Raw genomic sequence first — 57,671 nt, forward strand, 5'->3', positions numbered from 1 at the left:
TTTTATCCATCGCCGTAGCCATGAATATCACTTCTCTACCAAGTAAAAAAGTGGAGCGACACACGAGGTTCGAACTCGTGACCTCAACCTTGGCAAGGTTGCGCTCTACCAGCTGAGCTAGTGTCGCATCACATCTCTTTAAAAGAGATTGGTTGCGGGGGCCGGATTTGAACCAACGACCTTCGGGTTATGAGCCCGACGAGCTACCAAGCTGCTCCACCCCGCGTCCGATTTTTATCGAAAGGAAACAAACACGTTATCTCCTTTCGAGGCTGCGCATTATACGACTAAAATTGACTGATGCAAGACTTCTGCAGAAAAAAACGAATAAAGTTTTTCAAGTGCCGATTTAACCATCAAATTGTAAATATATTCTCTCGATAGTAGCGTAATTCATCAATTGAGTCGCGAATATCATCAAGTGCTAAGTGACTACCTTTTTTATTAAGCCCATCTAATAATTCAGGTTTCCATCGGCGCGTTAATTCTTTTAGGGTACTGACATCTAAATAACGGTAATGGAAGTACTGCTCAAGCTCAGGCATATGCTTGTATAAGAAACGACGATCCTGACCAATACTGTTACCACAAATAGGTGAAGATCCTTTAGGAACCCACTGCTCTAAAAATGCAATTGTTTGTGCCACCGCTTGTTGCTCTGTCACGGTACTTTTACGAATACGCTCAACTAAACCACTATTTGTATGCGTATTTGTGCACCAATCATCCATTTTATCCAACTCAGCTTCAGGCTGATGGATCGCAAGTACAGGGCCTTCCGCTAAAATATTGAGTTGAGGATCAGTAACAATTGTCGCTATTTCAATGATTTTATGGGTTTCTGGATCTAATCCTGTCATTTCAAGATCGATCCAAATGAGATTCTTGTCGCTGATTGTCATTCGATATTGCCTATTTTGTGACTAAACCATGTATGATAATACCGAAAGCTAACCAAATTGAATGATATTCTTGTGGCAAAAAAGAAAAAGCTAACTAAAGGTCAGAGCCGACGCGTCCGCTCAAACCAAAATAAACGCCTAACTCGCGAGAAAAATGACGTCCAATGGGATGAGTCATTATTAGAAAATGCGCGAGAAGGACTGGTGATCACTCGTTTCGGCCAACATGCTGATGTCGAAGATCCCGAAACAGGCATAATTCATCGCTGTAACTTACGTCGCAGCATTCAAAGTCTCGTCTCTGGCGATCGTGTTGTTTGGCGTCCAGGAGTTGAAGCCTTACAAGGTATTGCTGGCGTGGTGGAAGCAGTGCATGAGCGCCAATCAATGCTGACTCGTCCTGATTATTATGATGGCGTAAAAGCAGTCGCAGCCAACGTTGACCGTATTGTTATCGTCTCAGCTATTTTACCAGAGCTATCGCTTAACATAATCGACCGCTATATTATTGCCGCAGAAACTATCGGCATTAAGCCGCTTATTGTCGTAAATAAAGTCGATTTATTGAGTGCAGACGAGCGTAAAAATGTTGAACAAAAACTCGCACAATACGAGAAGATTGGTTATCACGTTCGCCTTGTCAGTACCGATACAGGCGAAGGCTTAGATGGCTTAAAGCAAGACTTAAAAGATCATACCAGTATTTTTGCTGGCCAATCGGGTGTGGGCAAATCAAGTATGGTTAATGCCTTAATGCCTGAAGTTGAAGCTGATATCGGTGATGTTTCAAGTAACTCAGGGTTAGGCCAACATACCACGACAGCAGCACGTTTATATCACTTTGAAGAAGGTGGTGATCTGATTGATTCACCAGGAGTGCGTGAGTTTGGCTTATGGCACTTAGAATCAGAGCAAGTAACAGAAGCTTTCGTTGAATTTCGTGATTACCTTGGCGGGTGTAAATTCCGCGATTGTAAACATAAAAACGATCCGGGCTGTATTTTGCGTGAAGCCGTTGAAAAAGGTGAAATTAGCCAAGACCGTTTCAATAGCTACCATAAGATCATTGAAAGCATGTCGGAAAATGTTGCTAACCGCCAATTTTCTCGCAACAAGCCTGACTGATCCCCTCCCAAAGAGAGTACCTATACTCTCTTAGGGATGCTCTTCATTTTTGGACTCGACTCTCAAACTCTTAGCCACCCATGCAGATAACCTGACTTTCCTCTAAGAGTTAGGTATCATTGCCTGTTCGGGTTGTTCTTTGTCTCTGACATAAGCAGCTAGATTATTGATTAAGTGGTATTTTTCGGAAGATTAATTGTGCTAGATAAGATAAAAATCGGCCTGCAATATTGTACGCCAAAGCATGCGCTAACACGTTTAGTGGGCAAACTGGCTTCATTAGAAGGCGGCAAAGTCACCACAGCGATTATTCGTTGGTTCATCAAACAATACAATGTTGATATGGCAGAAGCACGTAATCCCGATCCTACGGCTTACCCAACGTTTAACGCTTTCTTTGTTCGTGAACTAAAAGATGGTGCGCGTCCAATTAATGAAGATACACGTATCATTAGCCACCCAGCAGATGCTTGCGTTAGCCAACTCGGTCCAATCAAAGAGGGCCGTTTATTCCAAGCTAAAGGTCACTACTTTGATGCTTGTGAACTATTAGGTGGTGATAAAAATCTTGCCGATGAATTTATGGGCGGTGATTTCGCGACACTATACTTATCACCGAGTGATTACCACCGTGTTCACATGCCATGCGATGGTATATTGCGCCAAATGATTTATGTACCCGGCGATCTGTTTTCAGTTAACCCGCTAACTGCAGAAAATGTCCCTAATCTATTTGCACGTAACGAGCGTGTTGTGTGTATTTTTGATACCGAGTTTGGTCCATTAGCACAAATACTGGTTGGTGCTACGATTGTGGGCAGTATTGAAACCACGTGGGCAGGAACAGTAACACCGCCAACAGGCCCAGAAGTACGTCGTTGGGATTACCCCGCAACAGGTACTGCAGCAATTAGCCTGAAAAAAGGTGAAGAAATGGGCCGCTTTAAGCTCGGCTCTACGGTGATCAACTTATTCCCTAAAGATGCGGTACGTTTTGTAGAGCAAATGAAACCACTCCAAACAACACGTATGGGTCAGCCTTACGCAGAGCAAATCTCCCAAAATCTGTAATAATAAATAAAAGAAAAAAGGGCTATATTAGCCCTTTTTTCTTATCCACAATACGGTAAACACTAAGCTCGAGTTGACGACGCCATGTAATCATCGATCAATCATTGCACTAAAGAATATGACATTTCCTCCACTCTCAATACCGTAAACTCTTAACAAAGATAATCTTATTTTCCTTTCTCTCGTATTCGACTTACCATCATACCTATCTAGAATAAATGCCGTTATGTCAGTCCTTAACCTGACAACACCAACGCGCCGCTTTTTCACTATATAAATGCGATATAACAAAGGTTTTCACATGATAAAAAAAGCATCTTTAGTTCTTCTTTCTCTCCTTGCAGGAGTGTCTCTAACTGCACAAGCCGCTGACTGGGGCTATGGCAAAAGCAACGAACACTGGGCTGAAAGCTATCCAATGTGCGGATTAGGTAAAAATCAAAGCCCAATTAACATCACTTCTGCACTGCAAACAAACCTTGCCCCACTGCGAATTGAGTATGACGGAAAAATCACAGATATCACCAATAATGGGCATACAGTGGAAGCACTCGTGAGTGGTGATAATAAGCTGATTGTGGATGGCGATACGTATACCTTGAAGCAAATTCATTTCCATACGCCATCTGAAAACTTAATCAACGGTAAGCAATACCCGTTAGAAGCGCACTTTGTGAATGTAGATGATAAAGGCAACATTGCCGTTATCGCAGTGATGTTTGAAAACGGCTTACGTGAGAACAATGCTCTTAGCTCTTTACTAAAAGATATCCCAACTAAAGGTAATACCATCGATTTCACCGATGATCTGAGCCCGAATAATCTTCTTCCTCGCGAGCGAGAGTACTATCAATTCAATGGCTCACTAACGACACCACCATGTACTGAAGGTGTTCGCTGGTTTGTTTTAGAAACACCACAATACAGCTCAAAAGATCAAACCGAGAAACTGCATCAAATCATGGGCAATAACAACCGACCAGTACAACCCATTAACGCGCGAATTATCGTTGAATAACCACGTAATGAGAACCACTTGCATTTAAGGTGTGAATTCTCTATATTAAATCATCAAAGATAAGACGCCTTGAAATCCTACTTGCGGACTATCTAAATGAATTAAAGCTGTTTTAGGTAAATTTGTGGTCGCCCTGATACCGCCCTCTGTTGATGTTTATCTGCACCTTGGAGGTATCGGTTAAATTTATCTTACGTAATAAAAAAGCACGGTAATAATGATAATTACCGTGCTTTTTTACGTTGATAACAAACGTAACGTCTCAACAATGTTGTCGGTTATGCTCGTTCAATAGGAAAGGCTGTCACTTTTTCAATGTGATCAAGTCCTAATGCCAACATGATCAACCGGTCGATACCTAAGGCGACACCCGCACAGTCAGGGAAACCAGCACGTAGCGCGTTAACCAAATTCATATCAATCGGTTGAGGCTTTAATCCCATCTCTAAACGCTTTTGATTATCTTGCTCAAAACGTTGTAATTGCTCATCACCATTCGCTAACTCATGAAAGCCATTCGCCAGTTCAATGCCTTTAAAATACACCTCAAAGCGCTCTGCCACACGAGGATCAGTTGGGTTAATTTGCGCCAATGCCGCTTGCGAGGCAGGAAAGTCATAAACAAAAGCGGGTACATGCTGACCAATTTTACCTTCAACGCCAATGCTAAATAGCAACTGTAATAAGGTATCGCGATCGTCTTCAGGTTCAGCGATATCAGACAGCCCAAGATTTGCAGCCGCCGCTTTAAGTTCCGTCATTGTGCCAGTTAAAGGACACACGCCAAGCTGGTTAATAAACGCCTGTTGGTAGGTCATCTTCTCAGCGGCACCACAACCTAAAACTAACTGCAGTAAGTCATTCATTTCATCCATGAGCAAATGATGATCAAAGTTAGGACGGTACCACTCTAACATGGTGAATTCGGGGTTATGGTAACGACCCGATTCTTCATTACGAAAAGATTTGCAAATCTGATAAATCGCCCCACTTCCCGAGGAAAGTAATCGTTTCATATGAAATTCAGGGCTAGTCATTAAAAATAACATTTGCCCATCAGCATACCCAGGCCCTACAAATTCGGTTTGAAAAGTATGTAGGTGTACATCCGTCACCGTTGCTTGGCTCATGGCTGGAGTATCGACCTCCATCACCTCACGAGCGGCGAAAAACTGACGAATAACCGCTAACAGATGAGCGCGTTTTTTGAGTTGCTCAATAGACGCAGTAGGTTGCCAAGTAGACATAAACTTTCTTCTTTAATGAAATTGATTAATGCTCACATTTTATCAGAGCTCAGCAATAAACGTCGCAGATTCCCACAAGAGATCACAACAAAGTCTCTATGACTGATAAAGATATGAATAAATTATGAAAAAATAGCTTCTCTTTTTTTCTCTGATGAAAACTTAATATTTAATCACCAGCTTACAACACCCACATCCCCGCAACTAAAGCATCACTTTATTTATCTTTCTTATCATCAAGTTAAAAGGCACCTCCAATAAAAACAAAATAACCGCCACACATCAGTTAACATTTGATAAACATAAAAACCAATAAATACAAAGAGATAACAATTTAAAAACATGATCGATTGTGACAAATATCACAGGTTTTGTAATCTTCTTACATTTTTTGACTATTTCGGTAAAAACCTGCGTCTAAATCAATTTATCTAATCACAGGGTTTCATAGAATGCGCTCAGGATTTCAAGGATAGATGCGCCACGCGCATCTTTTCAATTTTTACCGTCTTACCTTCGGAGGATAGCTGTGAAGACTATTACCACAGATATCGCTGTAATCGGCGCAGGTGGTGCAGGCCTACGTTCTGCCATCGCTGCTGCAGAAGCTAACCCAGAACTAGAAATTGCACTGATCTCAAAAGTGTATCCAATGCGTTCGCACACTGTTGCGGCTGAAGGTGGCTCTGCTGCCGTGATCAAGGACGAAGATAGCTTAGATAATCACTTCAACGATACCGTTGGCGGTGGTGACTGGCTATGTGAACAGGACGTTGTGGAATATTTCGTTGAGAACGCCACTCGCGAAATGATCCAGATGGAACAGTGGGGGTGCCCATGGAGCCGGAAAGAAAACGGTGAAGTAAACGTTCGTCGTTTTGGTGGTATGAAAGTAGAACGTACATGGTTTGCTGCAGATAAGACTGGCTTCCACATGCTGCACACCTTATTCCAAACCTCGATTAAGTATTCTCAAATCAAACGTTTTGATGAATATTTTGTGGTTGATCTTTTAGTTGAAGATGGTGAAGTACAAGGTCTAATTGCAATCCACATGTCTGAAGGCGAATTGATTTGTATTAAAGCAAAGTCAGTGATCCTTGCAACGGGTGGCGCAGGTCGTGTTTACCACTGTAATACTAACGGTGGCATTGTAACTGGCGATGGTATGGCAATGGCGTACCGTCACGGTATTCCACTACGTGATATGGAATTCGTACAATATCACCCAACAGGTCTTCCTGGCACAGGGATCCTGATGACAGAGGGCTGTCGTGGTGAAGGCGGTATCATTGTAAATAAAAACGGTTACCGTTACTTGCAAGACTACGGCATGGGCCCTGAAACACCTGTCGGCCAACCAAAGAACAAATACATGGAATTAGGCCCTCGTGACAAAGTGTCACAGGCTTTCTGGCATGAACAACAAAAGGGTAACACCATCAAGCACCCACTTGGTGATGTGGTACACCTAGATCTACGCCATCTTGGTGAAGAATACTTGCATGAACGTCTACCGTTCATCTGTGAATTAGCAAAAGCCTATGTCAACGTCGATCCTGCAAAAGAGCCGATCCCAATTCGCCCTACTGTTCACTACACCATGGGTGGTATTGAAACAAATGGCGAATGTGAAACTCGCATTAAAGGTTTATTTGCTGTGGGTGAGTGTGCATCTGTCGGTCTTCACGGCGCCAACCGTTTAGGTTCTAACTCATTAGCAGAGTTCGTGGTATTTGGTCGTGTTGCTGGTGAGCACGCGGTTAAACGTGCCGAGGAATTCAAAGGTTGGAATGACGCATCGATCAATGCACAAATTGATGCAGTTCAAGCACGTATTGATGCCCTAATGGCACAAGAAGGTGATGAGAACTGGGCAGAGATCCGCACTGAAATGGGTCACACCATGGAAGCGGGTTGTGGTATCTATCGCCAAGAAGATTTAATGCAGGCAACGATTGATAAGCTAGCGGAGCTAAAAGAGCGTTACAAGCGCATCTCCATTCAAGATAAAGGCAAAGTCTTTAATACCGATCTGCTATACGCAATTGAAATTGGTTACGGCCTAGAAGTGGCTGAAGCGATGGCACACTCAGCAATAAATCGTAGAGAGTCTCGTGGTGCACACCAACGCTTAGATGACGGTTGTACTGAACGTGATGATGTGAACTACCTAAAACACACGTTAGCGTTTTACAACAATGGCGCAGCACCAATTATCGATTACAGCCATGTAACGATCACCAAATCTCAACCTAAAGCACGTCTATATGGTGCTGCCGCTGACGAAGCTGCAGCAAAAGACTCTGCTGAAAAACTAGCAGCCACAGAGCAACAAGAGGAAAAGGCATAATGTCAGCGACTCGCATTCAATCAGTTGAAATTCTGCGTTATGACCCAGCAAAAGACGCAGAACCGTACCTAGAACAATTCGAAGTACCGTTCAATGAAACCATGTCTGTTCTTGATGCGCTTGGTTACATTAAAGACCACCTAGATAAGGATTTATCCTACCGTTGGTCTTGTCGTATGGCTATCTGTGGCTCGTGCGGCATGATGGTAAATGGCGTGCCAAAGCTTGCTTGTAAGAGCTTTTTACGTGACTACCCTAACGGTGTAAAAATTGAGCCATTAGCAAATTTTGCGATTGAAAAAGATTTAATTGTTGATATGACGCCATTTATTGAGCGTCTTGAAGCGATTAAGCCATACATTATTGGTAACGATCGCACACCTGAAGATGGTACAAACCTACAAACACCAGAGCAAATGGCGAAATACAAGCAATTTGCAGGCTGTATTAACTGTGGTCTGTGCTACGCCGCGTGTCCTCAGTTTGGTTTAAACCCTGAATTTATTGGCCCTGCAGCATTGACTCTGGCTCATCGCTACAACCTTGATAGCCGTGACAATGGTAAAGATGAACGTATGGCGCTTATCAATGGTGAAAACGGTGCTTGGGGTTGTACATTCGTAGGTTACTGTTCTGAAGTCTGTCCTAAGAGTGTTGATCCAGCTGCGGCTGTTAACCAAGGCAAAGTGGAATCTTCTAAAGATTTCGTTATTGCAATGATCAAACCAATGGAGGCATAAGGATGAGCAACCGTAAACCTTACGTTCGTGAAATGAAGCGTACTTGGTGGAAAGACAGCGCTTTCTATCGCTTCTACATGATCCGCGAAGCAACAGTACTACCTTTGATCTTTTTTACTATCTGCTTAACATTCGGTTTAGGTAGCCTAGTTAAAGGTCCTGAAGCATGGCAAAGCTGGCTAAACTTCATGGCAAATCCAGTGGTCATTCTACTCAATATTCTTGCCCTAGCAGGTAGCTTGTTTCATGCATTCACCTACTTCAATATGATGCCGCAAGTTGTGCCTATTCGTATTAAAGGCAAATTGCTTGATAAGAAAATTATCATTCTTGCTCAGTGGGCTGTTGTTGCTGTTATTACCTTGTTTGTTCTTGCGATAGTTTAAGGAGTCCGTCGTGGTTAATTTACATCCTAAACGTTCTGACGAGCCAGTATGGTGGAGTCTGTTCGGTGCTGGCGGTACTTGGTTTGCAATGATCACACCGGTTACGATTTTAGTACTCGGTATTCTTGTTCCTCTTGGCATTATTAGCCCAGAAGCAATGACTTACGATCGCGCAGCAGATTTCGCAACCAGCTTTATTGGTGCGCTATTTGTTATCGCAACTCTGTCGCTACCAATGTGGCATGCGATGCACCGTTTGCACCACGGTATGCATGATTTAAAAATCCATGCAGGTGTGGTCGGTAAGATCGCTTGTTACGCATTTGCGTTTTTGATCACCGCCCTATCCATCATTTTTGTATTCATGATTTAAACTGTATACAAAAACACAAAAAGCACCGCAAGCGGTGCTTTTTTATTATCTAAATTTTATGATAGCAACCGTTTCTAATTTACCTTTTTCCATCAATATCAAAAAATAGAAACAAAAAAGGCCGCTTACGCGACCTTTTCATCGTTAATAATATAACGACCTTATAAACCGATTAATTACTTAACACGGCTTACGTATTCACCAGAACGAGTATCAACTTTGATCACTTCGCCGATAGCGATAAATAGAGGTACACGAACAACAGCACCCGTACTTAGTGTTGCAGGCTTACCGCCAGTACCTTGTGTATCACCTTTAAGACCAGGATCTGTCTCAGTCACTTCTAGCTCAACGAAGTTTGGTGGAGTAACAGCAATTGGGTTACCGTTCCAAAGTGTTAGCGTACAAGTGTTGTTTTCAACTAGCCACTTAGCATTCTCACCAACCGCTTTAACGTCAGCAGCAATTTGCTCAAACGTTTCGTTGTTCATGAAGTGGTAGAATTCACCATCGTTGTATAGGTAATCAAGATCAGTATCGATTACGTCCGCAGCTTCAACTGATTCACCTGATTTAAAAGTCTTCTCTAAAACTTTACCAGAAATAAGTTTACGGATTCGTACGCGGTTGAACGCTTGACCTTTACCAGGCTTAACAAATTCGTTTTCGATAATGACACATGGTTCATTATCTAGCATAATTTTCATTCCGCCGCGGAATTCATTGGTGCTGAAAGACGCCATTCTAATCCTCTTAACATCTTCGAGTTGTATTTAATGTCGCATATCATACCCCTAAACGTGCCATCTGTTGAGCAAAACTGGCTTAATGATCTATCGAATGCGATATCTGATCCCTTTCAGTTACTCAAATTGCTCAAAATTGATCCCACACCATGGGAAAATGGCCTCGCCGCAAGGAAGCTGTTTGCGCTACGTGTTCCATTGAGCTTTGTTGATAAAATGGAAATCGGCAACCCACATGATCCACTTTTACGTCAAATTTTACCCTTAGAGCAAGAATTCGAAGTTCACCAAGGTTACTCTGTCGATCCCCTAGAAGAGCAGCAGAACGATATTCCAGGGTTACTGCATAAATACCACAATCGTGTATTGCTGATAGTCAAAGGTGGCTGTGCGGTCAACTGCCGTTATTGTTTCCGTCGTCATTTTCCATATAGCGACAATAAAGGTAACAAGCATCAATGGCAGCAGAGCCTGGCGTACATCGCCGCCCATCCTGAAATCAATGAAGTGATTTTATCCGGTGGCGACCCGTTAATGGCTAAAGATCATGAGCTCCAATGGCTTGTTGAGCATATTTCAGCAATACCTCATATCAAGCGCCTACGTATCCACAGCAGGCTACCAGTGGTGATCCCTAACCGTATTACCGATAGCTTGTGTCAAATACTGGCAGAGACGCGTTTACAAACGATTTTGGTGACTCATATTAATCATGCCAACGAAATCGATGATGCGCTAAAAACAGCAATGCAGAAGCTAAAACAAGCCAATGTCACCTTACTTAACCAAGGCGTACTGCTAAAAGGCATTAATGACTCGGTAAAGACATTAACAGACCTTAGCGAAGCATTATTTGATGCAGGCATTCAGCCTTATTACCTCCACGTTTTAGACCGCGTGCAAGGCGCTGCGCATTATATGGTAGATGATGAAACGGCTCGTCAATTAATGGCCGGATTAATCACCCAAGTCTCAGGGTATCTCGTCCCTAAACTCACCAGAGAAGTCGGTGGACGAGCAAGTAAAACACCGCTGGACTTACTGCTTGAATAGGCCATAAACCCAACAGCAACACGAAAAAGACGATTAAATCGTCTTTTTTTTACACCAAAAACAAAATAAACACCTTTTCGAATTAATTACACCAAAAAGGTGATCGCACCATGATAGTCACTTAAAGTAACATGGTAAACCAATCATAACATATTGATTATTAAAAACTAAAATAACACGTACAGCTTTTCCAGTAAAATAATGACTAAGCATAAGTAACATGATGTTCTTTTTACTTACATTAAAAAGAACATCATGTTACTTTTACTTATTCGATAAATAAATTTATCCAACACAATCAAAAAAAATCATCTTTACGGCTATCGATTTTTTATTGTTTTAAGCGCATAGTCGCGACTCATACAGCGGCATATATTTAACAAGTTCGCCAAACTTAACGCTGCTGACTATCACCTCTTATTTGTCGCGAGTAACGCAATGAAAATTGGCATTTTGTCGCAAAACGCTAACCTATACTCCACCCGTCGCCTTGTTGAAGCTTGTGAGCAACGAGGACATGAAGCTGTGATTATTAATGCACTGCGTTGTTATATGAACATCAACTCTGTGCAGCCTTCAATTCACTTTGAGGGCAATGATTTAACAGGTTTTGATGCCATTATTCCGCGTATTGGCTCAGACATTACCTTTTATGGCTGCTCTGTATTACGTCAGTTTGAAATGATGGGTGTCTTCCCTGTCAATCAATCCATTGCTATTTCCCGTTCACGCGACAAACTACGTTCATTACAGTTATTAAGCCGCAAAGGTGTTGGTATGCCTGTTACCGGCTTTGCGAGTAAACCAGATGACGTACCTGATTTAATCAAAATGGTCGGTGGTGCACCTTTGGTTATTAAGTTATTAGAAGGTACTCAAGGGATTGGCGTAGTATTAGCTGAAACTCAAAAAGCAGCAGAGAGTGTGATTGAGGCTTTTATGGGCTTAAAAGCCAATATTATGGTTCAGGAATATATTAAAGAAGCCGGTGGCGCCGACATCCGTTGTTTTGTTATTGGCGATAAAGTCATTGCTTCAATGAAGCGCCAAGCAGCTGAAGGTGAGTTCCGCTCAAACCTACACCGTGGTGGGAGTGCATCACTGATCCGTATTACACCAGAAGAGCGTAAAACGGCGATTGCAGCAGCGAAAGCAATGGGATTAAGCGTGGCAGGTGTAGATTTACTGCGTTCTAACCGTGGTCCATTAATCATGGAAGTCAACTCATCACCAGGCCTTGAAGGCATTGAAGCGGCAACAGGTAAAGATATTGCTGGTATGATCATCGAATATATTGAAAAAAATGCCAACAAGAGCAAAAGGTTTCAATTAAATCAATAAGTTGAACTCGCCGTTGTTATATTTCATAACAACGGCAATTATGAACTAAAATAAAGATCAGCTTTTCACTTAAAATACAGCAAAAAGCAGAACAAAAACACCCACAAGTAAAAACCTCAGAATGCCAGCCTAACTTATTGATTATAAACAAATTAATTCTGTACAGCTTTTTAAGCTTTTTCCTCAGCAAACTAAAACTTTAATACCGCCAGGTTCTTTATGCCTTATTTATTATTAATATAGTTAGTAAGTAACAGCTTACCTCTTCACTGAAAAAAGCAAAGTTTGGAACAATATATCATCACATTCCTATAAATGTGATCGTTAAAACATCCACTAATCACTGATGAGATTAACACTATCAGACCGTTCAAAATTACGTTAACGTAGTACGTTATATAATGATGATGATATTAAAAATCAAAGGATTAACGATGACAGACTTTACCTATAACGTTGCTATGATTGAAGATGAAAAGCCTTTTGACATGGGACAGGTAAATACTAAAGATGTACCGGAAGAAGCCCTAGAGACTTATACAGAGATGCTTTCTCAGTTATTACAACAAGAAGATCCAAGTAAGCATTACGCAGGCTTTGGCTTTGAAGGGGCTGAAAAGTTAGCGTTTAGCGCTTTACCTATCACTGAACACGATCAAATTGGTGCAGGTATGGTTTACAACCCAGACGATAATGGTGAGAACTTAGTACTGGTTGGTCGTGTATTCTTCAGCATAAAGGATCGTACCGTATCTTTTAACATGGAAACTAACGCCGATGATGTATTAGTTCAAGGTGATATCGATTTACGTGGTTTCATCCAGTCGTTCATTATTTGCTTTATGGCTGCGTGGGTCTCATTAAATCAGGATAACCTGCCTAGCGAGAGCTAATAGACTCCCTTTTTGATATTCACTACGCCTCTGTCAATACAGGGGCGTTTTTATAACTAAACACCATCGTTTCCAGCCCTATCAGACATCAAAATCTCCTCTCCGAACTAACCTGTACAGCTAAATGTAAAAGTTACAGCTTTTTTATGCTCAAATACAGTCGCATTTATAGCGCCTTTTAATTTCCACATAACTCATTGAAATAAAACAACAAAAACAACGTACAGCTTTTGGGGCTTTTTTCTAGATGAGCAATAGTTCATAGAGGTTAATATACTAGAAAAATCATATTTATCGACCACGTCAAAGTCGATAGTTTGATTAAGTATTATTAAACCAATACTTATTGAACGCATTTTTAATCTTATTTCACAAAAAACATGCTCTAATATATTAATGGCAATTAAGTAGCTTAATTAAGTTTATAAACAATAAAAACACAAAACCACAATTTGCTTAAAAAGCTAGAAATATAAACTTTTATATGTTTATGAATTAAGAGGTAGTTATTGGTGTTTTTTAGATATAATACTGTACATAACTTTTTCTGATTACATGTTTGATTATAATAATCACGTCTTATTTTTATCTGAGTCTATTAGAGAGAACAGCAGGACAAAATGAACACCTTTACATAACAAGAACAGCAAATAGGTGTACACTTTCAACGGTATAAGCTAACACATCGTAACACTTACATAACTCATTGTTTTAAAATAACTTTATTTTTGTGCAGCTTTTTTAGGAATATTCCCGACAAACTATGTACAACAATAAAAACAATGTTACGTATATTGGTTCTATATTTATCAGGCAATAAAAAAGCCGAGCATCATGCTCGGCTTTTCAAATAACTAAGAGAAAAATCTCTACTGTTATTAATGGGTTACATCATACCGCCCATGCCACCCATACCACCCATGCCGCCCATATCAGGCATTGCAGGAGTATCAGTCGCTTTGTCAGTAATCATTGCTTCTGTCGTGATCATAAGACCAGCAACAGATGCTGCGAACTGAAGTGCTGAACGAGTTACTTTTGTTGGGTCTAGGATACCCATTTCAATCATATCACCGTACTCGCCAGTTGCTGCGTTATAACCGTAGTTCGCTTCACCTGCACGTACATTATTAGCAACAACAGATTCTTCATCACCTGCGTTCTTCGTGATTTGACGGATAGGTGCTTCCATTGCACGAAGTGCTACACGGATACCCACGTTTTGCTCTTCGTTGTCGCCAGTAAGGCCTGCAACTTTAGATGCTGCGCGGATAAGTGCAACACCACCACCTGCAACAACGCCTTCTTCAACCGCTGCGCGAGTTGCGTGTAGTGCATCTTCTACGCGGTCTTTCTTCTCTTTCATTTCAACTTCAGTTGCTGCGCCAACTTTGATAACCGCTACGCCGCCAGCAAGTTTAGCGACACGCTCTTGAAGTTTTTCTTTGTCGTAGTCAGATGTTGCATCTTCAATTTGTTGACGAATTTGTGCAACACGACCTTGAATCATCGCTTCTTCACCAGAACCGTCGATGATTGTTGTGTTTTCTTTCGTGATAGTTACACGCTTAGCTTGACCAAGATCTTCTAGCTGAACTTTTTCTAGCTCAAGACCGATCTCTTCAGAAATCACGGTACCTGCTGTTAGTACTGCGATATCTTGAAGCATTGCTTTACGACGGTCACCGAAACCAGGTGCTTTAACAGCGGCCACTTTCACGATGCCACGCATGTTGTTCACAACTAATGTTGCTAGCGCTTCACCTTCAACGTCTTCTGCGATGATAAGTAGAGGACGAGATGCTTTAGCAACGCCTTCTAATGCAGGAAGAAGTTCACGGATATTTGATACTTTCTTATCAACCAATAGGATGAATGGGCTTTCTAAATCAACAGAACCCGCTTCTTGGTTGTTGATGAAGTATGGAGATAGGTAGCCACGGTCAAACTGCATACCTTCAACAACGTCTAGTTCGTCTTGAAGTGCTTGGCCTTCTTCAACGGTGATAACGCCATCACGGCCTACTTTTTCCATCGCTTCAGCAATTAGGTTACCCACAGTTGCATCAGAGTTCGCAGAGATTGTACCTACTTGTGCGATAGCTTTTGTATCAGCACATGGAACAGATAGCGCTTTTAGCTCTTCAACCGCAGCAATAACCGCTTTGTCGATACCGCGCTTAAGATCCATAGGGTTCATACCCGCAGCGACTGCTTTTAGACCTTCAGCGATGATCGCTTGTGCAAGTACTGTTGCTGTTGTTGTGCCGTCACCCGCCGCATCGTTAGCTTGTGATGCAACTTCTTTCACCATTTGTGCGCCCATGTTCTGGAATTTATCTTCCAGTTCAATTTCACGCGCAACAGAAACACCATCTTTAGTAATCGTTGGTGCACCAAATGATTTGTCTAGTACAACGTTACGGCCTTTAGGACCTAATGTTACTTTTACTGCGTCAGCTAGAATGTTGACACCTTCTAGCATTTTAATTCGTGCGTCGTTACCAAATTTAACGTCTTTAGCAGCCATCTTGCGTTTCCTTTCTTAATTTTTAATTCGATGTGATCGGATTATTCAACGATTGCCATGATGTCATTTTCAGACATGATTAGAACTTCTTTGCCATCGATCTTTTCAGTCTTAGTGCCGTAGCCTTCAGCAAAGATAACAGTGTCGCCAACTTTAACGTCAAGTGGCTGAACAGAACCGTTTTCTAAAATACGACCTTTGCCTACTGCAAGTACTTTGCCGCGTGTTGATTTTTCAGCCGCAGAACCTGTTAATACAATGCCGCCAGCAGACTTAGATTCAACTTCTTGGCGCTCAACGATAACACGGTCGTGTAAAGGACGAATATTCATCGGTCGTCTCTCCTGATAATTGGTAATTTCCATACATGAATGTACACACAAACTGATGTTTGGCGACTTTTCTATTATCTAATCATGTTGGGTCTAATATGAGAGAACCCAAGGTGTAGACCAATTTTTTTTCATTATTTATTTGAGAACTTTTGCCCGATCACATTCTTTGCATTAGGGTATGCAAGCATCCTTACAATGAGACCGCCATGGAAACCAACAACAAGCCTGATAAATACGGCTTATTATCCGATCCGATCCCAGATGCATTACGCCGTTTAGCTGTACCAATGGTATTCGGTATGATTGCTATTTTAATGTTTAATCTGGTTGATACATTTTTTATCTCACTACTTGGCACCAATGCATTAGCCGCGGTCAGTTTTACATTTCCCGTTACCTTTGGTCTGAACTGTATCACCATGGGCATGAGTGTTGGGATCTCCACCAGCATTGGACGTTTACTCGGAAGTGGTGATACCAAAAGTGCAGCAAGGCTCACCACACATGGTTTATTGCTTGCCGTTATTTTAATGGTGTTAGGTTCAACCGTTGGTTGGCTAACGATAGATCCACTCTTTTCCTTAATGGGCGCCAGTGCGGATTTACTGCCAATCATCCACGAATATATGACTGTGTGGTACATCGCAATCCCCTTATTGGTGATCCCTATGACGGGTAACAGTGCAATACGCGCAACAGGCGATGCCAAAAGCCCAGCTAAAATTATGATCATAGCTGGTTTAATTAACGGTATCCTCGATCCTTTATTGATCTTTGGTTACGGCCCGTTTCCAGAATTAGGAGTGAAAGGCGCTGCTATCTCAAGCGGGATCAGTTGGGCTGTAGCATTAACCGCATCATTGTATTTGCTCCATCGCCGTGAAAAATTACTCACAATGCCAGTCCTCCTAAAATTAAAATCTGATTGGCAGCAGATTTTACATATTGGCGCGCCTGCTGGATTATCAAACGCACTCAATCCATTATCGAGCGCTCTATTAATGTCATTGCTTGCCGCGCAAGGTACCGCATCAGTTGCCGCATTCGGTGCCGCGATGCGTATTGAATCAATTTTAGTGATAGGGATGATGGCATTGGGCTCAGCATTAATGCCGTTTATGGCGCAAAACCTTGGCGCCAATAAACCGGAACGGGCTTTTAAGGCGCTTTTTACTGCCATGCATTTTGCGATTTTATTCCAACTGTTGATTTTTATCGCCATGGTGCCACTCAGTGTGCCATTAGCTTCACTGTTTTCTCGTGATGCCACAGTACAACATCAACTGTGGCATTATTTATTAGTCGTACCAGCTAGTTATGGTTTACAAGCAGTATGTATGCTACTCATTAGCGCGCTCAATGCATTACATAAAACCGTCAACGCACTGATTTGGAACCTGTTACGTTTATTTGGTTTTCTGCTACCAAGCGCTTGGGTAGGCAGCTTGTACTATGGTACGAAAGGGCTCTTTATCGGCATCTCCATTGCCAATGTTATTGGTGGTATTTGTGCTTATTTGTATGCGCGGCGATTACGAAAAACGACCTTATCTTCGCTCGTTATCCCCTCTAAAATATGAATAGTGTAAATATAAAAAAGGCAGCTAACGCTGCCTTTTTTATTAATAACTTTTTATATACTACGTTTAAAGACCTACTTTAAACGTGGGTTTTGATGGTTGTTATTTTGATCATCTTTACGTTCAAATTCACCATCGAAAACATCACCATTGTCATTTTTATGACTAAACGGCCCAGTTGATTGCCCATCAAACCCTGAGCTAAAACCGCCACCAAACTGATTAAAGTTGCTCTGCACTTTTACGCGCTGCATTAATTGCTGTGCAATTTTGGCACGAATAGGCGGCAGTAAAATACACATGCCTAATGCATCTGTCATAAATCCAGGCGTAAGCAATAACACTCCAGCAACGGCTAACAGTACACCTTCAACAATTTCTTGTGCTGGCATTTGCCCTTGCTGCATCTTTGTTTGTACAGACATTAATGTCGCTAATCCTTGGCTACGTACCAAAGAAGCCCCAACCACGGCAGTAATAAACACTAGCATCATGGTCGGCCAAAAACCTAAAAAGCCACCGACCTGAATAAATAGACCAATTTCAATCATTGGAACGGCGATAAAAAGCAGCATTAATATTGCAAACACACCTAACCTCTTTTTTATAACGTATCGGTATTCAAAACGCTGAATGACTCAATATAGTATTACATGTTTAAACGCTAAATACCGTGTCGCCTAAGATAAAAAATCGTTAACAAATAATTCAACAGTTCTTTTTGCACTAAACCTTAAATACACATTTCCCCTCAAACAACTTGTTCATATTTTGTTATTTCTTTTCATTTTTAGATAAATAAGCCACCCCTCCTGTTAACAACTTTTGTGAGTAGGATCGCGTTTCTGTGCAAATATTTTCAGGCTCACGTAAAAAGTGATCTGGATTATGTTTTTAGCCAATCAGGGGAGTATCATCAGCATCAATTAAGATGTCAGGTACGATCATCTTGCTTCAACTTAGCAAAACGGACCCTTTGCTTAGACAGTTGGCTTAATCATTGATTTTATTAAAAGATTCCCAAAGGGCTATATTATGTCTCAGATGATTGATCTTGAAAAAAATAACGAAGCAGCACTGAATGTTGCAACTCGAATCGAAGAAGATCTTCTTGGTGAGCGTCACGTTCCAGCAGACGCGTATTGGGGTATTCACACTCTACGTGCAATCGAAAACTTTAATATCTCTAATACCACCATCTCAGACGTACCTGAGTTTGTTCGCGGCATGGTTTTCACCAAAAAAGCTGCAGCGATGGCGAACAAAGAACTGGGTGCGATCCCTTCAGAAGTCGGTAACTACATCGAGCAAGCTTGTGATCTTATTTTAGAAACAGGCCGTTGTATGGATCAATTCCCTTCTGATGTATACCAAGGCGGCGCTGGCACATCTGTCAACATGAACACCAATGAAGTGATTGCAAACCTTGCTCTTGAGCTTATGGGCAAAAAGAAAGGTGAATATGACATCATTAACCCGAACGATCACGTAAACAAGTCACAATCGACTAACTGTGCTTACCCTACTGGTTTCCGTGTTGCGGTATATAACAGCATCATTAACATGCTAGAAGCATTAGAGTACCTAAAGACAGCCTTCGATGTGAAAGCAACGGAATTTGCTAGCATCTTAAAAATGGGCCGTACTCAGCTACAAGACGCTGTACCAATGACGGTAGGCCAAGAATTCCATGCTTATAGTGTGTTGTTAAAAGAAGAAATCAAAAACCTGCATTACACCGCGCAGCTACTGCTTGAAGTCAACCTAGGTGCGACGGCTATCGGTACTGGTTTGAATGCAGCGACAGGTTACCAACACCTAGCGGTTCAACGTCTAGCTGAAATTACAGGCCTACCTGTTACCCCAGCAGAAGACTTGATCGAAGCAACATCTGACTGTGGCGCTTATGTTATGGTTCACGGCGCGCTAAAACGTACTGCGGTGAAACTCTCTAAGATCTGTAACGATCTACGTCTACTGTCTTCTGGTCCTCGTGCTGGTTTGAACGAAATCAACCTTCCTGAAATGCAAGCAGGCTCATCTATCATGCCAGCAAAAGTAAACCCTGTTATCCCAGAAGTGGTTAACCAAGTTTGCTTTAAAGTAATTGGTAACGATACAACCATTACTTTTGCAGCAGAAGCAGGTCAGCTTCAACTTAACGTCATGGAGCCTGTGATTGGCCAAGCGTTGTTTGAATCAATCAGCTTACTTAAAAATGCGTGTGTTAATTTACGTGAGAAATGTATCGAAGGCATCACAGTCAATCAAGATGTCTGTGAGAGCTACGTGTTTAACTCTATCGGTATCGTGACTTACTTAAACCCATTCATTGGTCACCATGAAGGCGATATCGTAGGTAAAATCTGTGCTGAAACCGGTAAGAGCGTCCGTGAAGTGGTGCTAGAGCGCGGCTTGCTGACGGAAGAGCAATTAGATGATATCTTCTCCATCGAAAACTTAATGCACCCTCAATACAAGGCACAGCGCTATAACTAAGCGTAGCGGTACCTGAGTAATACAGCGGATTTTCACTAGAGGATCCGCTTTTTTTTGCGAAATTTTTTGTTTTTACCTCAAACTTTTTATTTTTAACTTCTATTTTTTAAACTTTTAAACAGGAAAAATTCTATGATTGGAATAGAGCTCTTTGTTGTCCTTGCCTTTATCTTTTTAGGGGCAAGGATTGGTGGGATCGGGATTGGTTTCGCCGGTGGTGCAGGCGTTATTGTTTTATCGCTAGTGTTAGGTGTGCCTACCAGCCAATCATTTATCCCTGTCGATGTTATCTTAATCATTATGTCAGTGATCACTGCCATTGCCGCCATGCAAGTCGCGGGCGGTATGGACTGGCTGGTACAACTTGCAGAAGATTTTCTGCGTAAAAATCCAAAGCGCATTACTTTCTATGCGCCAATCGTGACCTACTTAATGACGGTAATGGCAGGTACTGGACATACCGCATTTTCAACCTTACCGGTTATTGCAGAAGTGGCTAAAGGCCAAGGTATTCGCCCATCTCGCCCTCTTTCTATTGCCGTTATTGCCTCACAAATTGCAATTACTGCATCCCCAATATCTGCGGCCGTTGTTGCTTTCTCCGGTATTTTAGAACCTATCGGCGTAAGCTACGTAACACTACTGGCAATCTGTATCCCTACAACATTCATTGCTTGTATGGTTGGCGCTTTTGTTGCCAATTTTATGGGGTGTGAGCTAAAAGATGATCCTATTTATCAAGAACGCCTAGCAAAAGGTCTAGTAACGGCTGATAATACAAGCCGTCGCGAAATTAAACCTCAAGCAAAACGGGCAACTTACATCTTTTTAGTCGCGATTATCTTTGTCGTTTGCTACGCCGCTGCTATTTCGCACTCTATTGGCTTAATTGACAACCCAACTCTAGGTCGTAACGAAGCAATCATGTCGGTAATGCTAACAGCAGCTGCAGCTACCGTTTGGTTATGTAAGATTGACGCATCAAAAATTGCTTCTGCGCCGACGTTCCGTTCAGGTATGACTGCCTGTATCTGTGTATTAGGTGTGGCATGGTTAGGTTCAACATTTGTTAACGCCCACGTTGATGGTATCAAGGAAGTTGCTGGTTCTCTATTAGGTGAATACCCATGGATGCTATCACTGGTATTATTCTTTGCATCAATGCTACTTTACTCTCAGGGCGCAACAACTGTTGCACTGATGCCAGCAGCATTGGCGATTGGCGTCGCACCGCTAACTATGATTGCTTCATTTGCAGCAGTGAGTGCATTGTTCGTTCTGCCTACTTACCCAACCCTATTGGCTGCCGTTGAAATGGATGACACAGGTTCCACCCGTATTGGTAACCTTGTCTTTAACCACCCATTCTTTGTCCCTGGTGTCGTTACGATAGCGACTTCCGTAGCACTTGGTTTTGCTGTTGGCGGCTTCTTGCTGTAATACCAAATACACATTCCAATTTTAAAAAAGATTGCTCTCGAGCAATCTTTTTTTGTCTTAACTTTGACATCCATTTACACAAATTGATGAAATTCTTGCTAAGCTAATAACATCCCCAAAGATAAGAGTTATCACTATGATGTTATTAACTAATTACCCGATTATCATGGCGATAACGATTATATGTATCCTGTTATCTTGCGGAACACTCTGGTTTATCTGCCGCCACCCTATCCCATATAAAGGGTTATATAGCATTGGACTTGGGATCATTATTGGTCTGTGCTCTATTTTCCTCTTTACCACGATTAAACATTTAGAACGCCAAGCTCAGCTCATTTCGACCACTACTTTTATCTCTATTCAATCTATTGATGATTTAGATCTAGCGTTAGCAGACGCAGCAAGCCAACATAAACCGGTATTGCTGGACGTAACCGCTGATTGGTGTGCGCCTTGTATTACCTACAAAAAAGAAGTCTTCCCTTCACCATCCGTGGCGATGCAATTACAGAAATACACCTTACTCGAAGCGAATGTGACCGCTAATACCCCACAAGATCTAGCGTTGATGCAACAGCTAAATGTCATAGGTTTCCCAACATTATTGTTCTGGGATAATAACGGTAACCAAGCAACGAAAGCCCGAGTAACAGGGTTTATGGATGCCAGTAAATTTAGTGAACACCTGCACCAACAAGCACTGCATCTCCAGTAACTATTTGCAGAAAAACAGTCACATTTAACAAAATAGAAGTGTTGAGTTACAACTAAAGTGAATGATTAAGGATCAACTTCAGATCTTTATGGTATGAAAATTGCGCAGTGATCAGTGAAGTGTTAGCGTTAGTTTATTAATAATAAAAAAAGTACTGCCATGGAAGCTCAGCACACTATCGTTATTGCCGATGATCATCCTCTGTTTCGTAATGCCCTGTTTCAATCGGTCCATATGGCGATTAGCGGTGCGAACCTGCTCGAGGCAGACTCCCTTGATTCTTTATTTGCGTTGTTAGAAAAAGAGCCTGATGTCGATTTGCTGTTACTCGATCTCAAAATGCCTGGTGCAAATGGCATGTCTGGATTAATCCAACTTCGTCAACAATACCCAGAACTACCGACTGTTGTGATCTCTGCCAGTGAAGAAGAAAAAGTCATTCGTCAGGTTCATAGTCATGGTGCATTTGGCTTTATTCCAAAATCTAGTGATATGCGTGCGTTGATCTCTGCACTGAATCAAGTCCTCGATGGTGAACCTTTTTTTCCTGAAGACATCGCAGATAACAATAACGCTTATCGAGATCTAGCAGATAAAATTGCCACACTAACGCCACAGCAATATAAAGTATTAGGCATGTTGTCAGATGGCTTGCTCAACAAACAGATTGCTTACGAGCTAACCGTTTCTGAAGCAACGATAAAAGCACACATGACCGCGATATTTCGCAAGCTTGAAGTCAAAAATAGAACCCAAGCCGTTATATTGTTGCAACAGCTGGATCTATAACGCCCCTTTCACTATCGGTCTGATAATATTTTGTTACGTTATCATGCCTTAAATAAAATGTGACTAACCATCACAATTGAATATTTTGATACACTCGTAAGCGGCTACTCACACTATTTCATTGCCTTAGCTTATGGAGGGTCGTTTGCTTACTGCCTTAGTGACTCAATTTGTTCTTATTTGGGCTGTGATTGATCCTATCGGTTCAGTCCCGGTTTACCTTTCTCAAACCCAACAATTAACTGCACAACAACAGCGTATTGTTGCTTTAAAAGCCGTTGCTATTGCAACAGGTGTATTATTATTTTTTGTTATTGTCGGTCAGGTACTATTAGAAGCGATGCAAATTCCATTGCCCGCTTTTCAAGCCGCTGGCGGGCTCGTTCTACTACTTTTTGCCTTAACCATGATTTTTGGTGAGGGTAAAGTCGATCAAGAATGTAAAATGAGCAAAGAAGAAGTCGCTCATTCAGAGTTGGGCAGCTTAGCTGTCTACCCACTTGCTATTCCCTCCATTGCATCTCCTGGCGCTATGATGGCTATCGTGATGCTGACAGATAACAATCGCTACGCCATCAGTGAACAAATCATTACGACACTGGTGATGATATCGGTATTACTGATTACCTTATTACTCTTACTTGGCGCCAATAAAATCCAACAATACATTGGTAATGTAGGCGCGGCGATCATCAGCCGTGTCATGGGATTAATATTGGCCGCTGTTGCCGTCAATAATCTTTTAATGGGTATAAAAGATTTCTACCTATTAACTTAGACTTTTGGCTAATCATAATTGCCGTCTTCATTATAAAAAGCGATTTACCGCTCACAAAAACGCCCTCATCAGGGCGTTTTTGCTTTTTTACCCTCGACTAAAGTTGCACAGATAGAATCTACTTTCATTGCTATTGTTTCTTTCGTAACAATTTATTAACAACAAATATCGTATTTGAAATTGTGAAGGAGATAACAATGGCGTTCGCATCCAAGGAGCAAGCACAAGCCTATTGGAAAGAAAATCTCAGTATCATGGGATCGCTACTCGCAATCTGGTTTGGTGTTTCGTATGGCGCAGGGATCTTATTTGTTGATGCCCTCAATACCATTCAAATTGGTGGTTTTAAGTTAGGTTTTTGGTTCTCGCAGCAAGGGGCGATTTATACCTTTGTCATTCTGATCTTTGTTTATGTTAATCGCATGAATGCACTCGATCGTAAATTCAACGTTCAGGAAGATTAAGGAAGCGTCACATGGATATTCAAACTTGGACCTTTATTCTCGTCGGCATTACATTCGCCATTTATATCGGTATTGCGATTTGGGCTCGTGCAGGATCAACCAGTGAGTTCTATGTTGCTGGCGGTGGTGTCCACCCTGTCGCTAACGGCATGGCAACAGCTGCAGACTGGATGTCAGCCGCCTCATTTATTTCAATGGCAGGGATCATCTCATTCATTGGTTACGATGGTGGCGTCTACTTAATGGGTTGGACTGGCGGCTACGTATTATTAGCGCTATGTCTGGCACCTTACTTACGTAAATTCGGTAAATTTACGGTACCTGATTTTATCGGCGATCGTTATTACTCTAAAACTGCCCGCATGGTGGCTGTGTTCTGTGCCATTTTTGTTTCATTCACTTATGTAGCAGGCCAAATGCGTGGAGTCGGGGTAGTATTCGCTCGTTTCTTAGAAGTGGATATCAACATGGGGATCATTATCGGTATGGGGATCGTCTTCTTCTACGCAGTAATGGGTGGTATGAAAGGGATCACCTATACCCAAGTCGCGCAATATTGTGTGTTAATTTTTGCCTTCATGGTTCCCGCTATTTTTACTTCTTTAATGATGACAGGATCCCCTATTCCACAATTTGGTTTAGGCTCAACAGTCAATGGCTCTGAAACGTATCTACTTGAAAAGCTAGATGGTTTAACAACTGAACTTGGCTTCACCGCTTACACCGATGGTTCAAAAAGTATGGTCGATGTGTTCTTCATCTGTGCTGCTCTTATGGTGGGTACTGCAGGTCTACCTCATGTAATTATCCGTTTCTTCACTGTACCAAAAGTAAAAGATGCACGCGTATCAGCTGGCTGGGCATTAGTCTTTATTGCCATTTTATACACTACCGCACCAGCTGTTGCCGCATTTGCCCGTATCAATATGATTGATACGATCAATGGCCCAGACATGAAAGGGGTTCCTGCCGAGCAAGCACCTGGTTGGGTGAAAAACTGGGAAAAAACGGGCCTTGTCGCGTGGGAAGATAAAAATAATGACGGCAAGATGTTCTACTCTGGCGATGATCGTAATGAAATGAAGATCAACCGTGACATCATTGTATTAGCCAGCCCTGAACTAGCTAAGTTACCTAACTGGGTTGTCGCACTGCTTGCCGCCGGTGGTTTAGCTGCCGCACTATCAACCGCTGCAGGGTTACTACTGGTGATATCCACCTCTATTTCACATGATTTACTGAAAAAAGGCTTGAAACCGAACATGACCGACAAACAAGAGTTACTCGCCGCCCGTATTGGTGCCGCCGTAGCGATTGTGGGTGCGGGCTACTTAGGAATCAATCCACCTGGCTTTGTTGCTCAAGTAGTTGCTTTCTCATTCGGCTTAGCCGCCGCGTCTTTCTTCCCTGCCATTATTCTTGGGATCTTCTATAAGAAGATGAATAAATCAGGGGCGATAGCAGGCATGATTTCGGGTATTACTTTCACTGCAGCTTACATTATTTACTTCAAATTTATTAACCCTGCAGCAAGTACACCTGACAACTGGTTCTTTGGTATTAGCCCAGAAGGGATCGGTACGCTTGGTATGTGTCTAAACTTTGTTGTCGCGATTGTGGTGAATAAGTTTACTGCCGAAGTACCTGATGATGTCCAAGAGATGGTGGAATCTATCCGCTTCCCTCAAGGCTCTGGCGCTGCCCAAGATCACTAAGCAATACCTCACTTCTCCTTAGCTATACTTCCCTAGCTTTTGCGGAGTCCATTGGACTCCGCCTTTTTCTTTGTACTAATTCACATTATGCTTCTACAGGCAAACATTGATTCAGTACCGCGCGAAGCTTTAATGGCTTAACTGGTTTACTGATAAATCCAAAACCATGGCCTCGGATCGCGGCCTGATTTTCGGTCATTCTATCTGCGCTAATCACCACCCCTTTAAAACTATCACCTAACCTTGAACGGCATTGCAGCAATACTTCTAATCCTGTTTGTTGATGGGATAAATGGTAATCACTAAAGATCACATCGGGTTGCCACTGTTGTTCGAGAGCACACATAGCTTCATCAAGATTTTCAGCTAATTTAACCTCACAACCCCAGCGAGTGAGTAAGGTTTCCATTCCTAATAAAATGTCATTTTCATTATCGACACACAGCACTTTCAGCCCAGCTAATGGCGCTTTGATCTCAGTTGTGGATACCTGCGTACAAGCAGCTAGCATAGACGCATTACCTAATGGTACTGATAACGAAAAGACTGTGCCTTTTCCCTGCCATGAGCGTAAATCTAATGGGTGATCCAATACCCGTGAGATCCCACGCGCAATCGCCAGCCCTAATCCCAAGCCATGCTCGCTCCCTGTTTGTTCTATACGGGTAAATTCATCAAAGATATTGGTCTGCTTTTCTATCGGGATCCCCGGTCCATTGTCCCAAACCTCAATCTGCAAACGCAGGCCTCGACGCCTCACACCTAACAACACTTTACCGCAAGGGTTATAACGAAAAGCATTGGTTAAGAAATTTTGCAAAGCACGGCGTAAGAGCTTGGCATCTGAGATGATCACCGCATCACTGCATACCACATCAAAGGTGATCTGTTGTTGTTGCGCTAAAGCACCAAATTCAGCCGATAATGTATTAAGCACATCACTGACTCTAAACGGTACAATATGTGTTTGTAATTTACCGGCTTCTAAACGAGAAACATCCAACAGATCTCCAATCAGATCTTCTGCTGCTCCTAATGCACTTTCGATATGAGTGGCTAAACGCGCACTTTCTTTGCCCTCAGCAACTTCAGTTAACGAAGAAGAAAAGAGGCGCGCAGCATTGAGCGGTTGCATCAAATCATGACTCACCGCCGCTAAAAAGCGACTTTTGGATTGCGCTTGTTGCTCCGCTTGCTGAGTGGCTATCATTAATTGATGATTCAATTGCTCAAGCTGTTGGGTCCGCTCTTTAACTCGCGCTTCAAGGTTTTCATTGGCTTCTTTTAATGCCATTTCAACCTGACGAAACGCGGTAATATCACTAAAACTCATCACAAAACCACCACCAGGCATTGGATTACCTTGCACTTCTATCACTTGTCCATCAGGCCGAATTCGCGATGACGTATGTGCCGTTCCCCGCTGTAAATGCTCAACTCGTTTAGCTACATGTGCTTCAGGATCGCCGGGGCCACATAATCCTTGCTCAGCGTTATACCGAATCACATCAGTAATAGGGCGACCAACTTGGATCAAACCGGGAGGAAAAGAAAACAGCTCTAAATACCGTTGGTTCCATGCCACCAGCCGAAGCTGTTTATCAACCACAGCGATACCTTGGCTAATATGCTCAATCGCTCCTTGTAATAACCCTCGGCTAAAGTCAAACAACTCAGAAGCCTCATCAACAATCGTTGCGACTTCTTCTAATTGCATGTTTCTTCCTTGCAAGGCAGAAGTAAGCACTAACCTTGCTGAAGAGGCACCAAAAACGCCAGCCAATACTCTTTCGGTATGGCGGATCATACTGGCAGAAGCTTGTTGCTGAGGCTCTAAACGATTATCTTGCTGCTCGGCAAACTGAGCAAATGCATGTCGAACACGTTTACGGCCAACAAAACGAGAAGCCAACATTTCTAATTCTGCGACCGTCACACGGGTTTGATATAAGCTTCCATCTTCTGTTTCTGCAGGAGAGGCACCAACAAAAGAAGCCGCTTGTAAACGTTCAGTGAGTGACGAGCGCGTTATTAATGAAATCCCGACAAACAAACTGACATTGACGCATAAGCTCAACAACATGCCCCAATCAACAGAAGTCAAGCTTCGTAAAATAGGCAGTTGTGGTGGACTTAATAACCACAGTAAAACATTACTGCCCGCATCCCCTGCCAACATGCTGGTTTGGCTCATCATGGTAATAAGCCAAATCGTCATCCCACCAACTAAACCGGTATACACCCCTTTTTTATTACCAAAGCGCCAGTAAATACCGCCAAGCAACGCTGGAGCAAATTGTGCAATCGCAGCAAATGACAATAAACCTATCGCCGACAGTGAATGAACGTTATCTAGCACATGATAAAAGCCCCATGCTGCAAGTAATAACACCGCAATTAACACCCGACGGACATTTAATAATAAGCCAGAAAAAGCTGAAAAATTACGCGGCCCAATGCGTACTCGACGTAACATTAAGGGCATCACTAAATCATTCGATACCATAATTGCCAAAGCGATGGTTGAAACAATCACCATTCCTGTCGCCGCTGAAGCACCACCGATAAAAGCAAGTAGCGCAATACCGTTCGCACCTTGCTGTAACGGTAAATTAATTACGTAAGTATCTGCTGAAACATTCGGTAGTAATTGCTGGCCAATCAAAGCAAGGGGGATAACAAAAATCCCCATTAAGAACAGGTAACAAGGAAAGATCCAACGCGCTTTATGTAAATCAGCTTGGCTATGGTTTTCCACCACAATGGTATGAAATTGACGTGGCAAACAAATAATTGCCGCCATGGTAAGTAGCATATGAATAAATAAACTACCAATATTAGGTGACGTGTAAGTAAGTGATTGCCAACTTAGCGCATTAAGCTGAGGAGCGGTTTGAAATAAACTCAGCGCGAAAATGCCAACCGCGAGAAACGCTGCAAGCTTGATCAATGACTCAAACGCTATCGCCATCATCATACCGCGGTGGTGCTCGGTGGAATCAATATGCCGAGTACCAAACAAAATAGAAAATAATGCTAATACACCGGACACTATCCACGCAGTATCTAACCCTTCTTGATTAAACATCTCGCCTAAATTCGGCGTGATCTGTTCAAGCCCCAGCGTAATGCCACGCAACTGCAACGCGATATAAGGCAAAATACCTATCACCGCGATCACGGTGACGAGCATGGCTAAACCTTGCGATTTTCCGTAACGGGCTGCAATGAAATCCGCTATTGAAGTAATGTGTTCTCGCTTAGCAATAAAGATCAGCCGAGCTAAGACTTTCCAGCCTAAAGTAAATACGATAATTGGCGCGAGATAAATGGGGAGGAAAGACCACAGCTCACGGCTAGCTTGTCCCACCGTGCCAAAAAAACTCCACGAGGTACAATACACCGCAATGGATAAACTATATATCCACGGTCGCCACCCTGCTAACCATTGGCTTTTTTTATCGCCATACCATGCAATCGCGAACAGTACGCCGAGATATACCAGTGATACGGTTATAACAATCCATCCCTGTACCATCACACATCATCCTTTTAAAACTGATTCACCACTGTAACTAAGTTGTCACAGCTTACTCAATCCTGTCTGATCACAGTTCTCTCAGTAAGATAGTGAGCCTTCTCTTTTCTTTATCGCAATAAAAAAGCGCAGCCATCAAGACTGCGCTTTAAAGTAGAAGTTAGTAATCACTATGCTTTACTGGTTATATATTCCGTCGTCGCGATCTGTTGGGGCGGTGTTAAACGAATAAAAAACACCGGAAAAGCCATCGCAGCCATGATCCAAAACACATTCGCGCCCCAATTGCCATACATCCATCCACTCATCGACGTTAATATTGCCATTACCGCCCCAAGAGGAATCGCATTATATAGCGATTGCAGCGCAACAGAATGGTTACTCGGCTGTTGTTGAATATAGCGAATCGCCGCTAAGTGAGCTGCAGCAAAAGTTACGCCATGTAAAGCTTGAACGGGGAACATCAGCCACTGCTCTGTCAAAGTGGCGGTTAATCCCCATCGCACCAAGACACCGAATGCTGCTAAGCGAAACATATTATTTACTGACCAGCCAGAAAATAAGCGCTTACTAACCAGAAATACCATCACTTCTGCAGCAACACTGAAGCTCCATAGGTAACCAATCATTGATTCACTAAAACCAATTTTCTGCCAATAGATAGAGCTAAAACCATAATAAGCAGCATGACTACCTTGCAATAAAGAAGCAATGACGAGCAATTTTATCACCACACTATTGCGTAAAATACCCCATAACGCAGGGCGCACTTGCTCTACACTGCCCTCATCAACCGGCATTATCGCAGGATTACGCGCAGCCATGATTTGTGAGAAAGCTAATCCAGATAATGCCACCCACGGAATAATATCGGCACCATAGTGATTTGCCAGTAGACCGACAATGGTAGAGCCAGCAATAAACGCAATTGACCCCCAAAGCCGAGTACGACCGTAATCCACTAGCCCTCCTTTAGCATAATGATTCACGATCGCATCAGAGATGGGCACGATAGGCCCTGCGGATAAATTAAATAAGATAGTGACAGCAGCTAGTACCCATAATCCCCCGCCACCGACAATATAAAGAATACAGGCAACGAGACCTAGCAGAGTAAAGCCTCTAAGTGCCGGAATAAGATGCTCTACCTTGTGAATACGTGGTGTTATCACTAAGTTCGCAATACAACGAACTGTAAAACCTAAGCCCAACAGCAACCCAATATCAGAATCATCCACTCCAATATGCTTAAACCAAATAGCCCAAAATGGCAGGTAAACACCGTAAGAGAAGAAGAAGCCCCACAAGTATTGTGAGCTCCAGCTGTAGGGCGAACGTGTAAACATAGTGATCTCGCATAATGTGGTGAATAAAAAAGCAACATATTATGACGTAGTTTTCTTCTCAAACTAATGTCAGTCCGCAATTTAACCCCACTAATAACACATAATTACCCTAATAGTGCGACGGAGATCTCCTTTTAATTTTTATTCGCCTCACGCTATCACTCAAGTTCCTATATTCATCTACAAATTGTCATGAAAAATCCATGTAACTTGCATTTACGCCCTTTGATCCAGCTCTCTCATCCTAAAGTCTAATTGTAGACACACAAAAAATGGCACAACGTATACGCAGCACAAAACAACTATAAAAAGTCAGTTTGCTCACCCTTATTACATCGGCTAAGGATGCAGGGCGCATAAAGTATAAGAACTCAAGGAGAATAGGATGAGTGAGGTTCACGTTTATCCGGTCAATGAGACCATCGCAAAAACAGCTCATATCAATGAAGAGCAATACCGTGAGATGTATCAGCAATCAGTGATTAACCCTGAAGGTTTTTGGCGTGAACATGGCCAAATCGTTGATTGGATGACACCATTTACTAAAGTTAAAAACACCTCATTTGATACCGGCCACGTCAGCATTAAATGGTTTGAAGACGGTGAGCTTAATGTCTCTGCTAACTGTATTGACCGCCACCTCGCGACCAAAGGCGATCAAGCAGCAATTATTTGGGAAGGTGATGATCCTAATGATGACGCCACCCTAACCTACAATGAATTACATCAAGAAGTCTGTCAGTTTGCTAACGCCCTGAAGAGCCAAGGTGTACGTAAAGGTGACGTAGTGTGTCTTTACATGCCAATGGTTGCCGAAGCGGCAATTGCAATGCTCGCTTGTACCCGTATTGGTGCGGTGCACACTATCGTCTTTGGCGGTTTCTCTCCGGAAGCCTTGGCTGGACGTATTATCGATTCAAATGCAAAAGTAGTTGTGACTGCTGATGAAGGCGTACGTGGTGGTCGTGCCGTTCCCCTTAAGAAAAATGTCGATGACGCGCTAGTCAACCCTGAAGTAACGACGGTTGAAAAAGTGGTTGTCTTTAAACGTACAGGCGGTGAAGTTGCTTGGAATGATGATCGCGATGTATGGTGGCATGAAGCAACAGCAGTGGCTTCGGCTCACTGTGCTCCTGAGCCAATGAACGCTGAAGATCCTCTGTTTATTCTTTATACGTCAGGCTCAACAGGTAAGCCTAAAGGTGTACTTCACACTACAGGTGGCTATCTGGTTTACGCCACGATGACGTTTAAATATGTATTTGATTACCAAGAAGGTGATGTGTACTGGTGTACTGCTGATGTGGGTTGGATCACAGGTCACAGTTACTTGGTATACGGACCTCTAGCTAATGGCGCAACCACGGTATTATTTGAAGGCGTGCCAACCTACCCATCAACCAGTCGCATGAGCGAAGTGGTGGATAAGCACCAAGTCAGCATTTTATACACAGCACCGACCGCGATTCGTGCTCTGATGGCAAAAGGCGATGAAGCAATTCAAGGTACTAACCGTTCATCATTGCGTATCATGGGCTCTGTCGGCGAACCCATTAACCCTGAAGCATGGGAATGGTATCACCGTACAATTGGCGACAAACGTTGCCCAATCGTGGATACATGGTGGCAAACAGAAACAGGCGGGATCTTAATTACCCCACTACCGGGTGCTACCGCACTAAAACCAGGCTCTGCAACCCGTCCATTCTTTGGTGTACAACCAGCACTGGTTGATAACGTCGGTAATATCCTTGAAGGCGCGACTGACGGTAACTTAGTCATGACCGATTCATGGCCAGGTCAAATGCGTACGCTTTGGGGCGATCACGAACGTTTTGAACAAACCTATTTCTCTACCTTTAAAGGCATGTACTTCACCGGTGACGGCGCACGTCGTGATGAAGACGGTTATTACTGGATCACAGGTCGTGTCGATGACGTATTAAATATTTCAGGTCACCGTATGGGGACGGCTGAAATTGAATCTGCACTCGTTGCTTTCGATAAGATTGCAGAAGCGGCGATTGTGGGTGTACCACATGAGATAAAGGGCCAAGCAATTTACGCCTATATCACCCTAAACGATGGTGAAATCCCAAGTGCAGAACTGCATAAAGAAGTGAAAAACTGGGTACGTAAGGAAATCGGTCCTATCGCTACACCAGACTTCTTACACTGGACAGATGCATTACCGAAGACCCGTTCAGGTAAGATCATGCGCCGAATTCTTCGTAAGATAGCAACTGGAGATACCTCAACCTTAGGTGATACTTCAACCCTTGCTGATCCAACCGTCGTTGATCGACTCATTGAAGAAAAACAAAAAGTGATGTAATTCAACTTTTTTATCAATATACAAAGGCCGCTCAATTGCGGTCTTTTTTATTTTCTCGCCATCCTTATCTTCATTCAATTCAGCTAACTACCAGCATTCTCAGCCTAAAATACGCCACTTTGATCGCAATGCTGAATAAATCAACAGCTTGATTGTTGATTTATTCGTCAAATATTATCGACTAAACTTTACCGTTTTTCATCTTGTGGGTATGGTTCGAATTTAGTCATAATTATTACTAAATTCTTACACTTAGTAGAGTGAACTTGTCGTAAGATAAAACCTCTAATAGTAACGACACTCCTCACTAAGGCTTACACGTGTTCGCACAAAAAAGTGGTGATTAGACCAGTATTTTGCTGCGATTTGCGGTGAATTCACTATAATTGCTCAACAATGAACGTTTAGCAGTAAAAAAACGGACACACGGAAACAAAATTGCATAAGTCTGCAAGTTGTTAGAGTTTAACCTCATAAACAAGTGAAAATACGTCAAGATGTCGACCGTTAAACGAATTTTATTAATAAATGGACCTAATCTTAACTTACTAGGTCTACGAGAGCCGGGCCATTATGGCCATCAAACATTAACTCAAGTGGTTGATGGGCTCACTGCTAAAGCTACCCAATTAGGTGTGGCATTAGAGCATATTCAATCCAACGCGGAACATGTGTTAATTGATGCAATCCATCAAGCTTATGGCAAGGTCGATTTCATCATTATCAATCCTGCTGCTTTTACTCATACGAGTGTAGCCCTTCGTGATGCCTTACTCGGCGTCGCCATTCCGTTTATTGAAGTGCATTTATCTAATGTCCACGCTCGTGAACCTTTCCGTCATCATTCTTACTTATCCGATAAAGCAGTAGGCGTGATTTGTGGCTTAGGCCCTGACGGCTATGAATTCGCCCTGAATGCAGCGGTACGTCGTCTGCATGCAGATAGCTAACTGAACAATATAAAAAGAGAAATATAAATGGATATTCGTAAAATCAAGAAGCTAATTGAGCTTGTAGAAGAATCAGGCATCGCTGAGCTAGAAATCTCTGAAGGTGAAGAATCAGTACGCATCAGCCGTAGCGTTCCAGCAACAGCAATGCCACAACAATACATGGCAGCGCCAATGGCACAACAGCCTATGCCAACTGCATCGGTAGAAGCGCCAGCAGCAGCAGCAGCACCTGTAGCTGCAACTGAAGCACCAGCACCTGTTGCATCAGGTCACTCTGTGCTTTCACCTATGGTTGGTACTTTCTACCGCTCTCCAAGCCCTGAAGCAAAATCATTTGTTGAAGTTGGTCAATCGGTGAATATCGGCGACACACTATGTATCGTTGAAGCGATGAAAATGATGAACCAAATCCAAGCTGACAAAGCCGGTAAAGTTGTCGCTATTCTTGCAGAAGACGGCGATGCGATTGAATTCGATCAGCCTCTTATCATCATCGAGTAATCGAGGCTCTGGCTATGTTAGATAAATTAGTAATTGCAAACCGAGGTGAAATTGCACTTCGTATCTTGCGCGCTTGTAAAGAGCTAGGGATTAAAACGGTTGCGGTTCACTCAACCGCTGACCGCGATCTTAAGCACGTTCTACTTGCTGACGAGTCAGTATGTATTGGTCCTGCACGCGGTATCGATAGTTACTTAAATATTCCTCGTATTATCAGTGCCGCTGAAATTACAGGGGCAGTCGCTATCCACCCAGGCTACGGTTTCCTTTCTGAAAATGCTGACTTCGCAGAACAAGTTGAGCGTTCAGGCTTTATTTTCGTAGGTCCAAAAGCTGACACTATTCGTCTAATGGGCGATAAAGTTTCTGCTATTACGGCAATGAAAAAAGCTGGCGTACCTTGTGTACCTGGCTCTGACGGCCCACTTGATGACGATGAAGCAAAGAACAAATCTTTTGCTAAACGTATCGGTTATCCTGTGATCATCAAAGCCTCTGGTGGCGGCGGTGGTCGTGGTATGCGTGTGGTTCGTTCAGAAAATGAATTGACTGAAGCGATCGCAATGACCCGTGCTGAAGCAAAATCTTGTTTCAATAACGACATGGTTTACATGGAGAAATACCTTGAAAACCCACGTCACATTGAAGTTCAAGTCTTAGCTGATGGTCAAGGTGGCGCGATTCACTTAGGTGAACGTGACTGTTCGATGCAGCGTCGTCACCAGAAAGTGGTTGAAGAAGCACCAGCACCGGGCATTACCGAAGAAATGCGTAAGTACATCGGTGAGCGTTGTACTCGTGCATGTTTAGAAATCAATTACCGTGGCGCAGGTACATTCGAATTCCTTTACGAAAACGGTGAGTTCTACTTCATTGAAATGAACACCCGTATTCAGGTTGAGCACCCAGTAACCGAAATGGTAACAGGCGTTGACTTGATCAAAGAGCAGCTACGTATTGCCGCAGGTCAACCTCTGTCATTTAGCCAAAGCGATATTCAAATTCGTGGCCATGCTATCGAGTGTCGTATTAATGCTGAAGATCCAGAGCGTTTCCTACCTTGCCCAGGTACTATCGAGCGTTTCCATGCGCCAGGTGGTATGGGTATCCGTTGGGAATCACACATCTATTCAGGTTACACAGTACCGCCTTACTACGATTCAATGATCGGTAAGTTAATTGCATACGGTGAAAATCGTGATGTCGCTATTTCTCGTATGCGTAATGCATTGAGCGAAATGATCATCGACGGCATTAAAACCAACGTTCCGCTTCAGCAAGATATTATGGCTGACGAGAACTTCCAAAAAGGTGGCGCAAACATCCACTACCTTGAGAAGAAACTCGGTCTGCAATAAGCGCACTTGCTTGACGATAAAAGGCTACCTTCGGGTAGTCTTTTTTGTTTATACCCAATCTCAATTCACCTCGATTGATCGGTTCACATGGCATAACACAGTATCTTTTGCCACAATAGCCCACCTTTTTGACCAACCCTACTAGTTACTACACTGTATTGAGTAGGAAAACACTTGATAACAACTGGAGATACAGCATGAAAACGCTCTCAGCACGCTATCGCCAAGCCCATAAAGAGGCACTCTGGGCGATAGGACTAGCGTTAGCTTATTTTCTTTGGTGGTACCTATCCGCCTACGGCTTAGCGCCCGCCATCGGTGATCTAAGCATGCCAACCCTATATTTTGGCTTTCCACTCTGGTTCTTGATGTCATGCATTGTCGGCCCGATCATTTTTACCGTCATGTGCGGTGTCATGGTCAAAGTCGTCTACCGAGATCTTCCTTTAGATATTAACCACGAAGACCCCCATGAATAGCCAACTCATTATTCCTATCGTACTGTACCTTGCCGCAGTCTTTGCGATGGCACTTTACACCCGACGCTTTCAAAGCAAAGGAAACTTTCTTACCGAGTACCTAGTCGGTGGGCGTAGCATGGGCGGCTTTGTCCTTGCGATGACCCTTGCAGCCACTTACGCCAGCGCCAGCACCTTTATTGGTGGTCCAGGGGCTGCCTATAAAATGGGCTTAGGCTGGGTATTACTTGCGATGATCCAGTTACCCGCAGCATGGCTGACCCTTGGTGTACTCGGTAAGAAATTTGCCATCGAAGCGAGACGTCATAACGCATTAACCCTTAATGACATCCTTTATGCTCGCTATAAAAACCGTGGCGTTGTCATTTTTGCTTCACTGTCATTACTGATCGCCTTCTTTGGCACCATGGTCGTACAGTTTGTCGGTGGTGCGCGTCTGCTCCAAACCGTAACAGGCCTATCGTATATGCATGGCTTAATGATCTTTGCGATCACCGTAGGCCTATACACGACAATTGGTGGCTTTCGTGCTGTTGTGATGACTGATACTTTACAGGGCTTGATGATGATCATCGGTACCATTGCGTTACTGGTTGGGATCGTGCATGCGGGCGGAAGTATCGGCGCATTAGTCACCAAGCTTCACGATATTGATCCGGCGTTAATTACCCCTTACGGTCCAAATCATTTCCTGAGTCAGCCCTTTATGTTGAGTTTTTGGATTTTGGTCTGTTTTGGTGTCATCGGTTTGCCGCATGCTGCGGTACGTTGTATGTCTTATAAAGACAGTAATTCACTGCATAAAGGCATGGTACTCAGTACCATCATGGTAGCGCTACTGATGTTTGGGATGCACTTAGCAGGCGCATTAGGCCGTGCTATCGTGCCTGATATCGCTAGCCCCGATCAGATCATGCCAACCCTTATGGTAACCGTATTACCACCTGTTGTAGCCGGTGTGTTCTTGGCAGGCCCAATGGCGGCGATTATGTCGACTATCGACTCACAACTCATTCAAGCTTCAGCAACACTGCTCAAAGATTTATATATCAACTATATCAATCCAAACATTGCCAATAATGAACACGCTGAAAAGCGCCTACCTAAATTATCACTATGGGTAACAGGGATTTTCTCAGGCTTAGTGTTTATCGCTGCGATGAATCCACCGGATATGATCATTTGGCTTAACCTATTAGCCTTTGGTAGCTTACAAGCCGTATTTTTGTGGCCTCTGGTACTCGGCTTATATTGGAAAAAAGCCTCCGCAACCGGCGCTTTTGCTTCCATGATCGTCGGCTTGAGTAGCTACATTATTTTGTCATTTAGTAAACCCGATATGAATGGCGTTCATGCGATTGTACCAACGCTGTTATTAGGTTTGATCGCTTTTGTCGTTGGTAGCTATGCCAAACCAACAAAAGTAGAAACACCGCAATTAAGCGACTAAAATCGGCTATATCACGCTAAATAATCAACTACATTAAAGATAGTGCCAGTCGGTACTATCTTTTTTTTATCCCTAGAATGGCATCTGATAATGGGGATTGGTGAAATTTCATGCTAGACTTCGCCCCCTATGTTCAAGTAGTCACAAAATAAGCGAATAAACCATGCCTTGGATTCAAATTAAACTGAACGCAACTGCAGAGAGCGCAGAAGCAATTGGCGACATGCTAATGGAAGAGACTGGTGCTCTGTCTGTCACCTTCCTAGACGCACAAGACACGCCAGTTTTCGAGCCTATGCCAGGTGAAACCCGCCTTTGGGGTGATACCGATGTAATTGGTTTGTATGATGCTGAAGCCGACATGGATTTCGTGCTGAACATGCTTAAAAACAGCCCATTAATTGCTGATGATTTTGCTTATAAAATCGAGCAGTTAGAGGATAAAGACTGGGAACGTGAGTGGATGGATAACTTCCACCCTATGCGTTTCGGTCGTCGTCTATGGATCTGCCCAAGCTGGCGTGAAGCGCCAGAGCCAGATGCGGTGAACGTACTATTAGACCCAGGTCTAGCATTTGGTACAGGCACTCACCCAACAACATCACTTTGTCTTGAGTGGTTAGACAGCCAAGACCTAACCGGTAAAACGGTTATCGATTTTGGTTGTGGTTCAGGCATTCTAGCGATTGCTGCACTAAAACTTGGCGCAGCAAAAGTTATTGGTATTGATATCGACCCACAAGCTATCTTAGCGTCACGTGATAACGCAGAACGTAACGGTGTGTCTGACAATCTAGAGCTATACCTACCACAAGACCAGCCTCAAGGTATTCAAGCTGACGTTGTAGTTGCTAACATCCTTGCAGGCCCACTGCGTGAACTATCACCAGTGATCAAGAGCCTTGTTAAAGACGGTGGCGACTTAGCGATCTCAGGTGTGCTAGAAAGCCAAGCGGCTGATGTGTCAACCTACTACAGCGATGAACTGGCTTTAGACCCAGTAATTGCACGTGAAGAGTGGTGTCGCATCTCAGGCCGTAAGGCATAATCACACGCAGTTTTGGGTACTACTGCTGATTTTTATTTATAAATTTAATCGGTCAATTGATTGAAAATCATACGATTTTGGCAAACAAAATCATCATGCTCAATTATTGGCCTTTTCAGCAGAGCAAAAAATGCGTAAAATGCGCGCCCTTACTGGCACAGTCAGGTAGAGACATTTTGCAAATCGGTCCTTATCAACTTAAAAACCAGCTGATAGTCGCGCCTATGGCGGGTGTGACCGATCGGCCATTTCGTGAGTTATGCCTTCGCTACGGTGCAGGTATGGCAGTTAGCGAGATGATGTCGTCGAACCCAGATCTCTGGAAGACGTCTAAATCGCTCAATCGTATGGTTCACGAAGGTGAATCAGGTATTCGTTCGGTTCAGATAGCAGGGGCTGATCCAAAGTTGATGGCTGAAGCTGCGCAGTTCAGTGTTGAAAACGGTGCGCAAATCATCGATATCAACATGGGATGCCCAGCAAAGAAAGTAAACAAACGATTAGCCGGTTCTGCACTACTGCAATATCCCAACCTTATCGAAGACATTCTTCGTACAGTGGTGGATGCGGTAGATGTTCCAGTTACGCTTAAAACCCGTACTGGTTGGGATCTGGAAAATAGAAACTGTGTCGACATAGCCAAACTCGCCGAGCAATGCGGCATACAAGCCCTCGCCCTTCACGGACGTACCAAGGCATGTATGTACAAAGGTGAAGCGGAATATGACTACATTAGAGCGGTGAAACAAGCCATCTCGATCCCAGTTATCGCTAACGGTGATATCGATAGCCCGGAAAAAGCACGCTTTGTACTCGATTATACGGGTGCCGATGCTCTAATGATTGGCCGACCTGCACAAGGGAAGCCGTGGATTTTTAGAGAAATCCACCATTACTTAACAACTGGTGAACACCTCGCTGCCCCATCAATTGATGAGATCAGTGAAATCATGTTGGGGCATGTTCAAGAACTCCACCAGTTCTACGGTGAATACCTAGGACTGCGCATTGCACGTAAACACGTGTCTTGGTACTTGAAAGAACATGCACCAGCCGGTGATTTCCGCCAGACCTTCAACGCACTCGAGGATGCTCAACAGCAACTTGATGCGCTGCAAGGCTACTTCGAAAACGTTGCATAAATACTAGAAGAGCTTACAGAATTATGTTCGAACAAAATCTGACTTCCGAAGCGTTAACAGTAACAACTGTAACTTCACAAGACCAAATCACACAGAAACCATTACGTGATTCAGTGAAGGCATCCCTTAAAAACTACCTTGCTCAATTAAATGGTCAGGAAGTCGACGATCTGTACGAGCTTGTGCTTGCAGAAGTTGAACAACCACTATTAGACACTATCATGCAGTACACTCGCGGTAACCAAACTCGCGCTGCAACCATGATGGGTATCAACCGTGGTACGCTACGTAAGAAGCTTAAAAAATATGGCATGAACTAATACATTTAGTTTAACTTGCTGATAAAAAAGCCATTCCTGTGTTTTCAGGCATGGCTTTTTTGTTTTATCTACCCTCATATCTACCCCTAACTGTTTGCTTACCCTATAAAACGGACTAAAAGAACAAATGAGTACATCTAAATCAACAACAGTCCATTTCGATTATTCGAGCATTTCAAATACTCCAACATATAACACACCACTATCAGGTATCTACGACACACTACCACCACAAATCGGTAAGACATCTACGTCAAAAATTACTCAGCTAGTGCATGATGTTGTAATTGAACTTGTTAAGAAAAAAGAGCACCAAGACGAACAGTTAATATCAAAAATAGAGCTAGCAGTCCTGAATCATAAGGAAGTAAAAGAATTACTTAAAAGTCCTGCTCCAATCAATGCCCTAACAAAGCGAGGGATAATTGCTATAGCAAGAGTCTGTTATGGGGGAGTTGTCAGCTATCAAAGTAGACAGCCGACGGTAAAACGGATTGTAGGAATAGCCAAAGACTTCTTTCTGACGCAAAAGCCACAAAATGTAAAACTGGGAAGCTTAATCAATTTCATAAAGCATAACCCTAAGTTTAACTTTCATGTTCCCACTATAAGCACTATACGCAGTGCTTTAACGGACGTTATACCAGAGAAGTACCTAGACAAAGGGCGAAGCTGTACAGGCGTTTATAGCCTTATAAATAGCTACTTTGCATTAAACCCAGTTTAATCTAAATCGCTAAGTGGTAATTGAGCATCATTTTTCCAATTGCGCAGAATAAACCCTACCTAATATTGGTTTATTCACACAGGAAAAATAAATGAAAGTTCAATTATCAACCAAAAATGATTTTCTCGTATCCGATCGTCTTATCCGTGAAGACGAGCGTCGTTTCATCACGTCTATATCTCGAACACAAGCCTTAGTATTAGAAAAGAAAGGTTTATTTCCTGCTCGAGTGAAGATAGGTCTTCGATCTGTTGCTTGGCGTTTATCTGAAATTATTGCTTGGGTAGAAAAACGTTCAAATGAGTCAGATAAATGATGCCTCCATGCCGCTACCTTTCGAGCAAGGTTCCAGTAACAAGACTAGTAACTTTCAATGAAGCCACCGTAATTCTAGGGTTAAGTATTTCAACTCTTAACAGGCAATTAAAATGCGGGCTATTACCTCCACCAGTTATTATCGATGACATGGTTAAAGGCTGGCGTTTTGATGACTTTGAAGGTTATTTGAAAACTCTGTAAGCAATAAACATTAGCGAAAGGACTCGCTAATTATCTTCATTTGAATACAACTCAGTACAACTTCAGACAAGTTGACAGTAAAAACACCTATTTCACACATGAAAAAATTAATACAAACACAGTCTAAAACTAAAGCTGGTGGGGCTAATGGATATAATTGCCACGCAGGATATTTATATTATTACGATGGAAAGAAGATAGAGACAGAACATTTCATTCACCAAGAAACTATCTGGCAAGTGATGCACTTTAAAGATGGAATAAACAAAAAGATAATGGGAAAGCTGATAGACCTTATGCAGTTCGCACTATCAATTTATTCACGCATACTAGCAGTCAGGATAGATATTAAATGTTACTTAGAAAGCCAAAACAATAAGCCGATATCAGACTTCTTTCGTCACTTAATACCAAAGCTTAAACGGAAATATGGTAATGGTATTTACTATGCATGGGTAAGAGAACAAGGGGAGGAAAGCCAGTGTCCTCACTATCATGCTGTCATTCTTTTTAATGGGCACAAGATTAATCATCCAAGCAAGCTTATTAAGCTAGTAAGAAATGACATTGAGCTTAATCCACACCTGAATTTTTATTGTCCACAAAATTGCTATTACAAATTAACAAGGTACGACACCAGCAGCCAGCAAGCTTTTGTTTATAGACTTAGTTATTTATCAAAAAACGAAACGAAAAAAAACAACGCACCTTTTAAAGTATTTCAATTAAGTAAACCCTTAAAAATGTTAAAAGAAGATCACAAAATAGCTAATTTAAAGCTACATCACTAACAATTAAAAATTGAAAATATTGTATTTAAGTGTATATTTCACTGTATAATTCGGTGTCAATTTGGATGTCAATATGATTAAGTATATTCTTGAGGATTCTCCCTTAGTAACTGCTATTCTGGATCTAAGGTTTAGTGAGATACCTAGTAAGAAAATCACTGACGGACTTGAAGACTTCAAAAACAAAATGTTTTCACTTGGATACTCAATACAGCATGAATCTAAGTTTAGTCAAATTAATGCAACCCCAGAAATAAATGGGCAATTACAACTAAATAGCATTGAAACCTCTCGTTGGGATTTTCTAAATATTTCAAGAACATCAAGTGTAATACTTACAAATGGTTCACTTTGTTTACGTACAACCAAATACACTTGTTTTGAACAATTTAAAACTGATTGGTCAAAAGTTATTGATACATTTTTCAACTCTTTCGAAGATGTTCAAAATGCAGGCATGACTAGGATGGGATTGCGACATATAGATATATTTTTGGCGCAAGAGAATGAGAAATATACTAATTACATTTCAAAAAAGTGGTTAAATCAGGCTCTACTTGAAGCAAGTGATAATACGCTATGCAATAACAAGCAGATTATAGTAACAGAACACGGGAAACTAAGAGTCGAGCTAGAAGAGCGTTTACCTGAAAACAATAGTATAAATCTTTTCCCTTATGATATTTCTGATCCCGAGCCACTAAGTATCAATGTAGACATAAAGCCAAAATGGATGACTGCAACTCCCACAAAATATGCATTATTGGACATAGATCACGCTTGGGAAGCAGGTAGTAACATAATTGAACTTTCAAAAACGAACATTGAAAGTAAATTAAACAATCTACATCAAGATAGCTCTAACTTATTTTGGGATTATTTGAGTGAGCACGCAGAGAGTGTATGGGGAAAGCGCCCCATCTAAGGTGTAATTATGCAGATATTAACAACATCAAATACAGCATCAAAAGCAACAGCAATGGCGGGAATCCTTCTTATAGCTAGCTCCGCTCCTGTTTTTGCTACTCAACATTCAAAGTCTAATAATACACATCAAACCAAGTGTTCTGGTGAGTATTATCAAGACCTAGCACGTGCTCAAAAAAGTGGAAACGTTTGGATAAAATACCAAGAAAAGAACGATACGTCTCACAGTCAGATTATTTCAACAAAAGAGCAGATTGAAGTCATCATCGGTAGCCTCGGCTTAGGAATGACCGATCTTCAAAAAGTAATGAGAGTGCAGCGAGCTACCTTATACAACTGGAAGAAAGGTGGTGATGTAAAGGGAGATGACAGCTTAACCCGATTAAACAGCGTTTACTCTATAGCTAAAAAAGTTAATGAGTTTAACACACAACCATTTGGTCGAATTACAAAAACACACACGCTCAAAGGTAAAACCTATCTTCAACAGTTAAGCGAAGACAACCTTAATACCTCTGATATTGTTGATCATGCTAGAGCTTTATCAAAAATAGCAAACAACAGAAGAGTTGCTACTGATAGTAGCAATGGAATGAACGATATTGATAACATTTCAGGAAGTTTAACTATTTATGAGCGCTCCTGATTTACTTCGCCAAAAGCTTTTAGATAACGGATGGCTCCAAGGAAGTGTTATTGACTTCACTTCCTTGTTTGATGCAGCGAAAGAGCATGGTTTAGAAAATGGTTTTCCACCAAATGGAACCACCGATAAATATGAAAATGCTCAGGTCATAATCATTAGTATGAGCTGTGACGTAGTTTTTGGTAATATAGATAACGAGTTACCAAAAATTGAATGCTATATTTGTCCTGTAAATAAAAAGCTAAAGCCAAATAACGCAAAGATTTCTGACCCGCGAAAGATGGTGCTGATACATAACAATCAAAAATTAGATGTTAGAATGAAAAACCATTTGTTTATTGATAGACAATTACTTTCACATCTAAAACCATCATCACAGCTTGCTCAAAATGAATTAAACTCTTTAATAAGATGGAAGGTTGCGTTATACAACCGTCTAGGACTACCAGAGAGCCTTGTAGCACGGATTACAGACGTCACCCGTCGTAAGGATTTTTTAAAATGGATGGATGATAATTCAGATAAAATTGAAGGGCTTTTTCTTGAATTGCCTGACTGTTCTGAATTACCTATCACTGAGAAATATAAGATAGGTGCAATCTGCTTATTAGATAGTTCTAAAATTGACAATAATGATATATCAGAACTAGATGAACAATTTCATGAACTGTTCTTATCTTATTTGGACAACATCGACAGTATTGAATTATTAAATACGACTGAATATGGAAATCAGTATATTGATAATGTGATATCAACTGATGAGTTTACCTACGATATGCTTAAACGTTTTCGACGGTATCCATTAGATCACCTGTCCTTAAATCCAGCTCAAAATGAGAACTTGATACAAGCATAAGATTCATCTTATCTAATCGCAAAAAGCAAGATACTTGATTAGTATCTTGCTTTTTTCTATTTTAAGCATGCTTGAACATACAGACATTATCAGTTTTTCTAACAAGTACCTCTAACCTTTCAAGCCACCTATCAAGTGCTACCCTTTTCTCTGGTAAATACTGACTACGGTTATAAATAGCCATAACACCGCTAGGTATATGACCTAATAGTTGTTCAATGACATATGGCTGTGCAAGACCATAATCATTCATCTTAGTGTCAACAGTTCTACGTATATCATGCAGCGTCCACTTTTCTTTATGTCCTAACCGCTTCCATACCGAACCACCAAAAACACTGACAGTTGCATCTTGTTTCAACTCAGCCAACACATAATTATTTTTTGTATTAGCAGCCTTTAGTTCAAGTAACCAAGGCTTTAATGCTGGTGGAATAGGTCTAATAATCTTGTTACGGCATTTTGAATGGGCAGTAGGTACAGTCCAAAGCCCTTCTTCAAAGTCCCACTCATCCCATTTTGATAGTCTGATTTCTTGTGTTCTTGAACCAAACACCAATAACAATTTAATTAGTTTTACGTAGTAAGGTAAGCAAAAGGGCTTCGATTCAGGTTGAATGGCTTCAAGAAGACTAATAAGTTCTTTTTCAGTTAGCACTCTATCTCTTTTATCCTGTTTAGAACCAACATCCGTTATGATCAAATCATCTAATACCCGACTCTCTGCATAGTGACGAGCACGACAAAATCGAAGTGCCTGTTTAGCATTTTGAAAAACATACCCAGCAGCAACAGGTGCAGGTTTACGTTTACCGTCATAACCTTTACGTATTCGATCAAAGCATTCTAACCAATGCCTTGTTTCTGTTAACTCTAACGGAAGATTACCTATGTAAGGATAGATATGGCGAGCAAATTGCTGCCGATGTTTTGATGCATTAGTACGTTTAGCTTCTGCGTACTCCACCAGCCAATATTCTAAAGCGTCTTGAACAGTGACAGGTTCCAATGTTTTGGTACGCCCGAGTTCCCATTGTGATTTAGGGTCTTTCCCTTCAGCTAAATGTGAACGAGACTCCCTGCACAGCTCTCTAGCTCGTTGAAGGCTTATATCTGGATAATAACCGTAATCAAAACTCTTATTTTTACTGTTTATTTTATAACGGAACTGCCAGCGAATTTTCCCCGATGGTGTTAAACGAGCACCTAAACCATCGCCATCCTGTAATACTTGTTTTTTATCGCGCAGCTTCCCTAGCAAAGACCTTAGTTGCTTCTCAAATAGTTTCCCCATTTGGTTCCTTAATTTATTGTCTACCCCATTATCTACCCCGAGTAGACCATAAGAACCAATACCTCCCAATACAAATGAATACAAAAAACCCAATAAATCGATGATATATAAAGAGTTTGAGTTGTAATCTAAAGCACCACCAATCAGCACCATACAATCAATTAGATAATATGGCATGAACTAATACATTTAGTTTAAGTTATTGATAAAAAAGCCATCCCTGTATTTCAGGCATGGCTTTTTTATTGGCTGCTATTCGGTACTGTCATGCTAAATAAAACATAATAGTCCTACTTTAATGCAGTTTAAAACGCTGAATCGTCACCATTAGATCTTCCGAAATTTGATTGAGCTCTTCACTCGATGACGACATCTGATTAGATTCAGTCGACAATGATATCGAGCTATCATTCAAACTTGCCACATTTTGATTAATACTATTAACGGTTAATGATTGCTGCTCTGTTGCGGCTGAGATCTGCTGATTCATCCCTTGTATCGCATGAACTTCTTCAACAATTAAATTCAACGCTTCCCCTGCCGATGCAGAAATCTTTGACGCATTCTGGGCTTTTTCAGCCCCCTGATTCATAACACCAACCGCTTGCTCCGCACCTTGTTGTAATTTTTCAATAATGGTTTGAATTTCAATCGTCGACTCTTGTGTGCGCTGTGATAGGGTGCGAACTTCATCAGCAACAACAGCAAAGCCTCGCCCTGCATCACCGGCTCTTGCAGCCTCTATCGCAGCATTTAACGCTAATAAGTTGGTCTGCTCTGCTATGCCACGTATCACTTCCAACACGGTATCGACATTACGGCTATCTGTTGCAAGTTGGGTGATCACTTTACTGGCTTCACCAATATCTAATGCGAGCAATTGTGACTCTTCAATATTACGCTGAATAATCACTTTACTGGCTTCTGTTTGTTTCGCTGCTTTAATACTAAAATCAGTGGCATCAACGGTTCTGCCTGCAATTTCTTCAACCGCAGTGAGCATTTCCCCCATTGACCCCACGAGTTGATCGGTGTCTTCTTTCTGTTGATTTAAATTACTATCCATCGATAACACTGATTGTGATAAACAACGCGAAGAGTGAGTCAGTTGTGAACCTGCATCACTAATATTATGGATAATGGCCTGAATAGAAATAACAAAGCGATTAAAATGTTTCGCAAGTGCCGTTAATTCAGGACCGCCTTCTTCTTTAAGACGCTGAGTTAAATCACCTTCACCGGTTGATAGATCGCGCATCGCAGCAACGGTTTTTTTAATTGGCAAAGTAATACTACGAATAAAATACGCCATCAATAATGACAGTATTGCCAAAATAACAGCAACATTCACAAACGATAGCCATTGGCTGGCTTGAATATCTTGGTTTAAGGCTTTGATATTCATTCCTGCGCCAATCATCCAGCCCCAAGGATGAAAATAATCAGCATAGCTCGTTTTTAAAATCAGTTGATTAGGATCTGACGATGACTTCCACATATAATCAACAAAACCACCACCTTGCTTACCGACACTGTAAAGCTCTTCGACGAATCGTCGTCCATTACCGTCTGTTAGTGACAGAATGTCAGTCCCCATCATTTCATCAAAACGGGTTGCGATTTGATAGCCTTCCTTATTTCCCGCAAAAATATAATTTCCGCCATCAAAACGCATTGCGTTAATTGCCGCTAAAGCCTGTTTTTGCGCTTCTTCTTCGCTCAATGTGCCATTGGAGCTAAGTGCATGATAGTAATTAACCACTCCTACCGCCCCTTCTACTATTTGCTTAATACCTCCCTCATAATTAGCTCGCATATGTTGATTAGTTGAGGAAATATTTAATGCAGAAATAGAAATAAGACCGATGGCAAATAACAGCCATATGATCCAAGCTTTGGTACTAATTGATGCATGTGTTAACGATAGATTCATAGAACTCCCTATCCTACTTATTACGTTTAGTCATGAAATAGTTTCGCTATAACGACAAGATCAATTAGGCTCTAAGTATCTAAAGCAACATGTTAGGCGTGATTAACCAGAACTCAACCTTGCTAAATACTGTTACTATAATGCTTTCTCTCCAGATAATTTTTATAAATCCAACATATGCGTTACATATCATATAAAGGCGCAATTGATAAAACGCTTGATCTCTAAAAGTGAGTGGCAATAACAGATACAAAAAAGCTCCGCCGACGCGAAGCTTTTCTTAGTTATAAAACAAGCAATATTCTATTGATGTTTTAGATCATGTAATGCACTCATCAATGCCTTGAGACCTATTTCTACTTTGCTACGAGGACAACCGACATTCAAACGAACATAGCCTTGCCCTTCTTGACCATAGGTATCACCGCGCATAATGGCGACTTTGTAATGACTAACTAGACGTTGTTGTAGAGCATCCATATCCACGCTCAATGGCGTTAAATCAATCCACGCTAAATATGTCCCCTCAGGCACTTGGTAATTCAACTCAGGAAAGGCCTGATTTAACTGCTCTGCGACATAACAAAGGTTAGCTTGAAGGTAATCTTTTAAACTATCGAGCCATACTTCACCTTGGTTATAAGCGGCAATATGTCCTATAACGCCTAAAATCGACGGTGACGATAAACCATGTGCCGCTTTTAACTGAGTAAGGTACCGTTCACGCACCGTTTGATCGGCAATAAACGCATATGCGCCCGTTAATGCAGGAATATTAAATGACTTTGATCCTGAAGAAACCAACGCCCAATTATCATCTAATGCCACTTCAGGCCAAGGAATATAATCATTAAATGCCATATCCATATGGATATCATCGGAGATCACTTTCACCTGATGTTGCAAACAGATCTGTGCCATACGGCTGAGTTCATCACGTGTCCATACTCTTCCAGTTGGATTTTGTGGACTACACAGTAATAACACTTTACAGTTTGATTTTGCCGCTTGTGCTTCAAATTGTGCCCAATCAATCTCATAACTGCCACCAGCCGTTTTTAACAACGGGCTTGTTAGCATGAGACGATCATTAGCCGCTAACATATTACCAAACGCATCATAGGCTGGAGTATGAATGAGGACTCCTTCCCCCTGCTTTGTCCACTGCATCACTAATTGCGAAATGATGTAAATCACCGATGGACCATACACAATATGCTCGGGATTGATTGGACTATGATAGCGGCGTGAAAACCATCCTGTGATCGCAGATTTAAAATCATCATGATTCCATCGGCTATAGCCAAATACACCATGTGCTAATCGCTCAGATAACGCTTTCTCAATACATGGCGCAACGGCGAAATCCATATCAGAAATAGTAAACGGCAATAAATCCGCTTCACCAAACCGATCTTCAACATAATCCCACTGGGTACAATAGGTACCATAACGGTTAACTGGGGTAGAGAAATCAAACATATCAACCTCTTGCAACAAGCAAAAACAGTTATCCAAAACAAAAAAGCGGAGCACTAGGCTCCGCAATCATATTATGCCGTCGCTGGCATTAAGCCCTGCATTTCATTTTTGACCATATGCACCTGAGGCCCAATCACGACTTGTAAGTTATGATCGTCAAGCTTAACGACCCCCAACGCACCGTTAGCTTTGAGTACGGCGTCATTCACTAAACTCATATCATTAACCGATAAACGTAAACGAGTAATACAGTTATCCAGTGACGTAATGTTTGCAGCACCACCCAGTGCTTCTAAAATAATATTACCTTTGTAACCCGTCGTTTTCTCACCCGTTTCCGCAAAGGCTAACTCATCTTTTACATCAGCCACTTCACGGCCTGGAGTTTTTAAATTAAAGCGAGTGATCACAAAGCGGAATACGCTGTAATACATCACAAACCATACTGCAGCAACAAGAGGTACTAAGTACCATTTCGTTGCCGTACCTTGAAGTACACCGAAAATCAAAAAGTCGATAATGTTGCCATCAGTATTACCAATCGTTACGCCTAATAGGTGCATCGCCATAAAGCCAACACCTGTTAAAATAGCATGAACAAAGTACAGTGCTGGTGCAACGAACAGGAATAAGAATTCTAATGGCTCTGTGATACCACCAATCACACACGCAACCACACCTGATAACAATAACGCTTTTACTTTGCTGCGATTTTCAACGCGAGCACAGTGGTACATCGCAAGAGCAGCACCGGGTAATCCACCAAGGAAAGCAGGCATTTTACCTTGCGACAAGAATGATGTTGCCGAGTTAGAGAAGCCATTAGTTGTTGAGCAAGAAAGCTCTGCATAGAAAATATTTAATGCGCCACTTACCGTGTTACCACACACATCCATCGTGCCACCCGCTTCCGTAAAACGCACCAATGCAACAAGAATGTGGTGTAAGCCAAATGGCAATAACAAACGCTCACCGGTACCGAAAAGGAATGGACCAAATGGGCCTGAGTGAGAGATTAAGCTACCAATACCATTAATACCCATAGCAAAGTAAGGCCATACTAGCGGTACTAATAGACCAACCACACCTAGCGTTAAGGTTGAGATGATCGGAACAAAACGCGCGCCACCAAAGAAAGCTAATGCATCAGGCATTTTGTAGGTATAGAAACGTGCATGCAGTTTCGCCACAATAATACCGACGATTACCGCGCCTAAAATGCCAGTATCAATCGACTCTATGCCTAAAACAGACTTCACACCGTAGGCTTTTTCTTCGGTCGCATTGCCTAATACGCCAGCCACTGTTAGGTAAAAATTAATCGATAAGTTAAGTGCTGCGTAACCAACAAAACCTGCAAACGCGGCAACACCTTTTTCTTCACGAGCAAGGCCAAGAGGAATGGCTACGGCAAACATGATAGGTAAATAGATAAATGCAACCAAACCAACTTTGGTCATCCACATGAACAGCAATTGCAGTACGGTATTATCAAGAAAAGGCATACTTTCTTTTACTGCAGCACTTGATAACGAGCTACCAATACCCAGTAAAATACCGGAAAACGCCAAAAGTGCCACTGGCAACATAAACGTTTTACCTAAGCTTTGGAAAAATTCCCATAGCGTTGTTTTATTTGCAGATTTAGACATCATTGTCACCTGATCACTGTTTTATCTTCGTCAAAAACAAAGTGGTAAAACGTTTTATCACTTTGTTGAAAAAAAACGTCGACGAAGATGAGCTCAAAACTTCTGCCAACGCTTTTGCTGAATTACGAAATAAATGATAAAACGTTTTATCAACTTTTATCGGCATCGAGATCACGGAACATATCTCGCGCCATAACACATATTAAAAACTGTGATCCTGTTAATATTCGGATTATAGATATAACGTTTTATATTGATAGATAAATACAGGGTAATTAACTATCTAATGGCTAAATCAAGCAAAGTAAAGATCACCGATGTTGCCGACTATGCCGGCGTCTCCGTTTCTACTGTTTCTTTGGTGCTGGGCAATAAAGGCCGTATATCAAAAGCGACAATCGATAAGGTCAATCAAGCAGTTGAAGCCTTAGGCTATGTTCGCAATAACGCCGCAGCGAATTTACGATCCAATCACTCAAATTTGATCGGCTGGATCTTAGCGGATATTACAGATCCCTTTTATACCGAAGTCACGGCAGGGTTAAGCGATGAGCTTGAACAACATGACCATATGTTATTTCTTGCTCAGTCCAACCATCAAGCAGACAAATTAATCCAATGTGTCCAATCGATGATTCAACAAGGTGTCGCAGGTATTGCATTTAGCCCGGTAAGAGAAGCAACCAACCAAGTACTCGAAATGGCAAAACAAGCCAATATACCTGCGGTTTGCTTGGCCCGCTCCGCCGTGAATAATGAGGTCGATTATATTGGGCCTGATAATCATCAAGCCGCAATCCTTGCAACTCAGCACTTGATCCAACAAGGTCATCGTCATATTGCGTATATTGGTGGCAGCAGTGACTCACTCACCCGTGCTGAGCGTATTGGCGGCTATGGCACGACATTAATGCAATATGGCTTACCGTTTAAAAATGAATGGATAATTGAAGCTCAGAATAACCAGTGCCAAGCCGCGGATCATGTTCAACAACTGCTAACTCAGCATCCTAAAATTACCGCGCTATTATGCCACCGACCAGCCATTGCATTAGGGGCGATGTATGGTATTCAACGGGTAGGGAAAAGTGTCGGAAAAGATAACTATATTGGTCAACAAATCGGCTTAATTGGGTTTGATGATACCCCTGAAGCGGCTTTAACTCAGCCAAGCCTAACCATGATCAGCTCTCCTACGCGACAAATGGGTCAACTTGCAGGACAACGGTTACTCGCAAAAATGACGGTTCATAATGAAACGGCACAACAGTTTATTTTACCGCCACAATTAATTGAACGAGGATCGGCATAGAGATATCAAACAGCGGCAAACAAAAAAGCTCCACCGAAGTGAAGCTTTTAGATAATCACTATAATTTAAAATTATAAGTAATCACAAAGATAAGCAGTAGTAACCAATACTTTCACATTAAATGAACTGTCACCTGGAACTTCAAAGTTATCGCCTGCGTTGTAAGTTTCCCAGTCAACATGGCCTGGTAGTTTTACAGTTAATGCACCTTTAACCACCGTCATACGCTCAGGTGCTACAGTACCAAAAGTATATTCGCCAGGTGCCATTACGCCAACACTGACATGATCACCCGAAGATTCAAAGCCAATTGATTTTACTTGGCTATCAAAATATTCATTTACTTTTAACATCGATTTTCCTTATCTTTAATTCGTATTAGCGATACGCTTTTGACTGGAAATTATCACAAAATTTCACAATGCCCTAATGAAATATAATGACGCTAATCACGATATTCATGACATGAATTTAACTTGGTTCATGATAAAAAAACGCTACACTAGTCTTTGAAATTTTATCAAGGGATCTCAGATGTTAAATAAACATGTTTTAGCGGTACTACTGATCGCTTCGTTACCATTAGTTGGTTGTAGCAGTAGCGATAAACAAAATATTAAAGATGGCTTCACTGAGATTGGTCACGCGACCCGTGATGCAACCAAAGCAACGGGACACTTTTTCCGTGATACCACAAAAGATGCGATCCAAAATGCAAAAGAAGCCACCAGCGATTAATTTATACGTTCTATTTCTTGTGCCTTGAACAACATGACTTGGTGTCACCGATAGGATCTGGCGTATCACAGCTATCGTTCAAGGCCTCAAGGATTGAGCAATGGCTCGCATCATCATCCACATGGCCACAACACGCATCATTGATCTTTTTTAACGCGCGTCGAATACGCGAGAGTTCCTTTATTTTCATATCCACTTCGTCAAGCTTAGCTTGGGTGATCGCTTTTACTTCCGCACAACTATGTTGACTAGCTTCCAGTCGGATATCTAATAGCTCACGAATTTCTTCCAAACTTAAGCCAATAGCTTTGGCCCGTAAGATAAATTTAACTCGCGATAAATTATCATCACTATATAAACGATAACCACTGTCGCTTCGGCCTGCAGGCTGGAGCAAATCATTTTTTTCGTAAAACCGTAATGTATCGCTACTGACCTGACATAACTTTGCTAATTGACCAATCAAATACATCGCCATCTTGCTCATTTCTCCTAAAGACACCCAAAAAAGCAAACGTTTGCGTAATCTTCCTATTCATGTAAAATAATGGTCACATTACACACAAATGACCATTATTGATAAATCACTATTGTCATCACCCAAGTTTTGTTGATGTGATGAGAATCAGGATATTTCCCAAAACCAATTCACACCAAATGGGCTTGGTCTTGGGAAATATTCTATTCACCGTGTAATTAAAAGAGATAGTAGCCATGGAAAACGCTCGTCCTATTCGCCGTGCACTGATCAGCGTATCAGACAAAACAGGTATTGTGGAATTCGCACAGGCTCTTGCCAATCGCGGCGTAGAAATCTTATCGACAGGCGGTACCGCTCGTTTACTTGCCGAGAAAAACATTCAAGTCACTGAAGTTTCTGATTACACCGGTTTCCCAGAAATGATGGATGGCCGTGTAAAAACCCTTCACCCAAAAGTTCATGGTGGCGTACTAGGCCGTCGTGGTACTGACGACGAAGTAATGGAAAAGCACGGCATTAACCCTATCGATATGGTTGTTGTTAACCTTTATCCTTTTGCTGAAACTGTTGCCAAAGCCGGGTGTACGCTCGCCGACGCAGTTGAGAACATCGACATCGGTGGTCCAACAATGGTTCGCTCTGCAGCAAAAAACCATAAAGATGTAGCGATTGTCGTTAATGCGCACGATTACGACCGCGTACTAACAGAAATTAGCACCAACAATGGCTCACTAACTCAGGCAACACGTTTCGATTTAGCTATCTCAGCTTTTGAACATACTGCAGCTTACGACGGTATGATCGCCAACTACTTTGGTACTATGGTGCCATCTTACGGCGACAACAAAGAAGGTGATGAGGAATCGAAGTTTCCACGCACTTTCAATCAGCAGTTCGAGAAAAAACAAGACATGCGCTACGGTGAAAACAGCCACCAAGCAGCAGCATTCTATGTTGAAGCCAATCCACAAGAAGCTTCTGTCGCAACAGCAACGCAACTTCAAGGTAAGGCATTATCATACAACAATATCGCAGATACTGATGCTGCACTTGAGTGTGTGAAAGAATTCGATTTACCAGCATGTGTAATTGTAAAACACGCTAACCCATGTGGTGTTGCACTCGGTGACAATTTACTTGAAGCCTACGATCGCGCTTACAAAACAGACCCAACCTCAGCATTTGGCGGCATTATTGCGTTCAACGGTGAATTAGATGCAGCAACTGCACAAGCGATTGTTGATCGTCAATTTGTAGAAGTTATTATCGCGCCGAAAGTATCAGCAGAGGCGGCAGCCGTTGTTGCAACCAAGAAAAACTTACGTCTTCTTGAGTGTGGCGAATGGACAACCAAAACCACGGGTTTTGACGTTAAGCGTGTAAATGGTGGTTTATTGGTTCAAGACCGTGACCAAGGTATGGTATCGGTTGATGATTTAACCGTTGTCACTAAACGTCAACCAACCACAGACGAACTGCGTGATGCACTATTTTGCTGGAAAGTAGCGAAATACGTGAAATCAAACGCGATTGTGTATGCAAAAGGCAATATGACCATAGGTGTTGGTGCAGGCCAAATGAGCCGCGTTTATTCTGCCAAAATTGCAGGTATCAAAGCCGCTGACGAAAACCTAGAAGTCGCGGGTAGCGTAATGGCATCAGATGCATTCTTCCCGTTCCGTGATGGTATTGATGCCGCAGCAGAAGCAGGCATTACTTGTGTTATCCAACCGGGTGGTTCAATGCGTGATGATGAAGTCATTGCTGCTGCTGACGAGCATGGTATGGCGATGGTATTTACCGGTATGCGCCACTTCCGCCACTAAGTTGTCATCACAAACTTAAGTGAATAAAACTATCGATTTAGTCTCTGCTCTTTTTTAAAGAGCAGAGATTTTTAAGTATTTAGCGCGAAGCAATAAGGATTAACGATGAAAGTACTGATCATTGGTAACGGCGGCCGTGAACACGCATTAGGCTGGAAAGTTGCACAAAACCCACAAGTAGAAACGGTATTTATTGCTCCTGGTAATGCAGGAACAGCACTTGAACCTAAACTGGAAAATGTTGAGATTGGTGTTGAAGACATCGCAGCATTAGTTGAATTTGCGCAAAATAATCAAATTGGTTTAACCATTGTCGGCCCAGAAGCGCCACTGGTTATTGGTGTGGTTGATGCGTTCCGCGCAGCTAAACTGCCCATCTTTGGTCCAACAGAAGCCGCAGCACAACTTGAAGGCTCTAAAGCTTTCACTAAAGACTTCCTTGCTCGCCACAATATTCCAACGGCGGAATATCAAAACTTTACTGAAATCGACCCCGCTCTTGCTTACTTAAAGCAAAAAGGCGCACCGATTGTAGTAAAAGCGGATGGCTTAGCAGCAGGTAAAGGCGTGATTGTCGCAATGACAGAGCAAGAAGCCGAAGATGCCGTACGCGATATGCTCGCTGGCAATGCATTTGGTGAAGCCGGACACCGCGTAGTTATCGAAGAGTTCTTAGATGGTGAAGAAGCCAGTTTCATCGTAATGGTAGACGGTAAAAACGTTCTACCTATGGCCACCAGCCAAGATCATAAACGTGTTGGAAATGGCGATACTGGCCCTAACACGGGTGGCATGGGCGCTTATTCACCAGCCCCTGTTGTAACACAAGATATCCATGACCGCGTGATGAAAGAAGTGATCTACCCAACGGTTGAAGGGATGGCCGCAGAAGGCGCACCTTATACAGGTTTCCTTTATGCTGGCTTGATGATCATGAGCGATGGCACCCCAAAAGTGATCGAATACAACTGTCGCTTTGGTGATCCGGAAACTCAACCTATCATGTTACGTATGCAGTCTGATTTGGTTGAGCTATGTTTAGCAGCGATTGATGGCAAGCTAGATACCGTAGAATCGAAATGGGATCCACGCGCTTCTATCGGTGTTGTTTTAGCCGCTGGCGGCTATCCAGCAAGCTACAACAAGGGTGATGTGATTTCAGGCTTGCCGCAACAAGAAGTGGCTGGCGAGAAAGTCTTCCACGCCGGCACAACGAATAATCAAGGCGATATCGTCACTAACGGTGGTCGTGTGCTGTGTGCAACCGCGATGGGCGATACTGTCTTAGAAGCACAACAGCGTGCTTATACGTTGGCAAAACAAATTTCGTGGGATGGCATGTTCCATCGTGACGATATTGGTTATCGCGCTATAGCTCGTGAGCAACAGCAATAAAACGCATTCTCCCTAAGTTAAAAAACGCGCTTAATCAGCGCGTTTTTTATTGTCTTTTTTTTGCAAGCATTTATTGCTTCGTATCAATCAGTGTCGGTGCTTGTAGACAAGTCTCACTCACCACACCCGATAACAACTTATGAATTCTTAACCTACCGTTTTTCTGCTCGCCAATAGCCGCCCAATGTCCCGATGGGGAAAATGCGGATAATACATTAGGATCATCAATCGTGATCGGCTGTTGAGTTTGACAAGAGATCTGCTGTTGTTGCTGTCTATAGCCTTGCTCAAAATACTGTTTTGATCTTTTTAGTCGTTCAATCCGATGGACTAAATATTCGCTGTGCTGTTTGAGCTCCGTTATTTCATTTGTCGTTAACGGTAAGATATGCCCATCTTCTTTATAGCGTTGATAAACTGCGACGCCTTGGCTATCGAAGCGAAGTTGTAATTCAAAGGGAACTTGCTGTCCATCGATTAACCGCTCACCCTGTTGTAACAGCGTTTTAAGCTTACCTGACTG

52 protein-coding genes and 2 tRNA genes (1 of these 54 running past the window's edge) are annotated in these 57,671 nt (G+C 42.2%); 37 read left to right on the plus strand and 17 right to left on the minus strand.

Translation table 11 applies throughout. From position 1 onward, the window contains the following. Positions 1-51: 51 nt before the first annotated feature. From C9J41_RS17640 to orn, 3 genes are all read right to left on the minus strand, one after another. Positions 52-127, minus strand: a tRNA-Gly gene (locus C9J41_RS17640). Positions 128-149: 22 nt separating this feature from the next. Further along, a tRNA-Met gene (locus tag C9J41_RS17645) sits at positions 150-226 on the minus strand. 130 nt (positions 227-356) lie between these two features. After that, positions 357-902: an oligoribonuclease gene (gene orn / locus C9J41_RS17650; protein ID WP_107207996.1), complete on the minus strand. Its 546-nt coding sequence runs from the start codon at positions 900-902 to the stop codon at positions 357-359. A gap of 72 nt (positions 903-974) precedes the next feature. Here orn and rsgA point away from each other — a divergent pair, with 72 nt between their 5' ends. The 3 genes from rsgA to C9J41_RS17665 all read left to right on the plus strand — a co-directional run bounded on the left by rsgA (position 975) and on the right by C9J41_RS17665 (position 4,116). After that, the gene (rsgA, locus tag C9J41_RS17655) at positions 975-2,027 is read left to right on the plus strand and encodes a small ribosomal subunit biogenesis GTPase RsgA (RefSeq protein ID WP_107207995.1); all 1,053 of its coding nucleotides are present in this window, start codon (positions 975-977) and stop codon (positions 2,025-2,027) included. 198 nt (positions 2,028-2,225) lie between these two features. Further along, positions 2,226-3,098: an archaetidylserine decarboxylase gene (gene asd / locus C9J41_RS17660; protein WP_107247325.1), complete on the plus strand. Its 873-nt coding sequence runs from the start codon at positions 2,226-2,228 to the stop codon at positions 3,096-3,098. A gap of 301 nt (positions 3,099-3,399) precedes the next feature. Further along, on the plus strand, positions 3,400-4,116 hold the full coding sequence (locus C9J41_RS17665) for a carbonic anhydrase (protein WP_107247324.1): 717 nt from the start codon (positions 3,400-3,402) through the stop codon (positions 4,114-4,116). Between the two features lie 278 nt (positions 4,117-4,394). On the opposite strand, the gene epmA is transcribed toward C9J41_RS17665, so the two are convergent. Continuing rightward, the gene (gene epmA / locus C9J41_RS17670; RefSeq protein ID WP_107247323.1) at positions 4,395-5,363 is read right to left on the minus strand and encodes an elongation factor P--(R)-beta-lysine ligase; all 969 of its coding nucleotides are present in this window, start codon (positions 5,361-5,363) and stop codon (positions 4,395-4,397) included. 529 nt (positions 5,364-5,892) lie between these two features. On the opposite strand from epmA, the gene frdA reads away from it, so the two are divergent. From frdA to frdD, 4 genes are read left to right on the plus strand one after another with little or no spacing between them, the layout of a single operon-like run. Continuing rightward, a complete protein-coding gene (frdA, locus tag C9J41_RS17675; protein WP_107207991.1) occupies positions 5,893-7,716 on the plus strand; it encodes a fumarate reductase (quinol) flavoprotein subunit in 1,824 nt (607 codons plus the stop codon). Next, positions 7,716-8,456: a succinate dehydrogenase/fumarate reductase iron-sulfur subunit gene (locus C9J41_RS17680; RefSeq protein WP_107207990.1), complete on the plus strand. Its 741-nt coding sequence runs from the start codon at positions 7,716-7,718 to the stop codon at positions 8,454-8,456. Before frdA ends, C9J41_RS17680 begins: the two co-directional genes overlap by 1 nt. A gap of 2 nt (positions 8,457-8,458) precedes the next feature. Next, the gene (gene frdC, locus C9J41_RS17685) at positions 8,459-8,842 is read left to right on the plus strand and encodes a fumarate reductase subunit FrdC (RefSeq protein ID WP_107287993.1); all 384 of its coding nucleotides are present in this window, start codon (positions 8,459-8,461) and stop codon (positions 8,840-8,842) included. A gap of 10 nt (positions 8,843-8,852) precedes the next feature. Further along, positions 8,853-9,215: a fumarate reductase subunit FrdD gene (frdD, locus tag C9J41_RS17690; protein WP_107207988.1), complete on the plus strand. Its 363-nt coding sequence runs from the start codon at positions 8,853-8,855 to the stop codon at positions 9,213-9,215. Between the two features lie 176 nt (positions 9,216-9,391). On the opposite strand, the gene efp is transcribed toward frdD, so the two are convergent. Beyond that, positions 9,392-9,958, minus strand: a complete 567-nt coding sequence (gene efp, locus C9J41_RS17695; RefSeq protein ID WP_008986072.1) for an elongation factor P — start codon at positions 9,956-9,958, stop codon at positions 9,392-9,394. Positions 9,959-9,991: 33 nt separating this feature from the next. Between efp and epmB the strand changes: the two genes are divergently transcribed. The 3 genes from epmB (at position 9,992) to C9J41_RS17710 (ending at position 13,248) form a co-directional block, all read left to right on the plus strand. Further along, entirely contained in the window at positions 9,992-11,014 is a 1,023-nt protein-coding gene (epmB, locus tag C9J41_RS17700; RefSeq protein WP_107207987.1) for an EF-P beta-lysylation protein EpmB, read from the plus strand. 438 nt (positions 11,015-11,452) lie between these two features. Next, positions 11,453-12,355, plus strand: a complete 903-nt coding sequence (gene rimK, locus C9J41_RS17705) for a 30S ribosomal protein S6--L-glutamate ligase (protein ID WP_045137470.1) — start codon at positions 11,453-11,455, stop codon at positions 12,353-12,355. 434 nt (positions 12,356-12,789) lie between these two features. Further along, a complete protein-coding gene (locus tag C9J41_RS17710) occupies positions 12,790-13,248 on the plus strand; it encodes a molecular chaperone GroEL (RefSeq protein WP_107260822.1) in 459 nt (152 codons plus the stop codon). Positions 13,249-14,134: 886 nt separating this feature from the next. Here C9J41_RS17710 and groL read toward each other — a convergent pair. Both groL and C9J41_RS17720 read right to left on the minus strand, forming a co-directional pair. Next, positions 14,135-15,778, minus strand: a complete 1,644-nt coding sequence (gene groL / locus C9J41_RS17715) for a chaperonin GroEL (protein ID WP_105061388.1) — start codon at positions 15,776-15,778, stop codon at positions 14,135-14,137. 41 nt (positions 15,779-15,819) lie between these two features. Next, positions 15,820-16,110, minus strand: a complete 291-nt coding sequence (locus C9J41_RS17720) for a co-chaperone GroES (RefSeq protein ID WP_005372610.1) — start codon at positions 16,108-16,110, stop codon at positions 15,820-15,822. A gap of 209 nt (positions 16,111-16,319) precedes the next feature. Between C9J41_RS17720 and C9J41_RS17725 the strand changes: the two genes are divergently transcribed. Then, positions 16,320-17,693: an MATE family efflux transporter gene (locus C9J41_RS17725; RefSeq protein ID WP_107247319.1), complete on the plus strand. Its 1,374-nt coding sequence runs from the start codon at positions 16,320-16,322 to the stop codon at positions 17,691-17,693. 74 nt (positions 17,694-17,767) lie between these two features. On the opposite strand, the gene C9J41_RS17730 is transcribed toward C9J41_RS17725, so the two are convergent. Further along, a complete protein-coding gene (locus tag C9J41_RS17730; RefSeq protein WP_107207977.1) occupies positions 17,768-18,283 on the minus strand; it encodes an FxsA family protein in 516 nt (171 codons plus the stop codon). 445 nt (positions 18,284-18,728) lie between these two features. On the opposite strand from C9J41_RS17730, the gene aspA reads away from it, so the two are divergent. From aspA to C9J41_RS17765, 7 genes are all read left to right on the plus strand, one after another. Continuing rightward, positions 18,729-20,192, plus strand: coding sequence for an aspartate ammonia-lyase (gene aspA, locus C9J41_RS17735; protein WP_107207976.1), 1,464 nt, complete (start codon positions 18,729-18,731; stop codon positions 20,190-20,192). A 132-nt stretch (positions 20,193-20,324) separates the two neighbouring features. Continuing rightward, on the plus strand, positions 20,325-21,632 hold the full coding sequence (locus C9J41_RS17740) for an anaerobic C4-dicarboxylate transporter (protein ID WP_107260832.1): 1,308 nt from the start codon (positions 20,325-20,327) through the stop codon (positions 21,630-21,632). A 136-nt stretch (positions 21,633-21,768) separates the two neighbouring features. Next, positions 21,769-22,350 carry a thioredoxin fold domain-containing protein gene (locus C9J41_RS17745; protein WP_107207974.1) on the plus strand — a complete coding sequence of 194 codons (582 nt, stop codon included), beginning with the start codon at positions 21,769-21,771 and terminating at the stop codon, positions 22,348-22,350. 159 nt (positions 22,351-22,509) lie between these two features. Then, on the plus strand, positions 22,510-23,139 hold the full coding sequence (locus C9J41_RS17750) for a response regulator transcription factor (RefSeq protein WP_005372631.1): 630 nt from the start codon (positions 22,510-22,512) through the stop codon (positions 23,137-23,139). Positions 23,140-23,284: 145 nt separating this feature from the next. Next, positions 23,285-23,917: a MarC family protein gene (locus C9J41_RS17755; protein WP_107207973.1), complete on the plus strand. Its 633-nt coding sequence runs from the start codon at positions 23,285-23,287 to the stop codon at positions 23,915-23,917. 197 nt (positions 23,918-24,114) lie between these two features. Then, entirely contained in the window at positions 24,115-24,381 is a 267-nt protein-coding gene (locus C9J41_RS17760; RefSeq protein WP_005372635.1) for a DUF4212 domain-containing protein, read from the plus strand. An 11-nt stretch (positions 24,382-24,392) separates the two neighbouring features. After that, positions 24,393-26,096, plus strand: a complete 1,704-nt coding sequence (locus C9J41_RS17765; protein WP_107294864.1) for a sodium:solute symporter family protein — start codon at positions 24,393-24,395, stop codon at positions 26,094-26,096. A gap of 85 nt (positions 26,097-26,181) precedes the next feature. Here C9J41_RS17765 and C9J41_RS17770 read toward each other — a convergent pair whose 3' ends face one another. Beyond that, positions 26,182-29,634, minus strand: coding sequence for a PAS domain-containing hybrid sensor histidine kinase/response regulator (locus tag C9J41_RS17770; protein ID WP_107294865.1), 3,453 nt, complete (start codon positions 29,632-29,634; stop codon positions 26,182-26,184). A 170-nt stretch (positions 29,635-29,804) separates the two neighbouring features. Further along, positions 29,805-30,980 (minus strand): 3-phenylpropionate MFS transporter, encoded by a 1,176-nt coding sequence (locus tag C9J41_RS17775; protein WP_107294866.1) that lies wholly within the window; start codon positions 30,978-30,980, stop codon positions 29,805-29,807. Positions 30,981-31,365: 385 nt separating this feature from the next. On the opposite strand from C9J41_RS17775, the gene acs reads away from it, so the two are divergent. The 15 genes from acs to C9J41_RS17855 all read left to right on the plus strand — a co-directional run bounded on the left by acs (position 31,366) and on the right by C9J41_RS17855 (position 45,035). Next, positions 31,366-33,315, plus strand: coding sequence for an acetate--CoA ligase (gene acs / locus C9J41_RS17780; protein WP_107207969.1), 1,950 nt, complete (start codon positions 31,366-31,368; stop codon positions 33,313-33,315). 497 nt (positions 33,316-33,812) lie between these two features. Beyond that, complete coding sequence (gene aroQ, locus C9J41_RS17785) at positions 33,813-34,265, plus strand: type II 3-dehydroquinate dehydratase (protein WP_105061395.1); 453 nt, start codon at positions 33,813-33,815, stop codon at positions 34,263-34,265. 27 nt (positions 34,266-34,292) lie between these two features. Beyond that, a complete protein-coding gene (accB, locus tag C9J41_RS17790) occupies positions 34,293-34,769 on the plus strand; it encodes an acetyl-CoA carboxylase biotin carboxyl carrier protein (protein ID WP_107294867.1) in 477 nt (158 codons plus the stop codon). A 14-nt stretch (positions 34,770-34,783) separates the two neighbouring features. Then, the gene (gene accC / locus C9J41_RS17795; RefSeq protein WP_105061397.1) at positions 34,784-36,127 is read left to right on the plus strand and encodes an acetyl-CoA carboxylase biotin carboxylase subunit; all 1,344 of its coding nucleotides are present in this window, start codon (positions 34,784-34,786) and stop codon (positions 36,125-36,127) included. A 197-nt stretch (positions 36,128-36,324) separates the two neighbouring features. Next, positions 36,325-36,606, plus strand: a complete 282-nt coding sequence (locus tag C9J41_RS17800) for a YhdT family protein (RefSeq protein ID WP_045084725.1) — start codon at positions 36,325-36,327, stop codon at positions 36,604-36,606. Then, complete coding sequence (gene panF / locus C9J41_RS17805; protein WP_107207967.1) at positions 36,599-38,056, plus strand: sodium/pantothenate symporter; 1,458 nt, start codon at positions 36,599-36,601, stop codon at positions 38,054-38,056. Before C9J41_RS17800 ends, panF begins: the two co-directional genes overlap by 8 nt. Before the next feature lie 163 nt (positions 38,057-38,219). Then, positions 38,220-39,104 (plus strand): 50S ribosomal protein L11 methyltransferase, encoded by an 885-nt coding sequence (gene prmA / locus C9J41_RS17810; protein ID WP_107207966.1) that lies wholly within the window; start codon positions 38,220-38,222, stop codon positions 39,102-39,104. Between the two features lie 176 nt (positions 39,105-39,280). Then, a complete protein-coding gene (gene dusB, locus C9J41_RS17815; RefSeq protein WP_199187146.1) occupies positions 39,281-40,246 on the plus strand; it encodes a tRNA dihydrouridine synthase DusB in 966 nt (321 codons plus the stop codon). Positions 40,247-40,269: 23 nt separating this feature from the next. Then, positions 40,270-40,566, plus strand: coding sequence for a DNA-binding transcriptional regulator Fis (gene fis, locus C9J41_RS17820; RefSeq protein WP_005372656.1), 297 nt, complete (start codon positions 40,270-40,272; stop codon positions 40,564-40,566). A 127-nt stretch (positions 40,567-40,693) separates the two neighbouring features. Continuing rightward, positions 40,694-41,293 (plus strand): hypothetical protein, encoded by a 600-nt coding sequence (locus C9J41_RS17825; RefSeq protein WP_107294868.1) that lies wholly within the window; start codon positions 40,694-40,696, stop codon positions 41,291-41,293. 91 nt (positions 41,294-41,384) lie between these two features. After that, positions 41,385-41,609 carry an AlpA family transcriptional regulator gene (locus C9J41_RS17830; protein WP_107294869.1) on the plus strand — a complete coding sequence of 75 codons (225 nt, stop codon included), beginning with the start codon at positions 41,385-41,387 and terminating at the stop codon, positions 41,607-41,609. Between the two features lie 301 nt (positions 41,610-41,910). Then, a complete protein-coding gene (locus C9J41_RS17840; RefSeq protein ID WP_107294871.1) occupies positions 41,911-42,603 on the plus strand; it encodes an inovirus-type Gp2 protein in 693 nt (230 codons plus the stop codon). A 73-nt stretch (positions 42,604-42,676) separates the two neighbouring features. Beyond that, positions 42,677-43,528 (plus strand): TIGR04255 family protein, encoded by an 852-nt coding sequence (locus tag C9J41_RS17845; protein WP_107294872.1) that lies wholly within the window; start codon positions 42,677-42,679, stop codon positions 43,526-43,528. 9 nt (positions 43,529-43,537) lie between these two features. Beyond that, complete coding sequence (locus C9J41_RS17850) at positions 43,538-44,176, plus strand: hypothetical protein (RefSeq protein WP_107294873.1); 639 nt, start codon at positions 43,538-43,540, stop codon at positions 44,174-44,176. Beyond that, positions 44,163-45,035, plus strand: a complete 873-nt coding sequence (locus C9J41_RS17855) for a hypothetical protein (RefSeq protein ID WP_107294874.1) — start codon at positions 44,163-44,165, stop codon at positions 45,033-45,035. Before C9J41_RS17850 ends, C9J41_RS17855 begins: the two co-directional genes overlap by 14 nt. A gap of 61 nt (positions 45,036-45,096) precedes the next feature. Here C9J41_RS17855 and C9J41_RS17860 read toward each other — a convergent pair whose 3' ends face one another. The 4 genes from C9J41_RS17860 to malX form a co-directional block, all read right to left on the minus strand. Continuing rightward, positions 45,097-46,506, minus strand: a complete 1,410-nt coding sequence (locus C9J41_RS17860; RefSeq protein WP_233220419.1) for a site-specific integrase — start codon at positions 46,504-46,506, stop codon at positions 45,097-45,099. A 118-nt stretch (positions 46,507-46,624) separates the two neighbouring features. Further along, positions 46,625-48,262 (minus strand): methyl-accepting chemotaxis protein, encoded by a 1,638-nt coding sequence (locus C9J41_RS17865; protein ID WP_107207964.1) that lies wholly within the window; start codon positions 48,260-48,262, stop codon positions 46,625-46,627. A gap of 303 nt (positions 48,263-48,565) precedes the next feature. Beyond that, positions 48,566-49,744 (minus strand): MalY/PatB family protein, encoded by a 1,179-nt coding sequence (locus C9J41_RS17870; protein WP_107294875.1) that lies wholly within the window; start codon positions 49,742-49,744, stop codon positions 48,566-48,568. A gap of 71 nt (positions 49,745-49,815) precedes the next feature. Next, on the minus strand, positions 49,816-51,396 hold the full coding sequence (gene malX / locus C9J41_RS17875; RefSeq protein ID WP_107207962.1) for a maltose/glucose-specific PTS transporter subunit IIBC: 1,581 nt from the start codon (positions 51,394-51,396) through the stop codon (positions 49,816-49,818). A 286-nt stretch (positions 51,397-51,682) separates the two neighbouring features. Here malX and malI point away from each other — a divergent pair, with 286 nt between their 5' ends. Beyond that, positions 51,683-52,708: a Mal regulon transcriptional regulator MalI gene (malI, locus tag C9J41_RS17880; RefSeq protein ID WP_107260842.1), complete on the plus strand. Its 1,026-nt coding sequence runs from the start codon at positions 51,683-51,685 to the stop codon at positions 52,706-52,708. A gap of 71 nt (positions 52,709-52,779) precedes the next feature. Here malI and C9J41_RS17885 read toward each other — a convergent pair whose 3' ends face one another. After that, the gene (locus C9J41_RS17885) at positions 52,780-53,061 is read right to left on the minus strand and encodes a pyrimidine/purine nucleoside phosphorylase (protein WP_006647687.1); all 282 of its coding nucleotides are present in this window, start codon (positions 53,059-53,061) and stop codon (positions 52,780-52,782) included. A gap of 181 nt (positions 53,062-53,242) precedes the next feature. On the opposite strand from C9J41_RS17885, the gene C9J41_RS17890 reads away from it, so the two are divergent. Next, complete coding sequence (locus C9J41_RS17890) at positions 53,243-53,446, plus strand: hypothetical protein (RefSeq protein WP_105061403.1); 204 nt, start codon at positions 53,243-53,245, stop codon at positions 53,444-53,446. A 10-nt stretch (positions 53,447-53,456) separates the two neighbouring features. Here the strand turns inward: C9J41_RS17890 and zntR are convergent, their stop codons facing one another. Beyond that, positions 53,457-53,924: a Zn(2+)-responsive transcriptional regulator gene (gene zntR / locus C9J41_RS17895; RefSeq protein WP_107207960.1), complete on the minus strand. Its 468-nt coding sequence runs from the start codon at positions 53,922-53,924 to the stop codon at positions 53,457-53,459. A 236-nt stretch (positions 53,925-54,160) separates the two neighbouring features. Between zntR and purH the strand changes: the two genes are divergently transcribed. Next, on the plus strand, positions 54,161-55,753 hold the full coding sequence (gene purH / locus C9J41_RS17900; protein ID WP_045150142.1) for a bifunctional phosphoribosylaminoimidazolecarboxamide formyltransferase/IMP cyclohydrolase: 1,593 nt from the start codon (positions 54,161-54,163) through the stop codon (positions 55,751-55,753). A gap of 105 nt (positions 55,754-55,858) precedes the next feature. Continuing rightward, a complete protein-coding gene (gene purD, locus C9J41_RS17905; protein ID WP_107207958.1) occupies positions 55,859-57,148 on the plus strand; it encodes a phosphoribosylamine--glycine ligase in 1,290 nt (429 codons plus the stop codon). Positions 57,149-57,218: 70 nt separating this feature from the next. Here purD and C9J41_RS17910 read toward each other — a convergent pair whose 3' ends face one another. Then, positions 57,219-57,671, minus strand: the 3' portion of a protein-coding gene (locus C9J41_RS17910) for a DUF1481 domain-containing protein (RefSeq protein ID WP_233219102.1). Its footprint extends 234 nt past the window's final position; the window shows 453 of its 687 coding nt (coding positions 235-687); the start codon falls outside the window, past its right edge — the gene reads right to left on this strand; it ends in the stop codon at positions 57,219-57,221.

The sequence above is a fragment of the Photobacterium sp. GB-50 genome (genome assembly GCF_003026755.1).
Classification (GTDB): domain Bacteria; phylum Pseudomonadota; class Gammaproteobacteria; order Enterobacterales; family Vibrionaceae; genus Photobacterium.

Bases quoted from the DNA above. Each gene is read 5' to 3' on its own strand.
- orn (WP_107207996.1), bottom strand. From the start codon at position 902: ATGACAATCAGCGACAAGAATCTCATTTGGATCGATCTTGAAATGACA.
- C9J41_RS17665 (WP_107247324.1), top strand. From the start codon at position 3,400: ATGATAAAAAAAGCATCTTTAGTTCTTCTTTCTCTCCTTGCAGGAGTG.
- epmA (WP_107247323.1), bottom strand. From the start codon at position 5,363: ATGTCTACTTGGCAACCTACTGCGTCTATTGAGCAACTCAAAAAACGC.
- C9J41_RS17680 (WP_107207990.1), top strand. From the start codon at position 7,716: ATGTCAGCGACTCGCATTCAATCAGTTGAAATTCTGCGTTATGACCCA.
- frdC (WP_107287993.1), top strand. From the start codon at position 8,459: ATGAGCAACCGTAAACCTTACGTTCGTGAAATGAAGCGTACTTGGTGG.
- efp (WP_008986072.1), bottom strand. From the start codon at position 9,958: ATGGCGTCTTTCAGCACCAATGAATTCCGCGGCGGAATGAAAATTATG.
- epmB (WP_107207987.1), top strand. From the start codon at position 9,992: ATGTCGCATATCATACCCCTAAACGTGCCATCTGTTGAGCAAAACTGG.
- rimK (WP_045137470.1), top strand. From the start codon at position 11,453: ATGAAAATTGGCATTTTGTCGCAAAACGCTAACCTATACTCCACCCGT.
- C9J41_RS17710 (WP_107260822.1), top strand. From the start codon at position 12,790: ATGACAGACTTTACCTATAACGTTGCTATGATTGAAGATGAAAAGCCT.
- groL (WP_105061388.1), bottom strand. From the start codon at position 15,778: ATGGCTGCTAAAGACGTTAAATTTGGTAACGACGCACGAATTAAAATG.
- C9J41_RS17720 (WP_005372610.1), bottom strand. From the start codon at position 16,110: ATGAATATTCGTCCTTTACACGACCGTGTTATCGTTGAGCGCCAAGAA.
- C9J41_RS17725 (WP_107247319.1), top strand. From the start codon at position 16,320: ATGGAAACCAACAACAAGCCTGATAAATACGGCTTATTATCCGATCCG.
- aspA (WP_107207976.1), top strand. From the start codon at position 18,729: ATGTCTCAGATGATTGATCTTGAAAAAAATAACGAAGCAGCACTGAAT.
- C9J41_RS17740 (WP_107260832.1), top strand. From the start codon at position 20,325: ATGATTGGAATAGAGCTCTTTGTTGTCCTTGCCTTTATCTTTTTAGGG.
- C9J41_RS17745 (WP_107207974.1), top strand. From the start codon at position 21,769: ATGATGTTATTAACTAATTACCCGATTATCATGGCGATAACGATTATA.
- C9J41_RS17750 (WP_005372631.1), top strand. From the start codon at position 22,510: ATGGAAGCTCAGCACACTATCGTTATTGCCGATGATCATCCTCTGTTT.
- C9J41_RS17760 (WP_005372635.1), top strand. From the start codon at position 24,115: ATGGCGTTCGCATCCAAGGAGCAAGCACAAGCCTATTGGAAAGAAAAT.
- C9J41_RS17765 (WP_107294864.1), top strand. From the start codon at position 24,393: ATGGATATTCAAACTTGGACCTTTATTCTCGTCGGCATTACATTCGCC.
- C9J41_RS17770 (WP_107294865.1), bottom strand. From the start codon at position 29,634: ATGGTACAGGGATGGATTGTTATAACCGTATCACTGGTATATCTCGGC.
- C9J41_RS17775 (WP_107294866.1), bottom strand. From the start codon at position 30,980: ATGTTTACACGTTCGCCCTACAGCTGGAGCTCACAATACTTGTGGGGC.
- acs (WP_107207969.1), top strand. From the start codon at position 31,366: ATGAGTGAGGTTCACGTTTATCCGGTCAATGAGACCATCGCAAAAACA.
- aroQ (WP_105061395.1), top strand. From the start codon at position 33,813: ATGTCGACCGTTAAACGAATTTTATTAATAAATGGACCTAATCTTAAC.
- accB (WP_107294867.1), top strand. From the start codon at position 34,293: ATGGATATTCGTAAAATCAAGAAGCTAATTGAGCTTGTAGAAGAATCA.
- accC (WP_105061397.1), top strand. From the start codon at position 34,784: ATGTTAGATAAATTAGTAATTGCAAACCGAGGTGAAATTGCACTTCGT.
- C9J41_RS17800 (WP_045084725.1), top strand. From the start codon at position 36,325: ATGAAAACGCTCTCAGCACGCTATCGCCAAGCCCATAAAGAGGCACTC.
- panF (WP_107207967.1), top strand. From the start codon at position 36,599: ATGAATAGCCAACTCATTATTCCTATCGTACTGTACCTTGCCGCAGTC.
- prmA (WP_107207966.1), top strand. From the start codon at position 38,220: ATGCCTTGGATTCAAATTAAACTGAACGCAACTGCAGAGAGCGCAGAA.
- fis (WP_005372656.1), top strand. From the start codon at position 40,270: ATGTTCGAACAAAATCTGACTTCCGAAGCGTTAACAGTAACAACTGTA.
- C9J41_RS17825 (WP_107294868.1), top strand. From the start codon at position 40,694: ATGAGTACATCTAAATCAACAACAGTCCATTTCGATTATTCGAGCATT.
- C9J41_RS17830 (WP_107294869.1), top strand. From the start codon at position 41,385: ATGAAAGTTCAATTATCAACCAAAAATGATTTTCTCGTATCCGATCGT.
- C9J41_RS17840 (WP_107294871.1), top strand. From the start codon at position 41,911: ATGAAAAAATTAATACAAACACAGTCTAAAACTAAAGCTGGTGGGGCT.
- C9J41_RS17845 (WP_107294872.1), top strand. From the start codon at position 42,677: ATGATTAAGTATATTCTTGAGGATTCTCCCTTAGTAACTGCTATTCTG.
- C9J41_RS17850 (WP_107294873.1), top strand. From the start codon at position 43,538: ATGCAGATATTAACAACATCAAATACAGCATCAAAAGCAACAGCAATG.
- C9J41_RS17855 (WP_107294874.1), top strand. From the start codon at position 44,163: ATGAGCGCTCCTGATTTACTTCGCCAAAAGCTTTTAGATAACGGATGG.
- C9J41_RS17860 (WP_233220419.1), bottom strand. From the start codon at position 46,506: ATGCCATATTATCTAATTGATTGTATGGTGCTGATTGGTGGTGCTTTA.
- C9J41_RS17865 (WP_107207964.1), bottom strand. From the start codon at position 48,262: ATGAATCTATCGTTAACACATGCATCAATTAGTACCAAAGCTTGGATC.
- C9J41_RS17870 (WP_107294875.1), bottom strand. From the start codon at position 49,744: ATGTTTGATTTCTCTACCCCAGTTAACCGTTATGGTACCTATTGTACC.
- malX (WP_107207962.1), bottom strand. From the start codon at position 51,396: ATGTCTAAATCTGCAAATAAAACAACGCTATGGGAATTTTTCCAAAGC.
- malI (WP_107260842.1), top strand. From the start codon at position 51,683: ATGGCTAAATCAAGCAAAGTAAAGATCACCGATGTTGCCGACTATGCC.
- C9J41_RS17885 (WP_006647687.1), bottom strand. From the start codon at position 53,061: ATGTTAAAAGTAAATGAATATTTTGATAGCCAAGTAAAATCAATTGGC.
- C9J41_RS17890 (WP_105061403.1), top strand. From the start codon at position 53,243: ATGTTAAATAAACATGTTTTAGCGGTACTACTGATCGCTTCGTTACCA.
- zntR (WP_107207960.1), bottom strand. From the start codon at position 53,924: ATGGCGATGTATTTGATTGGTCAATTAGCAAAGTTATGTCAGGTCAGT.
- purH (WP_045150142.1), top strand. From the start codon at position 54,161: ATGGAAAACGCTCGTCCTATTCGCCGTGCACTGATCAGCGTATCAGAC.
- purD (WP_107207958.1), top strand. From the start codon at position 55,859: ATGAAAGTACTGATCATTGGTAACGGCGGCCGTGAACACGCATTAGGC.